The following is a 57671-nucleotide window of genomic DNA, read 5'->3' as shown; positions in this document are numbered from 1 at the left end:
TCGCTGTAAATATTTCATCACCAAATACTCCGGGGCTACGCTCATTACAATACGGTGAAGCACTTGATGAGTTATTAGCAGCATTAAAGCAAAAGCAGGCTGAACTGGCGAATAAGTATGATAAATACGTTCCTTTAGCTCTTAAAATTGCGCCAGATCTGAGTGACGACGAAATTAAGCAAATTTGTCTATCGTTACTGAAAAACCAAATTGATGGTGTTATTGCAACTAACACTACTTTGGACCGTTCTTTGGTTGAAGGTATGAAACACGGCAATGAAGCGGGTGGGTTAAGTGGTAAACCACTTCAATCTCGAAGCACAGAAGTGATCAAATGCTTGTATCGTGAGTTGGGAGATCAAATTCCAATTATTGGGGTTGGTGGTATTGACTCATATGTCGCCGCGAAAGAAAAATTACTTGCTGGGGCAAAACTGGTTCAAGTGTACAGTGGTTTCATTTACCAAGGTCCAGGTTTAGTGGCTGACATCGTAAAAAATATCTAATTTAGGCTTCTGTTGCTGAAATAGAACAAAAGTGACAAGGTCATGTAGAGAGGGAATGAGAAAATCATTTCCTCTTTTTTTTTGTTTTTCCTCTCTTAGAATTAACAGCAGTTAGTTGGCAAGGGTAATTAAGCGTTTTACCTAATAGTCTGATAATAAATAAATAGTGAGTCAGGACAATGCTTAAACCGAGTGACAGATGGAATTGGTACTACTCAGATAGCGAAGGCTATTTGATGTTAGAACTGGGTGAGGATATGGTGTTTCGCACCAATCTAAGCAGCAATCTTTTGGTTGATTGCGCTTTTTCATCTAATCAATTTACTGTCGATGACGCTTCCGACTATCAAACTTATAAAGAGCGCATTGATTGCTTAAATCTCAACGAGCCACGCAAAGTAGAGCTAGTTCTGTATTGCGTAGCCGCTAAGCGCTTCCATAAGCCAGTCCAACCCAGGAGCTGGTTCTTTGACTACCAAAGCAGTGGTTTTTCTCCTGAAGAGGGCGAAATAGTAAGCTTGGTCAATAGCCATGGTCGAGGATATTTCATCGTCCTAGAAGTCGGTGACAACGCTAGCTTATGCGCGTTAGTTGACCTGAACGATTTTTCTTTAAATGCTTCAAAACAATTACGCTTTGGGCAGGTTATTAAAGTCATGCATGACAGAATGGCATCGGCTAACCAAATTTTACTACCACAGCTCATGGCGATGGTAGGTTAAGTTTCTTCCCTAGTATTTTCGTTCCCTTGTTTCACTTCCCATCGGCGTAAGCCGATTTTTTTTGCCTTCAATTTGCATCAAACGAGTAGTTTCCATCACGGATTTTTATTCTTATTTTCAATTCTTACAAAAAATTTGTATTTAATTTCCCCCAAATGTGACGGTACAACCGTACTTATTCGCTATCAAAAGCGCTTAAAACTTCCCGTTTTAACTAAAAATGTAATTAATTTACAGTGTAAAAACATATCTGGTATAGTCCAATTTTACTGTGAATAAATACTCACTATCGCTATGAGGCAATAAATTAAAGCGATGTGAATTGATTCCTACATTTGCTAACTAACGAATGAAGAGACGAGCGAATAAACAGTAAGTTTTGTGTTTTTATGCTTTTGGGTTGTTTAGATTTGGGCAAGTTGTTCAATGTCAGGTATAATCTGACACCATTTTTATTAGCTAAAGAACACTATGAATCAGTATCTAGCGGTAACCTCAAACGGTCTTGAGAACCTATTAGTAGAAGAATTAACAAAATTAGGGATTTCAGACGCCAAACCTGTGCAAGCAGGGGTGAAATTCAGAGCGTCAAATGAGCAAATTTACCGTTGTTGTTTATGGAGCCGCCTTGCTTCACGATTTGTACGTGTTATTACCGAATTCAATTGTCAAAATGATATGGACCTTTACTTGTCTGCAACGTCAGTAAACTGGGTTAATCATTTTCATAGCTCTAAAAAGTTTGTGGTTGATTTCAACGGCACAAACAGAGAGATCCGCAACAGCCAATATGGCGCAATGAAAGTTAAAGATGCGGTCGTTGATTGTTTTGAAAAGAAAAGCCTTCCTAGACCTTCGATCAGTAAAGATCATGCGGATCTTCGCATTCACGTTCGATTACATAATGATAAGGCGCTACTGGGTATCGATATGGTCGGCAGTGGCTTACATGTGCGAGGCTACAGAACGGAAGCCGGCCGCGCTCCGCTCAGAGAAACACTAGCCGCAGCTATCATCTTACGCAGTGGCTGGGATGGGTCGAAACAATTACTAGACCCTATGTGTGGCTCTGGTACTTTGTTGATTGAAGCGGCGATGATGGCTGCAAATATAGCCCCTGGACTTAAGCGCGAAAAATGGGGGTTTGAGTCGTTACAAGACTTCGAATCTGAACTTTGGGCGCAAGTGAAATCTGAAGCGAGTGTTCAAGCAAGAAGAGGTGTCAATAAAACTGACACCAAGTTTTTTGGCTTAGATAATGACAGTCGTGTCCTTAAAACTGCGAAAGACAACGCTCGCCGTGCAGGCGTAGAAAGTTTAATCCAGTTTGAGCTTGGAGATGCATCATTACTTAAAAAGCCTCAGGGCTTTGAAAGTGGTGTTATCGTGTGTAACCCACCTTATGGTGAGCGTTTAGGTACACATCCAGGACTTATTGCACTCTACACTGCATTTGGTGCGCAACTTAAATCTGAATTTGGTGGTTGTCAGGCATCTATTTTCTCAAGTTCTGATGAATTGCTCAGTTGCTTGCGTATGCGTGCTGATAAACAGTACAAGTTGAATAATGGTGCGTTACCTTGTCACCAAAAAAACTACTCAATTTCAGCTCGTGAACGTTCTGAAGAAGAGCAGCAGTCACAATCAACACAAATTGCTCCTGATTTCTCAAATCGATTGAAGAAGAACATTGGCAAGATTGGTAAATGGGCGAAACGAGAAGGTTTAGACTGTTACCGTATCTATGACGCCGATCTTCCTGAATACAACGTTGCGATTGACGTTTATCAAGACCAGTTAGTTATCCAAGAGTATGCAGCGCCTAAGAATATTCCAGAAGAGAAGGCGAAACGTCGTCTTACTGACATTATTCGAGCGGCGATTCAGGTGACGGGAACAAACGCAAACAATGTGGTTCTAAAAGTTCGCGAGAAACAAAAAGGTACGTCCCAGTATCAGAAGTTCGGTCAGCAGTCTCAAACGATGGAAGTCAGCGAGTATGGTGTAAAACTTATCGTTAACTTACACGACTACTTGGATACAGGTCTTTTCTTGGATCACAAGATCACTCGTCGTAAACTCGGTGAAATGGCGAACGATAAGGATTTCTTAAATCTATTCGCATATACCGGCTCTGGTACCGTACACGCAGCGTGTGGTGGGGCGAAATCGACGACAACAGTCGATATGTCAAATACCTACCTAGAATGGGCAAAAGATAACATGAAGCTAAATGGTCAAGTAGGGCGTCAGCATCAGTTTATCCAAGCGGATTGCCTTCAGTGGCTTGAACAAGCTTCGGCTAGCTATGATCTTATCTTCATTGATCCGCCAACCTTTTCAAATTCAAAGCGTATGGAACAATCTTTTGATGTGCAGAGAGATCATATTCAATTAATGAAGAATTTGAAGCGCATTCTTCGTCAGGATGGCACTATTGTGTTCTCAAACAACAAGCGTCATTTCAAAATGGATATGGCTGAGTTAGATAACCTAGGCTTAGAGGCCAGAAATATCTCTGCTCAAACGCTACCGCTGGACTTTGAGCGTAATAAGCATATCCACAACTGCTGGATAGTCACTCATAAGTCAGTATAGTGAACATATAATAGGGAAAGTTGATTGATCACGTTATACAGTACCGAAGGTTGCCACTTGTGTGAGATGGCATTTTCACTGCTGATACAGGCAAATGTAGCTTCACAAGTTGATGTAATCGACATTGTGTTCGATGAAAAACTGTTTTCTCGTTACGGGGTCACTATTCCCGTGCTCTCATATCAAGGTTCAGAGCTAAACTGGCCTTTTGATTTTTCAGAATTAACTCAATGGTTAGAAAATAATGGCATTAATCACCATTCATAACGGTTTACTCGCATTTGGCGACCACCCTTTACTTGATCACGCTGATTTCGCGTTGCAAGAAAATGAGCGTGTTTGTTTGGTTGGGCGAAACGGCGCTGGTAAGTCAACGCTAATGAAAATCATCGCAGGAGAAATGCTGTTAGATGATGGCAAGATGCAAGTGATGCAGGATGTCGTTGTGTCGCGTTTAGAGCAAGATCCACCGCGCAACCAAGAAGGTACGGTATTTGATTATGTTGCTGGTGGGCTACAAGAAGTTGGTGAGCAACTTAAGATCTACAACGATCTACTTGATCTTGTCGCGATTGACCCATCGGAATCCAATATTAAGAAGCTTGCTAATGTTCAAGAGCAGTTAGAACATGCTGGTGCTTGGCGCTTTGAAGACCGAATACAAAATGTTTTAGCTTCGTTGAAGCTTGATGGTCATACTAAGCTAACGGATCTCTCCGGTGGTTGGCAGCGTAAAGCCGCTCTTGCGCGTGCATTAGTGTGTGATCCGGATGTATTGCTACTCGATGAGCCTACCAACCACCTAGATGTGACAACTATTGAATGGTTAGAAGGTTTTTTAAAGGATTTCCGCGGTTCTATTATCTTCATCTCACACGACCGTTCGTTCATTAAATCAATGGCGACTCGAATCGTTGACTTGGATCGCGGTCAACTGAACTCTTTCCCTGGAGACTACGAAAACTATCTCACAGAAAAAGAAGAGTTATTACGAGTTGAAGAGTTACAACACGCTGAATTTGATAAGAAACTAGCTCAAGAAGAAGTCTGGATTCGTCAAGGTATCAAAGCGCGTAGAACACGTAATGAAGGCCGAGTTCGTGCGCTCAAAAAGCTCCGTCAGGAACGTAGTGAAAGGCGTGAAGTGCAGGGCAAAGTGAACTTACAAATAGATGATGCGGCTCGCTCGGGCAAAATCGTATTTGAGGCGGAAAATCTTAATTACGCTATTGACGATAAGTGTTTGGTTGATAATTTCAGCTTTAACATTATGCGTGGTGATCGTATTGCTCTTATCGGCCCGAATGGCTGTGGCAAAAGTACACTGTTGAAGCTTCTTTTGGGACAACTGACTGCCGATAGCGGTCGTTTGCATTGTGGTACAAAACTAGAAGTTGCCTACTTTGATCAGTACCGCGAAATGTTGGATCCAGAAAAAACGGTGATTGATAATCTTGCTGATGGTAAGCAGGAAGTAACAGTTGGAGGGCGTCAACGGCACGCGCTGAGCTATCTTCAAGACTTCTTATTTGCACCAAAACGGGCAAGAACGCCGGTGAAAGCGCTTTCTGGTGGAGAGAAAAATAGACTTCTGCTTGCTCGTCTGTTCCTAAGATCCAACAATTTATTGGTGTTAGATGAACCAACCAATGATTTAGATATCGAAACATTGGAACTTTTAGAGGATTTGCTTGCCAATTATCAGGGTACTTTATTATTAGTCAGTCATGACCGTGAATTTGTTGATAATACAGTGACCACGAGTTGGATTTTTGAAGGTAACGGAAAAATAGAAGAGTTTGTCGGTGGCTACCATGACGCTCAACAGCAGCGCGCTCAGGTTATGCAATTGCGTAGTGTCGAAAACACCGTCAAACAAGATAAACCGGTTGAGCCAGCTCCCAAATCGGAGCCTGCGAAACCTAAGTCTAAGAAGTTATCTTATAAACTGCAGCGTGAATTAGAAACTCTGCCGCAAAAACTCGAACAATTAGAAGCAGAGATTGAATCACTGCAAGAGCAAGTTAACGATGCTGACTTTTTTAGTCGAACTGTTGATGTGACACAACCCATTTTAGATAAGTTATCTGCCAAAGAGCAGGAACTTGAAATTGCATTTGAGCGTTGGGAACAGCTTGAAGCAATGCAACAGGATAGTTAATGGATTTTATGAATAGAAAATTGTTTAGGCTGAGCGTAGTGAGCTCAGCTATTCTTGCTACCACACAAGTATCAGCAGCGCTTTATAACGTCGTTGAAGTGACGCCTAGTACTACCTATAACTATAAAAGTGCTTATGGTGTTGCTATTGAGCCTGCAATAACTACTGCTGCGAGCGATAACTGTTTTGAAAGTAATACTGCTGGTTCCAAGTCATGTGAATCATTCATACTAGCAGGTGAAACCCGCTCAACTGTCATGAACGCCGGGGAAGCCGTGGATGGCTTAAGTTTTCGCGAAGAAGCCCCTTTTGGTATGAACCGCCAGTTTAGCTATATCCAAAATTACGATGACTTTGAAAATTACTGTGATGCACAATTAGGCTATTCCACTTGTGAATATTGGGCAGACGCACGTTGGAATGTTTGGTCTGCTGAAATGGATGGGAATACTACTCCGATTTCAATTGGTTTTATTGGATCTTCAACTACTAGTGATGATGTTTACGATTCCGCAAACGTTGTTATTAATAGTATTTCTGATAATGGTGCAGCCATTGGTATTCAATCTCAACCAGGTAACGTGACAAAGTATCGACGTAACAATCTTAAGGCTTTAGTTGAAGATGGTGCTTATTCTCCTAATGACGATTATCTGCAAACACGTGCCTGGAAAACTGACGGTACTTATACCGTAGGTAGTGTTTCTGAAAGCTATGAAACGAGTGATTACGGTACCTATTATGTTTCACATCCTGCAATTTGGGACAACAGTACTGGTGCAGCCGTTGAAATACCTTGGCATAGCGGTACAGCCAAAGCATCGTCTAACTATCTAGCGCAGGGCAGTATTCGTGATTTTGTTGTTGTTGATGATATGATTTATGGCGTTGGATTCAATGCTTATGATTCTTCATACAACTATATGAATGCAACGGTGTTTAGCGTTAATGTAGCGAATTACGGAACCGCATCAAGTTGGACAAGCAAGGTTGTGAATGGTGCAACGGTAAAAATCGATGGCGATACGATACATACCAATTCAGTGATTACTTCGGTAAACAAAAATAAGGTTGCTATAGGCAGTGCTAAGCGTACGGGTAGCACTCCGTATAATGGCGCTGCTTCAAATCGCTTGTTTTTAGTCAAAGACGTTTCTGCTTCATCTCTAACTGCGGTATTCCCATCGGTTGGTATTCTGTTTGCTGGCGCTGGCGGTAAAGCTGGTGCAATAAATGATTACAACGAAATTGTTGGTCAGGTTGATTTTGACGATACTCGTGAAATCGATGGCAAACCCCGCGTGAAGAGAGGTTTTATCTATCCATATAGCGCTACCAACAGTGATACTACACGCATGGCTAGATTTGCTAATCAACCATGGTATCTAGACGACTTAACAAACGATGATGATGTCGATAGTACCAATAACCAGTACCGTGTCGTCGATGCCACTGATATCAATAACGCAGGGGTTATCTCTGGTACGGCATTCAAATGTGCTGGTGGATATAGCACCACCGCTCATAACTCAACATGCAGTGGGACCGAAACTGTTGTTGCCGTGAAACTGGTACCCATTGCTGGTGCAACTTCAGCGAATATTAGTCAAAGAAGCACGGAGACATCAAGTTCGAATAGATCGGGTGCTAGTTTAGGATTATGGGGATTGATTCTGTTAGGTTTAGGTTGGTTCCGTAGAAAATAGTCATTTTTTGTCAAGAAAAGCACAAGCTCACAAAAATAAGCTTGTGCTTTTTTTTGACTTGAGAAAGAGGGGATTTTGCGCAATTCTTAAAAATGTGGTCATAAAAGATCCACACTAATGTAATAGTTGTAAGTAAGACACAAGTTACTGTATGAGGACTGCACTATGAAGAGACAAAAGCGTGATCGCCTTGAAAGAGCACAATCTCAAGGTTACAAAGCTGGTTTGAATGGACGATCCCAAGAAGAATGTCCATACCAACAAAGCGATGCTCGTTCATATTGGCTAGGCGGTTGGCGTGACGCAAGAGATGACAAACACTCTGGTCTCTATAAATAACCCCCACATACGAAAGGATCTTAAGCCCCGAAAGGGGCTTTTTAATATCTATAATATTTTAATGCACTATAACTCATTGTTTAGGGAAAAATTAAAACAGCCTGATAGCTGTTTTAATTTTTGACCAATCTAAGTTTAAAACGCAGAGGTGTCTTGGAAGAGGCCGACTTTTAAATCTTTTGCAACGTAGATTTCTTTTCCGTCTACAAGTACGCGTCCATCGGCAAGACCCATGACTAACTTACGGTTAACGACACGTTTCATATTGATTTCGTAAGTTACTTTCTTAGCGGTAGGCAGAATTTGACCTGTAAATTTAACTTCGCCAACACCTAAAGCGCGGCCTTTACCTTTACCGCCGACCCAACCTAAGAAGAAGCCAACAAGTTGCCACATAGCATCCAAACCTAAGCAACCAGGCATTACAGGGTCACCAGGGAAGTGGCAATCAAAGAACCATAAATCTGGAGTGATATCTAACTCAGCAATAATAAGACCTTTGCCAAATTCGCCTTCAGTTTCAGACATTTTACTAATACGATCCATCATCAGCATGTTTGGTGCTGGTAACTGAGGGTAACCTGGACCAAATAGCTCACCACGGCTAGAAGCTAAAAGATCATCACGATTGTATGAGTCACGTTTGTTTTGCATTATCAATTACTCCAATTTCTGATAGGGTGCATGTTAGTGAACACGTGTACGCTAGACAAGTCCGATCAGTACTAAACAAACCAGTTTTTTATACGGTCCACAAACCCATTAGGCTGTATATGTTTTTCAAAGTTTTCAATGCGCTCTGCAATTTTACTTATCACGCTTTCTTCATCTTCACCTCTGAATGGTTTACCCATGACAAGAGGGACGACTTCGTCGACATGTGAAACCGGCCAAATGTTAAATTCACCATTCTTAATACTTTCTACCACAGATTTATGAAGAGCTAAGTGTTTCAAATTACTCTGTGGAAGAATCACGCCTTGCTCACCGGTAAAGCCTTGATGTTGGCAAACGTGGTAAAAACCCTCAATTTTTTCGTTTAATCCACCTACGGCTTGTACTCGACCAAACTGATCAACTGCACCGGTTACTGCAATTTGTTGATTGATGGGGTATTCCGACAGAGCACTAACTAATGAGCATAGTTCTGCTAGTGACGCACTGTCTCCGTCCACTTCACAATAGGATTGTTCAAACACAACCGATGCGGAATAAGGAAGAGGAACGTCTAGATCCAATTCACTGCTAACAAAAGCCTGCATGATCATCATACCTTTGGCATGCAAGTTTCCGCCTAACTCGACTTTACGTTCAACATCAGCAATATCGCCATCGCCAAAATGGATGACACAAGAAATTCGAGCAGGTTCACCATAGGAAACCGGATGGCCTGCAATATCAACAACAGTGAGACCGTTGACTTGGCCAACTTGCTCTCCTTGAGTTTCAATAAATACCTGTCCATCCAGAATATCGTCAAGCGCACGCTCCGGCAGATATGATTCTCTAAAATAGCGTTCATCTATGGCTTTATCTAAATGTATCGCTTCAATGTAATTGCTGTGTGATTCTAAAGCCGCTTCTTCTAGCAATGCTCTATGCCACATAACACAAAGAGGAGCGTAGTGCTGATCTTCTGTATAGCGAGCTCCTGCGGTCATCAAACGTTCTAATGCATCGGCACTTAGCTCTGGTAAATCATAGTACTGACATAACCATTTTACGAAAGATAGATATTGCGTAATTGAATCTTGATTAATTTTAATATCTAACTCTAATTCGCTGTAAACACAGAGACCTGAGTGAATATCTGTATCTAAAAAGTCAACGTCACCCAATTGGTTTCTATCACCTACGATGATTAATTTCACATCATATTTGTCGTAAGCAGCATCTTCTATAAGACACTTAGGATCGCAATTGAATGGTGTGACAGGCGCCCCTAGAACCGCAGACTTAAGTATTGGCCAATGACGTGGGTTTGCTAAAAGCAAATTTGCCGAAACAATCAGGTAGCCACCGTGCGCTTGTGATAGTAAACCTTTAGACTGAGAAACAACTTGGCCGTTTTCGGCTTTAACTTGCCCTAAAATCAATTCCATATCCAAAGATTCAGTAGATACAACAGGTAAACCGTTTACCATGCTTGCTACTTTTTCTTTTAACAGTGAACGATAGATTGAGTTGTCAGGAGCATTCACAACCAAGACACGACTAAATCCTTTAATGTTAAGAAATCTGTCGATTGCTTTTGTTAACCTAGTTTGTGTGTCGATCAGTGAAATCGGCGTTAGGTTAGGGTACTGATTAAGCTGAACTTGAAATTCATCGTACTGGGGAGTAGCAAGGCGCCAAATATCTTGAGTCATTGAAATACTGAATTGTTTATTAAGAGACAACGAATTATATAGAAAAACCAACAGCTCGAATAGCTCACAAGATAAATGATCTCGCTCTAGTTTTTGTTAGGATTCGTTTGAACATCAATATCGATTGGGTTACGCTGTCACCCTGAATTTTAATGGATTGCCTAAAATGAAATATCAGCAGCTTGAAAACTTAGAATGTGGTTGGAAATGGCAGTATTTGATTAATAAGTGGAAAGATGGAGAATCAATTACTTGCCACATTGATCGTAGTGAAGCGGAAACTGCCATTCAAAAATTGAAATCTATTGAGCACGAACCAATATTAGTACTCGAGTGGATTGAGAAAAATCTGGCTCCTGAGCTTGATAATAAGTTGAAGCAAGCTATTCGTGCTAAGCGCAAACGACATTTCAACGCTGAGCAAATTCATACTCGCAAAAAATCAATTGATCTCGATTATCAAGTCTGGGAAAAATTATCTACTAGAGCCAATGAGCTTGGTTGTACTTTATCAGATGCTATTGAATATTTATTAAGTGAAGCATCTCGTAGTGAGAAAGCCAGTAAAGCGGTATCTAATTTAAAAGAAGATTTGAGTAAGTTGCTATCTAATTAGGAGTTAACTCATGTTGTACGTGATTATAATTGCCGCTGTAGTCATTTTCTGGCTAGTTGCCGTTGATAGGCCTGTGCTGAAAGTGAGCTTCAAAGAAGGAACAATCCATAAAGTTAAAGGGCATTTTCCGCCTACATTTAAACATAACGTTACTGAAATCGCTGAAGTGACACCGTTTAGTGGTGAATTTAAGGTATATCAGCAACGAACAGGCATGAAACTCGTCTTTACCAATCAAGTACCGAAAAAAGTTCAGCAAAGAATTCGGAATGTCTTCCCACATCAAGGGTTCAAACGTTCCGGTAACGGAACTAAAAAGAATCATTAACGAATTCAGTTAGATAAGGCATCAATCAGGTGCCTTCTTTTTACCATATAAAGGTTCGCATTATATGGGTTATGTTAAATAAGATTTTCAATTAACATGTAATATAAATACCGTTTAACCCACCGCTACACTAATAGACTTGTTTTACATAATTAGCATTTACCATAAAATACCTAATAACTACATTTATCATCGCTGATTAAAAATGCAGTTATTAGGATGTGAATCTTTCTATCACCGACGAGATTTCATTTATTCGCATTGGTTTTAGTAGGAAATCGTCCATTCCTGCGTTTAGACATTCTTCCTTGTCGTCTTCCATGGTATGCGCTGTCAGCGCAACAATTGGTACCGTTAGATTTTTGCCCCGAATCTGTTTTGTTGCTTCGATGCCATCCATGACGGGCATCGAGATATCCATAAAGATTAAATCAAACTGGTCATCATTATTGAGTAACTCTACTGCCTGCATACCATTTTCAGCTAATGTCACGTTGTAACCTAAACGGTTTAACATCAACTGTATTACTACTTGGTTTGTTTTCGTGTCTTCAACAACCAAAATATTACGCTTTTGTCTTTCATGCTTTTTAGTTGCTGAGTGTATCGTTGCATTCTCGAAATGCTCCGCACTGCAGTCTTTTAAAGGAATCGTAATTTCAAAGCAACTCCCTACATGGAGTGTACTTCTTACCGAAATGGTTCCTTTCATCAGGTCCACTAAGTGTTTTGTAATGGTTAATCCTAGGCCTGCACCGCCGAAATTCCTCGTATTTGAACTATCGGCTTGTATAAATGGTGAAAACAACAGCTCAACTTTGTCACTTTCAATACCTATACCTGTGTCGTTCACTTGAATATGCAGTTTGCCATTATGATCGTACAGCGACACTGTTACTGTGCCTCTTTCTGTAAACTTAACGGCATTACCAACAACATTAAATAATATCTGTGTTAAGCGAATTGAATCGACAAAGTATTCTTCTTTTGGGCAAAGTTTTACGTCTACGTAAAATGTAAGCCCTTTTTCCTCGGCTTGTTGTCGATAATGTTCGAGCGCATGATTAAGTTTATGGAATAGATTTATTTTGTGACACTGTAGCTTAAAGTGCCCCGATTCAATACGACTAAGATCGAGAACATCATTGATGATCACTAGCAGTAGTTCTGCAGAGTTTTCCATCTGTTCAAGCATATCCAATTGATGGACATTGGATGTGTCTCTCAAGACGTCAATTAACCCTAGAACAGCATTAAGTGGGGTTCTTAGTTCGTGGCTCATCATGGCAAGAAACTGAGACTTAGATTTGTTCGCCTGTTCAGCTAATTGCTGAGCAACGAATAACTCTTTGGTTTTTAAATCAACTAAACGTTGTAACTCTTCTTTATGTTCAATATCACTAATCGCTCGTTCTAATAAAGGTCTAAATCTCAACAAAGTTGATTTCATTTCAAGGTTAAACTGCCCTTTTTCCCTACCAAGTAGCAATAAAACAGAGTCAGAGGTTAGCGTTCTCACTCCAGTAATCAGTGCGCAGTTTATGTGATCTTTAAGAAAAGGATTGAGTCCCTTAAATTCTTCAAGGTTAATGGGCTCGAACAAAATAATGCTTTCGCCGTTCAGTACACGTTGGAACTTATCCCCATTGCTCCATTCCTTACCTGTGAACGAAATATTTGAGGTTAGGAATGTAGAGTACCGGTTGACCTGTTTTCCTTTAGATATCACCACGAAATCACTGAATTTTATATATCGGTTCAGTACTTTCTTTAATTCATCAAATATTTGGTACTTGTTTTCTGCTTTACTTAACGCTGATAATGCCGCCAAAATGACACGGTTTTCTTCAGATATTAACCGTTCTCGCTCGCGACTGCGCTCTAGCTCAAACAAGCTTTCATTAACATGTTCTACGTATTGTTGCTTCATAGATAATGCTCTGAGTCATAAAAGATGGCTGATGAAATCATTAAATTGCCATGGGCATTCTCACCACCCACCAATTTACCTTGCTCACCAAATGTAAATGGGCAGATAAATGGTCGTCCATTCATCTGTTTTACAATCTTTTCATATACCTCGTTCATTTGCCCACCAAGATGTAACATAGAACCGGCACAAAAAATAAGTATGCCGCCAATCATTTCTGACTGACGGTAGTTATTGGTATTTGCATCCCTTATTACTCGAGAAGCCCTTTCTACAAGATGTTTCTTCGAGCTTGTCATTAAAGTAATGGTCTCTCCTACTCTGCTTTCCGAGAACATTTCTAATGCATCATCGTCCGTGATACGTATTGGATGCGATAATTTAAAATAGGGCTGGTCACCAATGTGACCAACTGCGTTACCAATAGGAAACTCAGAAACATAATCAAATAAATATTCGTCTAAGATAGTCAGCCCAGAATGCTCTCGTAACCATTCCTGATAAACCTGCTTTGCTGGTTTTTGATTAATTGAATAGATAAAGCGTCCATCAGCTTTTGTTACCAGACCAAAATGTTGCGTCGGTGAATAACCGACGCTTAACCTCGTTGTTACGGGAATTGATACGAAACCAACTAGCAGAGTTAAAGCCGATTTTGACTCTTCATTTTCGTTAAAAACAGACCAATTACCTTCGATGTTATTGTCTGCCGCACTTCCACCGATAATGGGCACTCGTGTTCCGAACTGCGCATCAATCGCTTCTATAATTCGCTCTTCACTACCAGGTGTTGCATGTAGAATTATGAAGTCAGGCACTTCACCAGTTCTGTTTGCTTTTAAAAGCGCTTCATTAATTACTGTGTTAACGGCTTGCTTGTAATCACTGCTTCGAGTGAGATTGGTATGTGCTGTTCCGTAGGCACTCGATGACGAATCATCATAGATAGACATTATTCCGACGACAGGACCTTTGTGATAGCCTTCATCCGTCATCAAACCATAGCATGATGAACAGCCAATAAGAGGGGTATTCGGAAAGTGCTGCGCAAGAACAGCATAGAGATGCTGATTACAATACGATTCCGTGTAATAACAGATTATGGCTTTAATGCCTTCCATACGAACCGTTGACTTGATGTGTTCGATCGCAGCGTTAGCATCTAGTTCATGTGATATAGCTGTTTCAAGTCGCATTCGCGTAGTACTTATATAGACAATCTGAATTAATTTATACCGCATATTAATTCAGATAGGTATGACACGCTCTCTTCTTTGTCACATAAGTCTTATAAATTGAATAAAGGGAACTAATTTCCAATTTCTATCTTTACAGAATTATTAATAAGCAAGGAAGTTCTTGTTTCAACATTGTTAGCATTAGTTAACAAGGCTAAAGTTTGTTCAGTTCTTATTACATCGCCATCATATTGAATTGTCCACTCTAGTGGTATTGGATAGACATTAAACGCGACCGTCTGTTTATCATCTTTTGTAACAGTTATTTTTTGATCATTTACAAATACAGAACAATTTGGTTGTGGATTACAAATAACCGTCGTGACCTCTGTATATGTGAACGTTCTCCAAAAGAAGGCGGTAAGAAGCACGATTAATGTGACGGCAATTTGAGCAAGTCTGTGTTTTGTAAGCTTTTCAGCTGCCATTAGAACGGGTTCCTCGTGTAACAAAGTTCAAAGTTTTGAAATAAAAGAGCAAAACCTGATAAAGGGTAAGGTTACTACACTGTCATTGAATTGTTAATTGTAGTACGATTCCTACTTGAAAATACTACTTTTCTTAAAATCAATAAAAGCTATCAATAGTTCTTCTAAGGAATTGCTATTGAAGAGATTTGGGTAGTATTACGACATCTGTCGTGTTGGAAGAAAAGTGTAGTTAATTAGACATTGGAAGCATGCATAATGAGCCAAGAAAAGCAGCTTGAACAAAACTATAACTATACAGTCGTTCGTCAATTTACCTTAGTGACTATTCTCTGGGGTATTGTCGGAATGAGTGTAGGTGTTTTGATTGCCGCTCAATTAGTGTGGCCACAGTTAAACTTTGATACGCCGTGGCTAACGTATAGTCGTCTCCGACCGCTTCATACTAATGCGGTGATATTCGCGTTTGGTACCAGTGCCCTCTTTGCAACATCTTATTATGTTGTACAGCGTACTTGTCAAACTCGTTTATTTGGCGGAGCTCTTGTTCCCTTCACCTTCTGGGGTTGGCAAGCCATTATTTTGTCTGCCGCTATCTCTTTACCACTTGGTTATACCACCAGTAAAGAATATGCAGAATTAGAATGGCCGATTGATATTGCGATCGCATTGGTATGGGTTGCTTATGCTGTGGTATTCTTTGGTACCATAGTAAAAAGAAAAACCTCCCATATTTATGTTGCTAACTGGTTCTTTGGAGCCTTTATTCTCACTGTAGCTGTGTTACACATTGTAAACAGCATGGCAATCCCCGTTTCTTTGACTAAATCATATTCGATTTATTCTGGGGCTGTCGATGCCATGGTTCAATGGTGGTATGGTCACAACGCAGTGGGTTTCTTACTGACCGCTGGTTTCCTAGGTATGATGTACTACTTCGTACCTAAGCAAGCAGAGCGCCCTGTTTACTCTTACCGTTTATCAATTGTTCACTTTTGGGCTTTGATTTCACTTTATATCTGGGCTGGTCCTCACCACTTACACTATACAGCACTGCCTGACTGGACTCAGTCATTGGGCATGGTGATGTCTTTGGTTCTATTCGCTCCTTCTTGGGGTGGTATGATCAACGGTATCATGACGTTGTCTGGTGCATGGCATAAGCTACGTTATGACCCTATCTTGCGCTTCCTAATCGTATCTCTGTCTTTCTACGGTATGTCTACCTTCGAAGGCCCAATGATGTCGATTAAGACAGTAAACGCACTTTCTCACTACACTGACTGGACGATTGGTCACGTTCACTCTGGTGCATTGGGTTGGGTTGCAATGGTATCGATTGGTTCTGTATATCACTTGATCCCTCGCCTGTTTAGCCAAGAACGTATGTATTCAGTTAGCTTGATTAATGCTCACTTCTGGTTAGCAACAATCGGTACTGTTCTGTACATCGTGGCGATGTGGATTTCGGGTGTAATGCAAGGTTTGATGTGGCGTGCAGTTAACTCTGACGGTACGTTAACTTACAGCTTTGTTGAGTCTGTACAGGCGTCGTACCCGTTCTATACCGTACGTTTTATCGGTGGTTTTATTTTCTTATCTGGTATGTTCCTAATGGCATACAACACATATAAGACAATTTCGGCACCGAATCACAGCTTAAAAGCTATCCAACAACCAGCGTAAGGAGATTTAAAGAATGAGTTCAGATTCTAATAATCGCCATGGCATTATCGAACGTAACGTCGGTTTGTTGGCAATTATGATTGTATTCGCCATCAGTTGGGGTGCTTTAGTTGAAATCACACCGTTGATTTTCCAAAAGCAAACGACTGAACCAGTAGAAAACCTGAAACCATACACTGCATTGCAGATGGAAGGTCGTGACATTTACATTCGTGAAGGTTGTAACGTGTGTCATAGCCAAATGGTTCGCCCTTTCCGTTCTGAAACAGAACGATATGGGCACTACTCTGTTGCTGGTGAAAGTGTATGGGAACATCCATTCTTATGGGGTTCTAAGCGTACTGGTCCTGATCTTGCCCGTGTCGGCGGTCGTTATTCAGATGAATGGCATCGTGTTCACCTGACGAACCCTCGTGAGCTAGTTCCAGAATCAAATATGCCTGCTTTCCCGTGGTTGGCTGAAAACGTACTCGATGGAAAAGACACTCAGAAGAAACTTGAGCTTTTCCGTAATCAGTTCGGCGTACCATACACAGATGATCAAATAGCGAATGCGGCAAAAGATGTTGAAGGAAAAACAGAGATGGATGCCATCATTGCTTACCTTCAGTCTATTGGTCACGCAATGAAATAAACAGAGGTATTTATGGATATCGGTACTATTCACAGTATTTGGACCATAACGTTGTTTGTCTGCTTTATCGGCGTAGTTTGGTGGGCGTTTGGCAAAAAGCGTAAGGCGCGTTTTGACGAAGCCGCAAACCTTATCTTTGCCGACGAACAAAAAGAAACACCCTCTAATAAAAACAAGGAGTGACTGAGTAATGACTACATTTTGGAGTCTCTGGATCATCGTAATTACGGTTGGTACCCTGCTTGGATGCGCAATTCTTCTCGTTTGGTGTCTTAAAGACAAAATGGGTGTAGAAGAAGGTGCGGACATGGGCCACGAGTACGATGGTATTCGCGAAATAAACAACCCGCTGCCTAAATGGTGGACTTATCTATTTGTTAGTACGTTCATCTTCGCTGCTGTCTATTTAACCCTTTACCCTGGTTTGGGTAACTTCAAGGGTGTTCTAGGTTGGCAAAGTTCAGATCAAAAAGTACGTTCACTAGACGAATCAAAAGCTTCCATCGCCAATGCACAAGAGACCAAAACTCTTGTTCAGTATGCAAAAGAGCTTGATGACGCTGATGCGTATTTTGGCGAAGCTTTCAAGCGTTTAGCCTATAAAGACGGTGGTTCAGAACTACGTCCTGTTACTGAAATTGCAGCAGATTCTGATGCATTGAAAGTTGGACAACGTTTGTTCCTGCAAAACTGTTCTCAGTGCCACGGTTCAGATGCACGTGGTCAAAAAGGTTTCCCTAACCTCACTGATAACGCGTGGTTATATGGCGGTGAACCTGATGCAATCGTGACGACCATTCGTCACGGTCGTATTGGTCAAATGCCAGCATGGAAAGATGCTTTAGGTGAGCAAGGCGTAGCTGAAGTCGTTAGCTATGCACTAAGCTTAAGTGGTCGTTCCGTCAACGCTCGTGAAGCTGAAGCCGGTAAGGCTCGCTTTGTCGTATGTGCTGCTTGCCACGGTACAGATGGCAAAGGTAACCCAGCAGTAGGTGCGCCTGACTTAACGGACCAAGATTGGCTATTCGGTGATTCGCGTGCTGCGGTAACCGAAACAGTAATGTTTGGTCGTTCAGGCGTAATGCCAGCATGGATTGATATTCTAGGCGAAGACAAAGTACAGCTTGTTGCTTCTTATGTCTGGAGTCTAAGCAATTCAGATAAATAGTAAAAATCTAATAACAGCCCCTTTTTTAGGGGCTGCATTTTTCTTAAATTTAAGCCTTCTAAGTTTAATCCCTTCTTTTTTGTTGTAGAGAACTTTTTTATGGTAAAGCCTTGGTATAAACAATTTTGGCCGTGGTTCCTGATTATCCTTCCATTGACTGTGGTGGTTTGGACAATTGCTACGGTTATCGTGTTTTCGAATAACTCAGTTTCTTTAGTCACTGAGGATTACTATAAAAAAGGCAAAGGTATTAATGTTGATTTGTCTAAAATCCATGTGGCAAAAGATTTAGCTCTCAACGCGGTCGTTTATTCTCAAGGTAACGATATCGTGATTGAATTTGACAAAGGTAAGTTGGAGCACTATCCGGCTATCCAAGCAATGTTTGCCCACAGAACACTTCCTGATAGAGATTTCATACAACTAATCACCGCCGATGCTAAAGGTCATTACAAAATTAGTCGTGATAGTGAAATGCAAGGCCCTTGGTTTATTGAACTGACTCCACACAATGGTGAATGGTTAGTTCAAGGTCGGGTCACATTTCCTTCAGCTACGCCAACATTACTGATGAATTAGAAGTATGAAGAAAACGTGTTACCACTGTGGTGAAGATGTACCAGAAAACACCGATTTCAAAGTCACGATTCTCGATAAAGAGCGCGATATGTGTTGTCCCGGTTGTAAAACGGTGGCTGAAACCATTATCGACAGTGGTCTGGTGTCCTATTACCAGTACCGCACAACAACGGCAGAAAAAGTAGAACTGCTTCCTGAACAGCTCAAAGCATTAATTCATTACGATAACTCAGATGTTCAGGCTGAGTTCGTGAGAAATTTTGAACAATACGCAGAGGTGACATTGTCACTTGAGGGGGTATCCTGTGCAGCATGTGCTTGGTTAATCGAAAAGCAGCTAGTAAAAGAACCTGGGGTTATTGGTATTCGCGTCAATACCACGACAAATCGTGCGTTGCTGAGTTGGGATAACTCCTCAGCTAAACTGAGTGATATTCTTTCACGCATTCATCGCTTAGGTTATAGAGCTGCGCCATTTGAGGCTGATAAACACGAGGCACAGTACCATCAATCAATGAAGCAGTATCTCTATCGTTTAGGTATTGCTGGTTTAGCAACGATGCAAGTTATGATGCTTGCCGTTGCCTTGTATCTGGAAGCATTTGGCGATCTCGATAGTGAATTTAAAAACTACTTCCGTTGGGTAAGTCTGTTATTTGCTACACCAGTACTTCTCTACTCCGCTTTTCCATTCTATGTTAACGCTTGGCGTAGCATTAAAGGTCGTACGCTTGGCATGGATGTTCCTGTGTCTATTGCGTTGATTTTTGCTTATGTGGCTAGCTTGTTTGCGACTGTGACCCAAAAAGGTGAAGTCTTTTTTGAATCGATTTCAATGTTCACTTTCTTTTTATTGCTTGGTCGATTTCTGGAGATGCGAGCACGACGTAAAGCGGCAGCGGCCAGTGGCAATTTATTAAAATTAATTCCTGCTATAGCAACTCGTGTTGATGGCACTCAAACTCCGGTGAAAACACTTCAGATTGGAGAAAGAATTCGAGTCTTACCTGGAGAGCATATTCCCGCTGACGGCGCTGTTATCTCTAATAGAATTCATGTTGACGAATCAATGTTAACCGGGGAATCGCTACCGGTTGTGAAAAACGTAGGTGATGCTGTTTATGCTGGGACGCTTAATGGTGATGAATCATTTGATTTAGAGGTGACAGCAACAAAAGCTGATTCTGTCATTTCAAATATTGTTCGCCTACAAGACGATGCTCAATCATCTAAACCAAAAATCGCTGAAATTGCAGATATTGTGGCTAGGTATTTCGTCGCTATTATTTTGTTGATAGCGCTTGGAACCTGGTTGTTCTGGCACGGTTCTCGTCCAGAAGATGCCTTCTGGATTATGCTTTCCGTGCTTGTCGCTACCTGCCCTTGTGCGCTTTCTCTTGCCACCCCTACAGCGATTACTTGTGCGACCTCTCGTCTTGGTGGTTACGGGATTTTGCTGCGCAAAAACCATGTGTTTGAAACACTTTGTAATGTTAACCATCTGGTATTAGATAAAACCGGTACACTTACTCACGGTAACATTGAAATTTGTGATGTAGTAACCCACTCGCAACAGTGGACGAAAGAACAATGTTTATCCATGGCTGCGCAGCTAGAGCAGTACGCAAACCATCCCATCGCCCGTGCGTATAAACCATATCTTCAAGACCTGGCGGTATCTGATGTAAAAAACATCATAGGTTCTGGTATCGAAGGAGTTTACCAAGCCCATAAAATTTGTGTTGGTAACGCAAGTTACGTGTTCAACGGTAATAAAGATATCCAGGAACACAATGCTATCTATATGGCAGTCGATTCTGTTCACGTTGCAACTTTTTATTATCAAGACCCGATTCGAGCAGAAGCGAAGAGCTTTATTGACAAGTTTCACCAAGCTGGAATTCGCATAACATTGTTGACGGGTGATTCTCAAGTTAATGCTCAGTCCGTCGCTAGTGAACTTGGTGTCGACAATGTGGTCGCGCAAGCCAAACCCGAAGACAAACTACATTATTTACGTTCACTGAATGATAAAGAGATAACTCTAATGGTTGGTGACGGAATTAACGATGCTCCTACGCTTGCCGGTGCCCATTTATCCGTTGCCATGGGAGGAGGTACTGATGTTGCAAAGGCTTCCGCTGATATGGTTTTGCTTGGGGACAAATTAGACCGACTTCTCGATGCCAGAGAACTGGCCTTGAAAACTCGTCGTATTATCAGACAGAACTTAGTTTGGTCTCTTGGATACAACCTCGTTATTCTACCGCTCGCTGTTGCTGGCTTTGTTGCACCTTATATTGCCGTAGTTGGAATGTCAGCAAGTTCGATTATAGTAGTATCTAACTCGCTTCGATTATTGAAGGACAAGAATAACTAAATGGAAAGCCTATATATTTTGATCCCAATGGCCATCGTGATCGTTGCTGTCGCTGTGACGATATTTTTGTGGGCGGTGAAAAGCGATCAATTCGAAGATTTAGAACGTCAGGGTCACAACATATTGTTCGATGAAGACGATCATCTAACACCTGACAATAACGACTCACAAGACAAAAAGTAACTATGAGTGCGGATTTTATCGGAGCTTTCATTGTTGGCCTGCTAGGTACAGGGCATTGCGTTGGTATGTGTGGTGGATTAGGCTCTTTACTGAGTATCGGTAATGCGGCTTCTAAGCACCACTTCTCTATTATTTTCTACAATGTCGGTCGAATTCTCAGTTACAGTCTATTCGGGGCGCTAGCGGGAGGTTTAGCGACTACACTTAGCCAACTCTCAACACTCAACCATTCTCTTGTGTGGCTAAGAATATTATCTGCAATCATGATGATTGTTCTCGGCTTGTATGTGGGCCGTTGGTGGTTTGGTTTATTGAAGCTAGAAAAACTGGGAAGTGGGATCTGGAAATTCATTTCTCCGCTAGGTCGAAAATTGCTGCCAATAAAAAAAAGCTGGCACGCTCTACCTTTTGGAATAATCTGGGGGTGGCTACCTTGCGGTTTAGTCTACTCTGCGTTAACGTGGGCGGCTGTTTCAGGGAGTACTATCGACGGGGCTCTCATTATGGCGGCATTTGGGATGGGAACCTTGCCAGCAATGCTCTTGGTTGGATTAGGAGCAACACAGATTAAGCAATTGCAGCAGTCACCAATATTTAGGACTATTGCTGCAATTTCAATTATTTGTTATGGCATATATACCGGATACAATGCAATGAATATGCTAATCAATCTTAGCTAGATATTTGATTAGAAACATGATTTTTTTAACTATCCTTTAGTGTTAAGGGATGCTAAAATATTGATGTAAATCAATTAGTGAAAGGTCGTTATGATTTCGGAAAAGCCTGCTGCGAAGCGAATTCAATCTGGTGGATGTGCGATTCACTGCCAAGACTGTAGTATTAGCCAACTGTGTATTCCGTTCACTCTTAATGAGTCGGAACTGGATCAACTTGATCAAATTATTGAGCGTAAAAAGCCAATCCAAAAAGGTCAGGAACTATTTAAAGCTGGTGATGAACTGAAGTCTCTATACGCAATCCGTTCAGGAACTATCAAGAGCTACACTATTACAGAACAAGGTGATGAGCAGATTACTGCCTTCCATCTTGCGGGTGATTTAGTTGGCTTTGATGCAATCACTGGCGATGCACACCCTAGTTTTGCTCAAGCACTAGAAACCTCTATGGTTTGTGAAATTCCATACGAAATTCTAGATGACCTTTCAGGAAAGATGCCTAAGCTTCGTCAGCAAATCATGCGTTTGATGAGTAACGAAATTAAGGGTGACCAAGAGATGATTCTCTTGCTTTCTAAAAAGAATGCTGAAGAACGTTTAGCGGCGTTCCTATTCAACTTATCAACTCGTTTTTCCCAGCGTGGTTTTAGTCCAAGAGAGTTCCGTTTAACCATGACTCGTGGTGATATTGGCAACTACTTAGGTTTAACCGTTGAAACCATTAGCCGCCTACTTGGTCGCTTCCAAAAATCAGAAATTCTGAGTGTGAAAGGCAAATATATTACTATTATCGATCACGATGCTTTGATGGAATTGGCTGGCGTGTCAAAAGAAAGTAAATAAACATCAATGACGTAGCTCAATAATGAGCTACGTCATACTTCTTCTATAATCCCTCTCTTTTTGCTAAACCTCTCGCAATATCTAAGCTAAAGTTACATAAGAAATCTCCAAAACGAAAAAGGAGTTTGTTATGAGTATTTATAACAAAATCTTGGTTGTTGCTGATATTAATCACGATGAACAACCTGCTTTAGCCCGAGCTATTCAACTAGCGAAGAAAAGCCGCTCTACAAGCCACATTACATTCTTTTTGTCTATTTATGACTTCTCTTATGACATGACATCCATGTTGTCTGGAGATGAGCGAGATGCGATGAGAAGAGGTGTTATTCATCAGCGCGAGCAGTGGATGAAGAAAGTGGCAGAGCCTTACATTAAAGAGTCAATTGTGTTCGACGTTAAAGTCGTTTGGCATAACCGACCTTATGAAGCGATCATTGGTGAAGTGTTTGCCGGTGAACACGACATTTTGATTAAAGGAACACGTAAGCATGATGTTTTGGAGTCGGTAATCTTCACTCCTACTGATTGGCACTTACTCCGTAAATGCCCTATTCCAGTCTTGCTAGTCAAAAATTCAGATTGGCCGGAAAATGCGAATATTCTTGCATCTGTACATGTGGGTTCTGAAGTTGAAACACATCTCGATCTTAACGATCGCATGGTTGATCAACTTCTAAACCTGTCTGAACGTTTAGACACAACACCTTATCTAGTCAATGCTTATCCAGTTACCCCTGCGAACATAACCATTGAACTACCTGAATTTGACCCAACGACCTATACCGATGCGGTTCGAGGTCACCATCTAACGGCAATGAAAGCATTACGCCAAAAACATGGTATTGATGAAGAACATACCGTAGTTCAGCAAGGGCTACCTGAAGATGTGATACCGCAAGCTGCTGAAAAACTCAATGCTGCTATGGTCATCTTAGGGACTACTGGTAGAACGGGCCTATCAGCGGTATTTATTGGTAATACGGCAGAGCAAGTCATTGATAAAATCAATTGTGACGTTATGGCGTTAAAACCTAAAGGCTATGTGAGCCCTTTAGACCCGACAATTGCATCTTAGCATTTTAACTGACACGCTAAGTCCCCTGACGAAAGTTTGGGGACTTTTTTTCGTGTCTGAACGCTTAACTCTGGCATATCGAAAATTTATCCGTATCATACGCACTTCATTTTGTTTCTAAGATTAAGACTGCAACCTGATGACTGAGCAAACTCAAGAGCTGACCAAGGCTCAACAATATAATTTCAACAAATTGCAAAAGCGTATTCGTCGCAATACCGGCCAAGCAATCGCTGATTTCAACATGATTGAAGATGGCGACCGAATCATGGTTTGCTTATCGGGTGGCAAAGATAGCTTTACTATGCTTGAAATATTGATGAGCTTACAAAAAAGCGCGCCTGTTTCATTTGAATTGATTGCAGTTAACCTTGATCAAAAACAACCAGGTTTTCCAGCGGATATTTTGCCGGCTTACTTAGAGCAGTTAGGTATTACGTACAAAATAATAGAAGAAGACACCTATTCCATTGTTCAGGATAAAATTCCTGAAGGTAAGACAACATGCTCGCTATGCTCTCGTTTGCGCCGCGGTATTTTGTACCGCACCGCTAAAGAGCTGGGCGCAACAAAAATTGCTTTAGGTCACCACAGAGACGATATCATTGAAACTTTGTTCCTGAATATGTTCTATGGCGGCAAAATGAAAGGTATGCCACCTAAGTTGGTCTCTGATAACGGCGAGCATGTGGTTATTCGCCCTCTAGCTTACTGTCGTGAAAAAGACATTATTAAGTACGCCGGTATGCGCGATTATCCAATTATTCCATGTAACTTATGTGGCTCGCAACCTAACTTACAACGTCAAAACATTAAGCAGATGTTAAACACTTGGGATAAGCAATTTCCGGGTCGAATTGAATCAATGTTCCGCGCAATGCAAAACGTAGTACCAAGCCACCTAGCAGACTTCGAATTGTTCGATTTTAAATCAATTAACAGAGAATCTGGTGTCATTAACGGCGGAGACATTGGCTTCGATAAAGAAGATATTCCTGTTCTGCCTTTGCAAGATGAAGACAGCGTGATGGAATTTGATCCAAGCTTGAAATTAGACGTGGCTAACGTTTGATTCCCAACACGTGAATCCTAAGAGAAAGGCTGCATTAATCGCAGCCTTTTTTAGGTCATTTTTTCACAGTTGGTAAATATGGAAGAACTCTGGTGGTTTCTTCGGGGAGTTTCATCCAACCATCTTTTCCAATTTGCTCTAAAGAAACCTGAGCTTTACCATTTACTATTTCAACGTCTGATCCATTACTTAACTGGATGAAGTCATTCAAGTTGTTGGCAAACTCCAATGTCACACCAGATACTTCCGGTGTAAACCAACTAGAGAACATGCCACCTAAAGATTCAAGAATTTCTTGCATCTGCGGAAGTAATTTTTCAACGTCACCATACGGAACTTGCCCTGATAAAGCGGCTTTTGTCATCACGACAAGTGAAAAGTCGCAACGTGTATCCTGTGGAGTATCAACAAACACTAGTGGATTAGCTTGTTTAAGGTTTTCATCAATAGGTAGCAGAAGCTCATGGATGTCGCTGCTCGCAACCAGTTCGTAATGCTCTTCTTTTTCCATCCAAGCTTTTTCAATCGTACATGGCTTTTTGGTATCAGCATTGACGAAAAACACACCGACTTTTACATCTGGGTATTCTGGTTTGTTGTTGTTCTTAAGCGATGAATACAGTTTGCTATAGGTGAACATGTATTCTTGCGCCGCAGCATTGATAGAAAAACTGGTACAAATTAGACCTAAGGCTAACGCTGTCATTCTTTTCATTAATTTGTCCAAAATTGTTCGTTGTGACGCATCATGGTCTGTAAATCCTGAATGTACTCTTCACCACGTTCTGAATATTTTGTTAAGCCATTACTCATTTCCATAGCGCTATTCATGCTAAGTAAATCTGCTCCATCCTCTCTGAGTTGGAAGCGAATTTCTCGTAAATCAAAATATGCGGCATTTCGGTTAACATTCATAAAGTAACGATGAATAGATTCCTGAACTGAAGAAAATTTTGCTACTTCGTGAGTCATGCCTTCGCTACGTTGTAACGGAACGACACCACAACCTTTGCTATAGCACCATTGACCAAAATAGTTTTTAGCTGTGCGAGCAAATCGAGAAGTTCCCCACGCTGATTCATTAGCGGCTTGAGTTAACACTAACGCTTCTGGGATGAGATCAACACGACGCAACATGTCATCAAGCCAATCGTTTGTCAGTTCATCGTTATGCAACTCAACCTGATACAAACGCGACAGTCTTTTGGCATCATCAATATCTGAATCTGCTATGGTTCCAGTGTCTAACTGTTCTCTGAGGCGAGTTAGCTTGGTTCTTTCTTTTTCTATTCTTTGGTTTTCTAAAGCAATTCCGGGCTTCAAAAATGAGAAGAAAGCCTGCTTCTTTTCATTTACATCGGCATAAGCCGAGAAGTCGGGTGCTTTGGATACGAACTTTCCTTTTAGAGAAGAGTTAACCATATCTGCTGATTGCTGCTGTTGGCTTTCGAAATTGTAATAGCCATAACCAGCAACTGCGATAATTCCGCTCAAAGCGGCAACCTGAAAAAACTTATGCATCAAATACCTGAGAGTTATTATCCTGATTGTCATCGCTGCCTTTATTGCTAGTGATGATCTTTAAACGAACCCCAAACATGTTGCGGTAGATAATTCCTTTTAAGTGAAAGAAAAACGGAACAACAAAAATTAGACCTATTCCGTACATGAGTGCTGCCGTCACAAACATAATCAGCACGATTAAGTAAAGTGATGCTAAAGGCAATAATTTTTTGTTTGCAGCACGCAGTGACAAAAACAGCGATTGCATCGGTGGAACTCTTTTCTCGCAAATTAACAAGATTGAGTTACTAAAAGCAATAGAAAGATACATCGACAGTAATGGAAATATCATTCCGGCTATTCCCTGAAACACAAGACCAACTAAAGTTGCAAGTATGACAGGTACGGTAAATTGTAACCCTTTGCTTATGTGCCTTGTTTGGGTTTGCAGCCCGGCGGCGTGACTCATTGCCATTAAGCTCACACCAGCAAAAATCGGAGCGCTGACAACTTCATAGCTAAAGTTTGCAACAAAAATAGCTTCTATCATGCCTTCAGGAAATCCAGTCCCCTGCTCTAATGAGGCGAGAATTGCAGCAGGATCACCAAGCTGTAGTTTTAATGCAATGAAAAATATCGCAATTTGAATAGTTATCATGACGATAATTGCTGGAGTAAAAGAGACAAAATGCTTCAGTGTTGTCTGCCAAGACTCTTTCAAGACGTCACCAACGTTTAGTTGATATTGACCTGATAGCGCTTGTTCAACAGTACCACCTACGTTGAAATCTCTCTCTATATCCTTGTTCATAAAATGCCCTAAGTTGGCGAGTCATATTTGGATTTTGAATATGACAAGATAAAATTTTGATTGATTATACTGAAATGCACTTAAGTCTAAAATCCGATCTCATTTGCATCTTGCTTTCTGATTAATATGGTTGATAATTAACCAGTTGAAAGCATTGATAGTTATCGCAATACAGATGTTAATGAAAGTTTGCTTTTAACTACAAAACTTTTTATGTTTCAAGATAAGAAAACGCTTTGAGATCGCCTTTATCGTGATTATTATGCGCCCCTGATTGTAATTATTTGACAGGTCCAACAAGTAGATAATATCGAGTAATTGTTAATTATCTGCGGATCAAGGTGGAGAAAGACAGACGTTGAACAAAACAAATTCAGTAGGAAAACCAGTTGTTAGACTTTCTGGTATCAGTAAAAGCTTCGATGGCAAACAAATCATCGGCAACTTACAACTAGATGTTAATCATGGTGAATTCCTAACCATTCTTGGCCCGTCAGGGTGTGGTAAAACGACCGTTTTAAGAATGATTGCAGGTTTTGAAACTGCAGATAGCGGTCAGATTCTACTGGATAGTCAAGACGTTACTCAAGTTCCTGCTGAACAGCGACACGTCAATACCGTATTCCAAAGTTATGCATTGTTCCCTCACATGACCGTTTTTGAAAACGTCGCGTTTGGTCTGCGTATGCAAAAAGTGCCAGCAAATGATATTGAGCCGCGTGTAATGGAAGCATTACGTATGGTTCGTCTAGAAGATATGGCACAACGAAAACCTCATCAACTTTCCGGTGGTCAACAACAGCGTATCGCGATTGCTCGTGCGGTTGTTAACAAACCGAAAGTACTGCTATTAGACGAATCTTTGTCCGCACTGGATTACAAACTGCGTAAGCAAATGCAAATCGAGCTTAAGCAGTTACAGCGCCAACTCGGCATTACTTTCATCTTTGTCACTCACGATCAAGAAGAAGCGTTATCAATGTCTGACCGCATTATTGTTATGCGCAACGGTAACATTGAACAAGATGGCTCTCCTCGTGAAATTTACGAAGATCCTAAGAATCTATTCGTTGCTCGTTTTATCGGTGAGATTAACGTGTTCTCGGCTAATACGATTAAGCGTCTTGATGAAAAACGCATTTTGGTTGAAACCGAAGGTGTTGAATCTATTGTTTATTACGACAAACCAATAAACGAAGGCGATAAACTCCAAGTTCTTCTTCGCCCAGAAGATTTACGCATTGAAGAGATCAAAGAGTCCGAGACCAGAGGTATTGTTGGTCACGTGACCGATCGCACCTACAAAGGCATGACTTTAGAATCGGTTGTAGAGCTTGATTCGGGCATGAGTGTTACCGTTAGTGAATTCTTCAACGAAGATGATCCAGACGTTGACCACTCTATCGGTCAAAAAGTCACTATCACTTGGGTAGAAAGCTGGGAGGTAGTCCTCAATGATGAGCAAGAAGTTTAATCTTCAAACGTCAATCATCAGTTTAATTGTTGGGTGGTTAGTTCTCTTTGTTCTGATCCCTAACATGATGATTATCGCTACGAGCTTTTTAACTCGTGACGAAGCAAATCTGATTGAGCTGACGTTTACCTTTGATAACTACTTAAGATTGTTGGATCCGCTTTATGCGAAAGTTATGCTTCATTCTTTCTATATGGCGATTGTAGCGACAATTTTATGTTTAATTATCGGTTACCCGTTTGCTTACATTGTTGCAAAGATGCCTGAAAAATGGCGTCCTATCATGCTGTTTTTGATTATTGTTCCATTTTGGACTAATTCGCTCATTCGTACTTATGGCTTAAAAATTGTGCTTGGTACTCAAGGCATTCTGAACAAAGCACTATTAGGTCTTGGACTCATTGACGCGCCGTTACGCCTTATGTACACAGAAACCGCTGTGATGATTGGCTTAGTGTACATCTTATTACCATTTATGATTCTTCCGCTTTATTCTGCGATTGAAAAACTGGACGATACTTATATCGAAGCAGCTCGCGACCTCGGTGCAAACAAGATCCAAACGTTAACCAAAGTTATTTTGCCTCTGACTATGCCTGGCATTATCGGTGGTTGTTTGCTTGTTCTTCTCCCTGCCCTCGGAATGTTCTACATTTCAGACTTACTAGGTGGAGCGAAAAACTTGTTGATTGGTAACGTGATTAAGAGCCAGGTTTTGAACGCACGTGACTGGCCATTTGGCGCTGCAACCAGTATTGCACTGACTATTGCAATGGCGATCATGCTTTACGCATATTACCGTGCTGGCAAATTGTTGAATAAGAAAGTGGAGCTAGACTAATGGGAAGAGTGGTTAGATTTAGCTTTATGAGCGTAGTGTACCTATTTTTGTACCTACCAATCATTGTATTAATTGCAAACTCATTCAATGCCAATAAATTCGGTATTAAATGGGGTGGATTCACCACCAAGTGGTACCACGCATTAATGAACAACGACAGTTTAATGCAGGCAGCATGGCACTCGATCAGTGTTGCTGTGTTTTCAGCCACAGCAGCGACTATTATTGGTAGTTTGACGGCTGTAGCCCTATTCCGTTACCAGTTCCGTGGTAAGAATATGGTTAACACTATGTTGTTTGTGGTGATGATGTCACCAGACATCGTTATGGCAATTTCTCTGCTTGCACTATTCTTAGTGTTAGGTGCGAAATTAGGCTTTATTACGCTACTGATTGCTCATATTACATTTTGTTTGCCATTTGTTGTTGTCACTGTGTTCAGTCGACTCAATGGCTTTGACGTAAAAATGTTGGAAGCGGCGAAAGATTTGGGTGCAAGCGAATGGGTAATTTTGAAGAAGATCATTTTACCTCTTGCTAAGCCTGCTGTTGCCGCTGGCTGGCTATTAAGCTTTACTCTATCTCTTGATGACGTAATTATCAGTTCGTTTGTGACCGGTCCGACGTACGAAATTTTGCCACTGAAGATTTATTCAATGGTTAAAGTTGGTATTTCGCCCGAAGTGAACGCACTGGCAACCGTCATGTTGGTTGTTTCACTGGCTCTTGTTGTCACGTCACAATTGCTGGCAAAAGAGAAAGTGAAGTAATATTCAGTTAATTGACTAACTGAAAGTCGAAACGGAATAACACCAGTTATTCCGTTATCCTTTAAAATGCCCTTGAGGGCAACGTTTAGTTTGGAGCTAACGTCAATGAAAAAATGGGCTACTTTACTAGCTGGTAGTGCATGTGCGCTTTCACTGTTATCTGCGCAAGCAGTTGCAGAGGATAAAGAACTGGTATTCATGAACTGGGGACCGTACATTAACAGTGGTATCCTAGAGCAGTTTACTGCGGAAACCGGTATCAAAGTAATCTATTCAACTTACGAGTCGAATGAAACTTTATATGCGAAGCTGAAGACTCACAACGAAGGCTATGACCTTGTTGTTCCTTCAACTTACTTCGTATCTAAAATGCGTGACGAAGGTATGATTCAGAAGATTGATAAGTTTAAACTTACCAATTTTAAGAATTTGGATTCTAACTATCTAAACAAACCTTTCGATCCAAATAACGACTACTCTATTCCACACGTTGTCGCTATTACTGGTCTTGCGGTGAATACAGACATGTACGATCCAAACGACTTCCAAAGCTGGGGTGACCTATGGAAGCCTGAGCTTAAAGGCCAACTAATGCTGATGGATGATACTCGTGAAGTATTCCATATAGCACTTCGTAAACTAGGTTACTCAGGTAACACTACCGACGAAAAACAAATTGATGAAGCATACGCTGAGCTACAAAAACTAATGCCAAACGTATTGGTGTTTAACTCAGACAACCCTGCTGACCCTTACCTAGCTGGTGAAGTTGGTCTAGGTATGCTGTGGAACGGTTCGGCAGCTGCAGCACAAAAAGAAGGTCTACCTCTTAAACTTGTATTCCCTAAAGAAGGTGGTATTGGTTGGGTTGACAACTTTGCTATCGTATCTGGTGCAAAACACATCGATGCAGCACATAAGATGATCGACTTCTTACTACGTCCAGAAATCGCAGAGCAAATCTCTAACGACACTGGTTACCTAACTGCTGTTGCTCAGTCTAACGAAAAATTCAAAGACGTAGCTCCACTATTCCCTTCTCAAGAAGATCTTGATCGTGTGGAATGGCAAGCAGCTGTTGGCGACAAAACAGTGCAGTACGAAGACTACTTCATGAAGCTTAAAGCGGGTCAATAACCCAACAGAAAGAACTAAATAGGCGGCTTTGACTGCCTATTTTTTTTTGAGCTGTTATACTGTTTGCTCTTTTGAAAACACGTTTGCCTAAGCAGGCTCTTGCACAAAACATGGAAAAGTAATGAAAAGCAAACTGTATGTTGGCGCTCTTTGTGCTGCGACTCTATTCACTACCAATGCAATGGCTAATGACCAAGAACTCTATTTCTATAACTGGTCAGAATATATTCCAAGCGAAGTTCTAGAAGGCTTTACCAAGGAAACCGGTATAAAGGTCATCTACTCTACATACGAATCGAACGAGAGCATGTATGCCAAGCTCAAGACACAAGGTTCGGGTTACGACTTAGTGGTTCCTTCTACGTATTTTGTATCTAAAATGCGTAAAGAAGGCATGTTACAAGAGATCGATAAATCACAACTGACTCATTTTGCTGATTTGGACTCTAACTATTTAAATAAACCTTTTGATCCAGGTAACAACTACTCTATTCCTTACATTTGGGGCGCGACTGGTATCGGTATTAACACTGATATGCTAGATAAATCGAATATCCACAGTTGGGGCGATTTGTGGGACGCTAAGTGGGAAGGTCAGTTGATGATGATGGATGACTCACGTGAAGTTTTCCACATTGCTTTAGTTAAACTGGGTTACTCGCCAAATACGACTGATGCTAAAGAGATCGAAGCGGCATACGAAGAACTGAAAAAGCTAATGCCAAACGTATTGGTATTTAACTCAGATTTCCCTGCAAATCCTTATTTAGCCGGTGAGGTTTCACTAGGTATGCTTTGGAACGGCTCTGCATACATGGCTCGTGAAGAAGGCGCAAAAATCGATATTATTTGGCCAGAGAAAGGTACGATTTTTTGGATGGACAGTCTCGCTATCCCTTCCGGTGCTAAGAATATTGAAGCGGCACATAAGATGATCGATTTTCTTTTACGTCCGGACAACGCAGCTAAAATTGCAGTAGAAATTGGTTACCCAACACCGGTTAAATCAGCATACAAACTTCTACCTGAAGAATTTGCCAACGACCCAAGCGTATTCCCTCCACAAGCAATTATGGACAGTGGTGTGTGGCAAGACGAAGTTGGTGACGCAAGCGTTCTGTACGAAGAATACTTCCAGAAACTTAAAGTCGATAAGTAATCGAACAAAGCCAGTGGAACAAAAAAACGGCATTCAGCCGTTTTTTTGTTTATTTTTTAATGGTTACTCACTTTGCAATTATAACGCTGAAGTTCCAATATCTCTTCCACTAGTCGCGGTACCTCAATACTCGCTTTACCATAGCGTTTTTCGGCAAATTCACTTTCAACCGCACTGGGTTCCAAATTAATCTCTATCGTATGTGCGCCATGCATTTTTGCATCATGCACAAAACCGGCGGCTGGGTAAACTACACCAGACGTACCGATAGAAACAAACAGGTCTGCTTCTTCTAACGCAGAATAAATATCACCCATTCTCAACGGCATTTCACCAAACCAAACAATGTGTGGTCGCATTTGCGCCGGGATTTGGCAACAATGGCATAAGTCACCCGTTAGAAGATCTTCTTTTTGCTCTATGGTTTGATTAGAGACACTACAACGGGCTTTAAGCAATTCACCATGCATATGAATGATATTTTGGCTTCCACCACGCTCGTGAAGATTATCAATGTTTTGCGTAATGATGGTCACTTTGCCATCGAGTTCTTTCTCTAGTTGACCTAAAGCTAGATGAGCAAGGTTCGGTTGAATTGCATCTGATTGCAATTTACGCCTGCGCTGATTGTAAAAGTCCTGTACTAAGTCTGGATCTTTGGCAAAACCTTCTGGCGTAGCCACATCTTCAATTCGGTGATTTTCCCAAAGACCATCTTGAGCACGAAAAGTCTGAATTCCAGATTCCGCAGAGATTCCTGCACCGGTTAGCACAACAACATTTCGATAGGGAAATTTCATACTACGTCCTTATACTGATTGGCTTGTCGCTAGATTAGCACTGAAGTCAAATCAACTGTAGTTTTCAGCGTTAGACAATAGTCTTAATTTTAGTACCAATTGTTAGTTCTGTGATTCAAAAAAGCCAAAAGCAGGTTCTCACCTGCTCTTGTTATAAGTTTCTATACTCTTCCTACTTGAAGCTGCCGCGGTGTTGTCTACGTTCGTTCACCCCAATCACATAGCTTATCTATGCTCATGGATATTCACTCACTTGCCGCCTACCTGCAACTTCAAGTAGTTTGAGTATAATTGCTTGGTGCCTGGTTGTTACTCTTCATTTATCGATGAAATCTTATGAATTGCTAAGTCAGCACCAATAAACTCATCTTCTTCCGATAAACGTAGACCAGTGAGAATATTGAGCGCACCATAGACAATAAATGCACCGACTAACGCAACGACGATACCCATTACAGTACCAACAAGTTGCACAACGAAACTCACACCACCTAAACCACCAAGCGCCGTTTGACCAAATATGCCAGCGGCGATACCACCCCATGCGCCACAAATACCATGTAATGGCCATACACCGAGTACATCATCAATTTTGGTTTTGTTCTGAAGTTGCGTGAACAACCAAACAAATAACGCTCCAGCAACGATGCCTGTGACTAATGCGCCTAATGGATGCATTAAGTCTGAGCCAGCACAAACCGCAACAAGACCGGCTAACGGTCCGTTATGAATAAATCCGGGGTCGTCCTTGCCAACCACGAGCGCTGCCAAGATGCCACCAACCATTGCCATAAGAGAGTTCATTGCAACAAGCCCACTGATACCGTCAAGAGCTTGTGCTGGCATCACATTAAAGCCAAACCAACCCACGCACAGGATCCATGCGCCCAATGCTAAAAATGGAATATTTGACGGTGCAAAGCTGGTATGTTTGCCAGCGCGGATGCGACCTTTACGCATACCAAGAAAGTAAACGGCAACCAGAGCAATCCAACCACCTACACTATGTACCACTACAGAACCGGCAAAATCGTGAAAACCTGTTCCGAAACGGCTTTCTAGTGCTTCCTGAATACCGTAGTTGCCGTTCCATACAATGCCTTCAAAGAACGGGTAAATAAGGCCGACCGTGAAAAATGTTGCGATGAGCACAGGGTAAAAGCGCGCTCTTTCTGCAATACCACCCGATATAATCGCAGGAATGGCAGCAGCAAACGTCAACAGGAAAAAAAACTTAACCAGTTGATAGCCATTTCCTTGAGCTAAAGTCTCTGCATCAGCGAAAAAATTAGCGCCGTAAGCAATCCAATAACCAATAAAGAAATAAGCAATCGTTGATACCCCAAAGTCCGCTAGAATTTTTACTAACGCGTTTACCTGATTTTTCTTACGAACCGTCCCGACTTCCAAAAATGCAAATCCTGAATGCATTAAAAACACCATGATGGCGCCAAGCAGTAAAAACAAAGTATCTGAACTCTGAGTCAGGACTTGTACAGCCCCATAAACCTGACTTTCGGTTTGAGTCATTCTCTTACACTCCATGCAGAATAAAAATCGCACCAACTGGGTGCTCAATGTGTTGCAATTCACAATATTGGTGAATTAATTATGTTTGTGCCCTGCATGAGCAAAATATATTCCACACTAAAACAGTGGTTTAATATTTGAGAGTTATCTATTTGATAGCTATATGTTTATATTTAATTTCAAAGAGTAATGATAAAAAAATAGTAGAGTTTTCCACAAATAAAAGCACCATATTGGTTCTTGTGAGCCAACATGGTGTGAACAGTTATTGCACAAAAATCACCCAACCAGAGTGTGGCTGAATAAATTTTTACAAGTTTGGACCCTTAGATGGTGCATGTGGAATGTTACTCTTTAGCTGTTGCATGCCTTTAAACATCCTCACTAACCAAATTGAAACAGCAATCAGAGCCAACAATGCTCCTGCATAGGGAATGGCACGACCAACTGTTGTTAGCCAAGAATGAGCATACCAGTAGCGGTTAACGCCCATAATCAGCCCGTTGGTTGTCGCTACGCTGACAATGAGCACCACAAAGAAGGTCAAAAATAAGAAGAAGGTTCGAATCAAACCGTAATAGTGCGAGTTCGCCACTTCACCATCTTCGTTTTTATCTAGACGATATCCAGCGTAAATGATGCCAATCACACCGGATATTAGACAAGTGAACGGAGTTAATAAATTGGCGATATAAACAAACCACACAGACTTATTATTCGCCGCATTTTTTGGATTAGCGCTTGTCATGCATTGGCTCCCCTATTGTTGAAGCTTGCGCTTCACTCGCAACAGCATCTGCTTCTTCAATTTCCCCGTTAGCTTTTACTTCCGCATACCACAAATCGTGATGCTCTTTCGCCCACGTTTCATCAACCTTACCCGTTACCATACCTTCTAACGCCCCTTCCATGCCGAATAAGCCAATATAGATATGGAAAATAAAACCACAGATCAAAATAAGTGCCGAGAACATATGTACAAGATTGGACATTTCCATATCACGGCGTGTTTGACCAAAGATCGGGAAATCGAGGAACAATCCGCTCAACGCAGCAAACGCTCCGAATACAATAAGCAACCAATAAATGGCTTTTTCACCCGCATTAGAAAAACCCGCAGATGGATGGGTACCTTTATGCTTGCCAACCATCCCACCAAGTTTCAATGCCCATTGGATATCCACTTTAGTGAACAGAGATTTTCTCCACCATTTGAGCAGAATAAACACCAGTAACACAAAGAAAAGTGGCCCTACATAGTTGTGATACTGTTTCGCTGCAAAAACAATGTATCCCCATAATTCGGTTGGAATATACGGTTTTAAGAAATGTTTACCATAAACGAGCATTAATCCGCTAAACGCTAAGGTGAGAAATGTAAAAGCCATAGACCAGTGCAATGCTCTGTCTAATCTTGACCAACGATTGAGCTTTCTTCCTGTTCTGGGTTTGCTCAACATCAGAGGGCCCACAATCACGTACGCCAATATCACTAAAGCAATACTGCCAAAAATCGCTATAGCGCCAGCCGAAGACATCCATTTTTCTTTCAGAATGAACCATGTTTCCCCCGGCTTGCTGATCAAAACGCCATGTTCTGGTGAACGTGAGGTGGTATATCCTGATACACCTTGACGAACTTGTCGCCAGTATTCAGCACCAGCCAGTTGGCTCATCTCACTTTGCGCCACATCAGCCTTGTCAACGGCGTTGCTACTCTCCTCTGCAAAAGCAGGCGGAAATGCTAAGCATAGCAGTGCTGCCAATAGTGGCAGCACCCGACCAGCAGCGCGAACAATTAGATTTCGCATAACCTACTAGCTCCTAGTTGCGTCATAGGAAAGATCTTCACCATTTGTCCAGCCTGCTCCTTTTGCACCACGCTCAACAACACGTTGACGGAAGATATCTGAAACTGTTTCAGCATCACCAGCCATAAGCGCTTTGGTCGAACACAAAGACGCACACATTGGTAGTTTGCCCTCTGCAATACGGTTTGCTCCGTATTTTTTGCGTTCTTCTTCCGAACCCGCTTCTGTTTCCGGCCCTCCGGCACAGAAGGTGCATTTGTCCATTTTCCCGCGTTCACCAAATGCAGTTTGCTTAGGAAATTGCGGAGCTCCAAACGGACAAGCAAACAGACAATATCCACAACCGATGCAAAGATCTTTATTATGTAGAACAATGCCGTCTTCTGTGTGTACGAAACAATCCGCAGGGCAAACCGCCATACATGGCGCATCCGTGCAGTGCATACAAGCAACAGAAATCGAGTTTTCCCCCGGTTCACCGTCATTAAGGGTAACGACGCGACGGCGTTGGATGCCCCACTCTAATGCATCGTCGTTTTCGTTTTTACATGCGGTCACACAGCCGTTGCATTCGATGCAGCGTTTAGTGTCACAAAGGAATTTCATTCTAGCCATCGTGCTGCTCCTTACGCTTTACGGATGTTACATAGTGTGACTTTTGTTTCTTGCATCTGAGTCGTTGGATCGTAACCATATGTGGTTGCAATATTCGCCGATTCACCGACAACATAGGGCTGTGAACCTTCTGGGTACTTACCTGTTAGGTCTTCACCCTGGAACTTACCGCCAAAATGGAAAGGAATGAACGCCATTCCCGGACGAACACGACGAGTGACCATAGCTTTAACGTGGATACGGCCTTTCTCTGCACCTTCAACCCAAACCATGTCACCATCTTTAAAGCCTAAGTCATTGGCATCTTTCGGATTGACTTCTACAAACATCTCTTGTTGAAGCTCAGCTAGCCAAGGATTTGAACGTGTTTCATCACCACCACCTTCATACTCAACCAAGCGACCGGATGTCAAAATAATGGGGTACTCTTTAGACATATCTTGCGCCTGAATGGATTTGTACAGCGTTGGTAAACGATAAATCGACTCTGCGTCATCCCAGGTTGGGTAATCGGCAATCAAATCTCGCCGTGGTGTATATAATGGTTCACGGTGTAACGGAACACGGTCTGGGAATTCCCATACAATGGTACGTGCTTTTGCATTTCCAAATGGGATACAACCATGTTTAATCGCCACACGTTGAATACCACCAGACAGATCGGTTTTCCAGTTTTTACCTTCGGCTGCTACTTTCTCTTCAGCGGTAAGATCATCCCACCAACCAAGATGCTGCAATAGCTTAGCGCTAAACTCTGGGTATCCGTCTTCAATTTCACTTCCTTTAGAAAAGCTATCTTCTGCAAGCAGACTTTTACCTTCAAATTCCACACCGTAACGAGCACGGAAATTGCCGCCACCTTCTGCCACGGTTTTCGAAGTGTCATAAAGAATGTGCGTACCCGGATGTTTCATCTCTGGCGTGCCCCAACATGGCCAAGGCAAGCCATAGGTTTCACCGTTCACTGGCCCACCCTCTGCTGCAAGTGTTGTTTTATGGAAGGTATGCCAGTTTTGTTGATGCGCTTTCAAGCGTTCTGGGCTTTGTCCTGTGTAACCCACGGTCCACATACCTTTGTTAAACTCACGAGTGATATCTTCAATCACAGGTTGGTTATTCTCAACTCGGATATGTTTGAACAACTGATCAGCAAACCCTAGTTTTGTCGTCAGCAAATACATGATTTCGTGGTCTGGTTTTGAATCAAATAGTGGCTCGATGACTTGGTCACGCCACTGAATAGATCGGTTTGATGCTGTCACACTGCCGTAAGTCTCAAACTGTGTCGTTGCTGGCAGCAAATAAACACCATCAGTACGATCGTTCATCACTGCGGCAACGGTTGGGTATGGGTCAACGATGACCATCATGTCCAACTTCTGCATCGCTTTTTTCATCTCAACGCCGCGAGTTTGCGAGTTTACTGCGTGTCCCCAATAAAACATCGCTCGGATATTGTCGTTCTGCTCTATGTTCGCTTTGTCTTCAAGGACACCATCGATCCAACGAGAAACAGGAATACCCATGTTATTCATTGGCTTATTACCGCGGTACTCTTTTTGGTCAAAGCGATTTTTAATCCATTGGTAATCGACATCCCATACACGCGCCCAGTGTTTCCATGAGCCATCAAGCAAACCGTAATAGCCCGGCAGTGTGTGTGAAAGAACACCTAAGTCGGTGGCACCTTGCACGTTATCGTGACCACGGAAGATATTTGCACCGCCTCCAGATTTACCTAAGTTACCTAAAGCAAGCTCAAGTACACAGTAAGCACGCGTATTGTTGTTACCTGTAGTATGTTGAGTCCCCCCCATACACCAAACGACACAACCTGGACGGTTTTCAGACAGAAGTTTTGCCGTATGATAAACGTCTTCTTCACTTACACCAGTTACACGTTCAACCTCTTTCGGGTTCCATTTGGCAACTTCGGTTCGAATTTCGTCCATACCAAATACACGTTGGCGAATGAACTCTTTGTCTTCCCATTGGTTATTAAATACATGCCATAGCAGACCCCAGATAAACGCAACGTCAGTGCCCGGGCGCAAAGATACAAAGTGGTCTGCTTTTGCTGCTGTACGTGTACGTCGAGGATCCGCCACCACAATTTTGCAGTTGTTTTTCTCTTTTGCGATCAAGATGTGTTGCATCGCAACGGGATGTGCTTCAGCAGGGTTTGAACCAATAAATAAAATCGATTTGCAATTATGCATATCGTTAAAAGAGTTGGTCATGGCCCCATAACCCCAAGTGTTTGCAACACCTGCTACCGTGGTTGAGTGGCAAATACGTGCTTGGTGGTCAACGTTGTTGGTCCCCCAAAGGGACGCCATTTTTCTAAACAGATAGGCTTGTTCGTTATTGTGTTTCGCACTTCCAAGCCAGTAAACTGAGTCTGGACCTGACTCTTCACGAATTTTCAGAACATTGTCGCCAATTTCGTTAATGGCTTGATCCCATGAGATCTTCTTCCATTTTCCGCCTTCAAGCTTCATCGGATATTTCAGACGGCGCTCACCATGCCCATGTTCACGCAGAGCTGCGCCTTTGGCACAGTGTCCACCAGCATTGAATGGATGATCAAATGCAGGCTCTTGCCCTGTCCATACACCATTTTGCACTTCCGCGTAAATACCACAGCCAACGGAACAATGTGAACAAATGGTACGTTTCACTTCTGTTTTTGCATTACGGTCAACTTCTTCTGCTTGCGCTTTTTTAATCATTCCTGGAGTAAACAGCCCTGCGCCTACAACTGCACCACCAGCAGCTAAAGAGCTGTTTTTCATGAAAGCACGACGGCTAACCCCAAGCTGATTCTTTTCTTTTGTTACGTTATCCGAACGTTTAGTTAGTCTCATCTGCGAGCTCCTATAGCGTGTCGTAGTAATCACGAATGTGTTGAGTTTCGTGATAACCGTCTTTCTTTGTCGTAGGTACAGTTGCTGATGGCTCTTGTGCACTGACACTTTGAGAAACGGTTGCTCCTATAGCACCCGCTACAACGGCAGTTCCAAGTCCTTTGAGCAGATCACGTCTGCTTGTGTCGATGTCTTGTTGTTTCTTCATCATTGCTTCCTTATCTCGTCCCTGCTGTTGTCAACAAGGTAAGTCTGAATGTGTGCGGGCATCTATTCAGTTAAGTTCTTTACTTCTATTTTATGAGTATTGCGTTTACTTACCTTCGCCTCAGCAAAAGACACTTTTTCTAAAGACAAAAATGCATCCATTAATTTGGCGACAGCATGGTAATAACGGGTGTGTTGCGCATCCTTGATTTGAGCGACAAGGCGTTCATACCAAGGAGCAACATGTTTGTTGAAAAACGATTTTTGCAGTACATCAGGCTGCTCACATAAATACGCCATGGTTTCACAAAGCGCCGCTATGTGATCTTCCGGCTCTTTTACATTTTCATTACGCTCAAGACCGAGATGACTAAGAGCTAAACGAATATCTGCAAGCGGCTTTTCCATCAATGAACCGGTTAAGTGCCAGGATGCAAATGGCACAACTTCTCCGCGGCCGATACCAATGAATAATTCCTGGTATTCATCCTCAAGTTCTTCAACGTTGGCATTCGCCGATGCAGATGATAGTTCAGACCATGCTTGTGCCATTGACGTGCCATTATCTTCAAACTCTAAATTAGCAAGAAAATCTATCAAATCTTTTGTTGGTGCTTCTCTGAACAAAGTAGCCAGTAATAAATAGATATCTGAGCGCATTGATTGTTGCTGTTCCATTTTCTACTCCTAATATCTCAACTGCTGTTCAGGGTCATTCGCCATTGACTCAAACACGTCGATCACGCGGCAGTCTTCACACATTGCAATACGGTTCAGCGCTTCAGTTGTCGCGAAATGAGAGTGACCTTGTAACTTGGTTTGTAACATAGTGATCATTGACTGTGGTGCAAACGGTTTGTGACAGCGCAGGCACTTTGCCGGCTCTTCTTGATGAAGCGTAATCACAGCTTGGCGCTCAGCCTTGTTCCAGTTCATCTGCTGGACACGAGTAAGAGCATTTTCAGGACAAGCCTTGACGCATAAACCACATTGCACGCAGTCTTGCTCAACAAATTTAATGCTAGGGATTTCTCCCTCATGATGAAGGGCACGAGTTGGACATACAGCCACGCACCCCATGCATAAGGTGCATTCCTTAGTTGAACACTTTATCGTCCCGTAAACGGATGAGGCTTCTAACGGTTGCGCTACCTGTTCAATATGGAATTGTTGTGCCAGAGCATCAAGTGAGGTAAACAAACGGGTACGTTTATTCCCTTCTAATTCACCCAAACGAAGTTGCAGATCTTCAGTGACTAAATTTGGTGCGCCTTCTCGCAGCGTTTCCAAATAAAGTATGTTGATGGTTTCTTTAGCTAATCCCAATTGCGACAGTAACGTTTGAGCGGTAGCAACTTCTTGTTCCAGAACACGTTGAATCGTTTTTGGCATATGACGACTCGCCGCAAATAGCACCTGTGTTGCACCATTGGTTAATGCCGCAAACCAAGTATCAATACCCACCGACGGCAGCTCTTCTACGGTTACTGGAATAACGTTCTCTGGCAGAACTTTCAGTGCCATTAAATTATAAGTTTCATGTTCCGAGCTACAGATAAGAACAATCGGTTTTTCGCCGCCTGCCTGAAAATAGTTGCTCAACAAACGTTCAATAAACTTTTGTGTCTCTTTCGGTGTCGGTAAAGCGTAGTGAATAGCTTCAGTAGGACAAGCTGTCGCACATGTCCCAATGCCTTGGCATAGATAAGGATTTATCTCGATTCTATGACCTGTTTTATCCGAACCTTCACTGGATAACGCGCCAGCAGGACAAGCATCCACACAACGTTCACACCCTTTCACACCTCGCGAACTATGCGCGCACAAATCTGTATTCAGTCTGAAAAACTTTGGCTTATCAAATGTACCGATCAAGTTTGGGATTTGCTCTAATGCATCAGCCAACTTGGGATAGCCACGACCGACGGGGAAATATCCGGGAACAGGTACCTCTTCAGTCATCACGCCGTTCAATGACATATCGAGTATGATATCGAACGACTCTTTTCCAATGGCAACCTTAGACAAACTGGTTGTGACATTATGATTCTGAACTTGAACATCAAACGCACCGAGATATCCACTCACTTGGATACTGTCTGCGAAATAGATATTGGCATTTTTGCCTTTCTCTCCATCAACGGAGAGTAAAGTAATTGATTGAACTTGTGGTAATTGCTCAGCGATACGTTCGATTATACGAGTAGGTCCAATAATTAATGTATCACCAGAGGTTTCATAACTCACAGTTGGAGGTATTAGATTGGCTAATTCAACGGTATTTTCAATGGCAAAATACCGTGCGATTCCATTTTGCGAAGTCGATTGTTGTAAGTATTGTTTTATCATTTGCTCGCTTCCAGTGCTTATCCACACACTTTTTATCTGGATATGTACTTATATTAGCAAATAGTGTTCCAATAAATTTATTGTAATAATTACAACAAGATACAGCGATAACGTTAAACCTAGTGGCGACTCAATGATAACGTGAGACAAATTGTCTCATCTGGTCATTTATCGTTTAGTCAAAATGTACCTATGATTTATATGGTATTTTTTGTCTCACTATCATGATGATTATGCACTGTGACAGATTCTAGTTCGTTTTCTATCGTTTGGTTGTTCTCTGACAAAACTAAATCTGTTTCTGAAACTTCTTCTACAACAACCTCTTCCATGGATGATTGGCTTTCACCCAACAGTTGCTCTTGTTGCTCTGAGTTTGAAGTCGACGCATTCAACCATCCTCTCAATGTTTGCGCTACTTCAGCAGAGAGCGGTTTAATTGAACTGAAGTCTTGTGCGTAATCATTCATTCGGCACACCTCACTGAATTCTCCACTTAAGAACAGATCGCGAAGTGCCGCATTTTTGATCTCTTTGTTTGCTTCTGAAGACAGCAGCGATGCGAGTGATGAGGGCTTTTCAGATTCATTATCTCCAACAGTCTCACTGGTGATCTCTGGTGGCGAAGTTTCATTACCAGGATTGTCGCAAGACAATGGCGAATCGTTATCAATAGAGCCGTCCTCAACAGCTTGGTTATCAGATAATTGCGTCGAGCGCTCTTCTTGGTCGATCTCCAGTTTACGCTTCGACCAACGAGATAAGAATGAATCATTGACCACTAGACCTCCCCGCGCCCTTACGCTTCTTACCACGAATTTCTAATAGTTCACCATGCCTGCCGATAAATGCTTCCATCCAAGCTTGAACTGGCAATGGCATATCATTAGATAACACCAAATATTCTCCATCCATGTACTGACCAGCGACACTTTGTGAGGCAATCAAACGGATAATTTTCGGCTTTTCGCTGTCTTCTGGTTGTTCCAAAATCAAAAACAGCTTTGGGTTTTGAGAACTGAGATTAAATCGGTAGTCTGTACGCTCATCCCGATAGAGTTCTAAGGTTGCGACATGTTGTGAGTTGTCATCGACCACCAAGTCAAATCCGAGCAGTTGCCATTGGGTGGTAACCCACATTCCGGCTGTGATTTCCTGTTCGTTAAGGCGACAATTTATCGGCCAACTGTTTTCTGTTTTTGTCATAGGTTGCTTCGCCAATTGTTGTTTTGGTTTATCTCGTTGTTTTTTGATTGACATAAAGCAAATATTGAGCCATTGAATTAAGCCTAGCCGTATTTTGTTAGTGTTATGCGTTAAATATCGTATTTATACAAGGTGAATGCTTTAATCGATGTCACTTATAAAAACGGAATAGAATTTGCTATTTCTGTCTGTTTATTAAAATCTGTGGATCAAACGCTCTGTTTATCAAGCACCCTGTTTATAACAAACGATTATTTACCAATTGATCAGGAATATCACGTGGCGCAACTTAAAATCATAAAAACCAGTGAAAACCCATTACAAACATTAGATGTTGAAGTATTTGACGAATATGGAGAGCGATTAACCAAATCTATTGCTTGCGAGCGACCATTAACGGTGGTGCTTAACTGGAAAGAGATCGTGACTTTAATGACGTTAGGCTCTCGGCCGGAAGCCTTGGTGTTGGGGTATTTGAAGAACCAAAGTTTTCTTAGCGATCCTAATGCACTTGAATCTGTGATTATTGATTGGCAAACCAACAGTGCAGCTATTATTACCAGAGAATCACTTGAGCATTTAGAACCAGCGCTGAAGAAAAAAACCGTTACTTCAGGATGTGGTCAGGGAACCATGTATGGCAATGTGATGAAACAACTAGAAGGTTATAAGGTGCCACAAACCGCCCTTAAGCAGTCAGCAGTTTATGACGCTCTCGAAGCTCTTACCCATCATAATGACACTTATAAAGCGGCAGGTGCGGTACATGGTTGTGCGGTTTGCCAAGGAAACAAAGTGCTATCCTTTGTTGAAGATGTTGGGCGCCATAATGCAGTCGATACCTTGGCGGGCGAAATGTGGCTTAACGGTGAAACCGGAGATGATAAAATTTTCTACACTACAGGTCGTTTAACCTCCGAAATGGTTATTAAAGTCGCACAAATGGGGATTCCTGTTTTGCTATCGCGTTCCGGTGTAACCCAAATGGGTTTAGAGCTTGCACACCAGTTTGGTATTACGACCATTGCTCGCGCCAAAGGACATCGTTTTCAAGTTTACAGCGGTGTAGAAAAAATAGAGTTCGATATTAAAGGACATTTAGCTGATGAATTGAAGTGAATGATTAAATGAGTCAGTAAAATCACCCCCAAACAAAAGTAACAATTCTTGATACATTCTTATATACAAGGGTGTATCAGATTTGATACTGCGTTATTTTGATTGTATTTATTGCTCTGTTATCCGGTATCTAATTAGCGATATCCGATCTACACTGTTATATGAAATCAATGGCTTACTTTAACGATAATGCATATGCAAATCTTGTTACGTCTTTTTTTGGTCTTTTGGCTATTGGCTGGTCAACTGGCCTACGCAGAGTGGGATGTCGATGACATTGACATCGCGCCCAAAGCAAGCAAAAGCGCTATAGAACTGGAACAGCAGATCAAACAACTGCCTAATTCGCTTTTTATGAGTGAACGAGAGAGGTTTGAAATTTCCACGCTATTAGATTTAACGCTTTCACTACAAACCCAAAATATTGATGATTTCTCACAATCATTAATGAACTACCACAATCAAAGTGATGATCTGAACTGGTTTAATCTTGAACAAAGTTACTTAACTCAAGTTAGTATCACTCAATCAAAACAGACATTGCTTGGTTCAGTCAACGAGCAAACTCGCGAGGAATTAACGGGATTTGGTCCAACTGGAGTCACCCAATTTAAGCAAGAGTGGCGCCTTGCCCAGCTAAATATTGAATATTTAGCCTATTTCCAGTTACGCAGTTTCCAATCTCTATTTGAAGATTTGATGATCTCCCCTGTACCATTTATATGGTCTGTTTGTAAGGTGATATTCATCTATTTCTTGCTCATTTGGTGGTTAAGACACAGCAAGCGCTTAATCGAGCTATTTCGCACCACTTACTTAAAAGATAGAGCTGATCCTCCGCTATGGGCTAGGATCGTGTGGTACATCAGCACAGCAAATAAGGCTATTGCTTGGCTTATCGCAATCAATATTTCTCTGCAAGTTCTTGCGGAAATTGAGAGCTTGCAACACTTAGTATTCCTTGAAATTTTCATTTGGTGGATTTGGGGTGGTTCAATTGCGGTTAGCTTAATTTTGGAGTTAACCTATCATACAAGCCATACATCGAATAAAGCACTGATAGCGTTAAGATTAAGTACCATCCGTCGTATTGTATGGACAGTGATAGTCACAGGCGTGATCGTGCAACTATCTATGCGTACTTTAGGTAAAGGAACCATTTATTACTGGATTCTAAATACCATGTATGCATGGTTCTTTGTCATGATTGTTTCTGTTCTCAACCTATGGCGTGAACGTATTTTTGCCTACGCAGAAAAAGCATCTGATAGACCTTTGTGGGTGAATTGGACCATCAGTAAGAAAGATGCGTTTGCGGTAAGAGTCTTCGCTACCACCATCACTCTTGCGTGGTTGTTGATGCATACTTTGCAATACCGGCTTATTGCAGCATTGTCTAATTATACCTTCTTTAGCCAGGCATTAGCTTATTTGTTTAGAATCGAAGTAGCTAAGCAGAATGAAAATATTGCCTCAGACCACAATCATGTCCGTATCAAAGGTGATGAAGCGTTTAACTACATTTTGCCCGGTACTATCGATAGCGAACTGATTGATTACGCTGCCGATGAAATAAAACAGTTGTCCCGTTACCTGATGACAGATAGCCCTGCTATTTGTATCGTGACGGGTGAGCGAGGAATTGGCACCACTACGTTACTCTACACCTTGTTAAACAAAGTTAAGAACGCTGAACCTTTGTATCTCAACTGCCCATATTCGGGATATCCAGAGCTGCTTCAATTGCTTGCTTTGAGTCTCGGAATGGATGAAGACGCGACAGAAATTCAAATCCTTGCCCACTTACGCAAAAGTGAGCAAAGCTATCTGATTGCTATTGATAATGCTCAACGCCTTGTAAAACCTATGGTCGGTGGCTTAAACAGTTTAATCAAGCTCACTAACCTACTACGACGCTCGAAGAAAAATCATCGAGTTATTATGGCGATTGAAAAATCGAACTGGCGCTTTGTCGATAGAGCTCGTGGTGAAAGACTGCTGTTTGACTGGGTAACGCTGCTTCCGCGTTGGAACGAAAAGCAAATGCATAAGTTGCTTGATAGTCGCATTAACCGTGATATTGAATCGCCAGTCTGTTTTGAAGGTCTCGTGGTTCCGCGCCAGTGGGATCAAGATGAGTCCAGCGACGATGAACGAGCAAAGCAAGGTTTTTACCGCATTCTTTGGCATTATTCAGATGGCAACCCAACTGTGGCTTTACGTTTCTTTCGTCGTTCGTTAAATCGGCATAAAGAAACCGGGGTGGTGAAAGTAAGTTTATTCCATGTTCCTGATTCACAAGATTTGGAGCAAATGCCTAAACCTATGCTCGCCGTTCTTCGCTCTATTGTTCAGCTTGAAGTCGCTTCCAGTGAAGAGCTGTCTAAATGTACTCAGCTAAGCATCGCTGAAGTAATTGGTATTGTGCGTTACTTCCAAAGTCGTGGATACCTCGAATGGGCAGAAGATAAAACTCGTGTTTCAGATCATTGGTATCGAACCATTACTAATGTTCTTGATCGTCAACATCTACTGGTGAAATAACTGATGAAGACAAGTACAAAAAATCTAGTTCAATTTTTTATTCTAGTCGCACCGATGCTATTAACTTTGCCCGTTTACGCCAGTGAAGAGGCTGTAAACGCAGAAAGTTTTCAACAAATCGCAAGTCTAGTTCGTTGGAGCGGTGTGTTCTTTTCTGTTCTGATCATCATAGGAACCTGGCTGTTATTGAAGTTTATGAGTTCACTGGTCGATACTATCGGTGGTCAATTTGCTCAATATCGAATGATGCTGCAGAAACTACAATCATTTCTGCAGTTCTTTATCTACATGACAGCCGGTGTTGTCGTGTTTGTATTGAGCTTTAGGATTAATGATCAGATCCTTGCATTGATCGGTGGTACGTTAGCTGTATCGATAGGTTTTGCACTTAAAGACCTGGCAGCCTCGTTTATTGCTGGTATGACTGTGATGATTGACCGCCCATTCCAGGTAGGTGACCGTGTCACATTTGAAGGGCATTATGGCGATATTATTACGATAGGTTTGCGCTCAGTACGTATGCGTACCCTATCCGATGACATCATCACCATTCCAAATAACAAGTTCTTAAACGAAGTTGCTGTTTCAGGTAACTATGGCGCGCTTGATATGCAGGTAGTGATTCCATTCTATGTGGGAATGGATGAAGACATCGTTTTGGCTCGTAACCTTATTCAGGAAGCGGCATCGTCTAGTCGTTATATTCATCTTCCTAAACCTGTTGCGGTACTTGTAAAACAGACCATCACAGATAACTATCTTGCGGTACAGTTAACCTGTAAAGCATATGTAGTGGATACGGCCTATGAGAAGCTCTTCGAAACAGACATCACTTTGCGCGTAATGGATGAGTTTAAACAACATGGTATTAAGCCGCCTAAGATTGCCGTTCAAACTTTACAATAGGCTACAGCTGTAAAACGCTGGCGATAAAGACCTCCATTTGGAGGTCTTTACGCTTAACATCGAGGAATATTAAGACACCGATTTAGTGGTGATAAGATTGGTTTCAGCTTTTACTGGTAAGAAGATACTAAACACACTCCCTTTTCCTAGTTCTGATTGTACTCTGATTTCCCCGCCCGTTTGACTAAGCATACTTTGAGCCACTGATAGTCCCAAACCAGTGCCATCGCGTTTGGTGGTGTAAAACGGATCAAAAATACGGTTGAGATTTTCGGCTTTGATACCGCACCCTTGATCTTCGATCGATATGATAGCGCCTGCACAACGGTCTTCCTCGTACCAATCTTTGCTTTGTATCGTCAATTTGCCCTTGCCATTCATGGCGTGGACAGCGTTCATTTGTAAATTAACTAATATTTGCAACAACAGATGGCGATTCACTTCAACCGATGTGCGAGCTTTTAAATTAACGACAAATTCGATATCACGTTTTTTAGCTCCGGTTTTTACTAGGGTGATACTTTCTTCAACAATGGGGTTAACGTGCTGCCAGGTAATTTCATCTTGTACACCACCTTGCCGGCTGTATTGCAGCAAACTACGCGTGATATTTCGAATTCTGTCGACCTGTTGCAAAATCGCTTGGATCTCTTCTTCAATTTTTGCACCATCTTCACCCAATTCAAATTGAATCAGTTCAGTATTACCGAGGATCACGGCGGTCGGATTATTTATTTCGTGTGCTATGCCTGCGGTTAATTCACCCAGAGCAGCCAGTTTTTCATGTACGATAAGTTTATCTCGCGTGGTATGCAGCAGCTCGATATGGTGTTCCAATTGCTCGGTCTTTTCCCTCAGCTTGGTTGTTCTCGAATGTACTTTTTCTTCAAGCTGATTGGCAGCCGTTTGAATCTCCTCATTTCTTTGCTGAAGAAGGTCAAGCATGTTGTCAAACTGCTTAGCTAACTGAGCCAACTCATGCTTTTCGTCCAACCCTAAATGACCGATACGTTGATTTTTCCCTAACTGAACCAGTTTGACCACGCGATGTATACGCTCTATCGGACGGAACAAATCTCGAGAACCACGGTAAACAAACAAGCTAGAAATAGCGAGCAGCACTAAGGTCGTGACTGCAATTTCAAAAATGTTGGTGAGGTAAGTTTTTACAAATGGCCACATCAAATAGCCGGTGTAAAGCATGCCAATAACCTGTTGATTATGATTGCGAATTGGTTGATAGGCAGTGATATACCAAGCATTGTAGACATAGGCTTTGTCTACCCAATTATCCCCCTGTTCAAGCACTTGCTTTCGCACCTCAGAGGATACCCGAGTACCAATTGCACGACCTTGGTTATCATCATTGTTTAGAGGCACGTTGGTGCTGACACGGAGATCGTCTAAGAAAAAAGTTAAAGTACCAATAGGTCGCAGTTTGTCGTGACTAAGCGGATAAACGATGTCTCTTATCTCATCAACTAATCCAGAACTATTGTTTAATAATAAACCGCCATCAAGGAAGCCGATGAGTTGATTTCTGTTGTCTTTCACTGCGACAACCGTTCTGCTAACTAATCCTCTACTTTCCACTAAACCTTTATCACGTTCATGCACGATTGCTTTTTGTGCTAATGCAGCATCTAGCGTTGCAAGCTCTTCGTCTTCTAACACATCAAAAAATGTTTGCTTGTCACTCAATTGGAATAATTGTGACTCTTTCTCTGGAAGAGTGGGTATAAAGTTCAGAAAATCAAATTGATAACGATCCTTTTGCTGTTTTACCCATAATTCAAGATCAGAACGAGATTGGCTTTGAAGATTAACTTTTAATTGATAAGAGTCGGCAATCGCTTCAAGTCTATTTGTTTGATTTTCTTGCTGCATGGCAATAGAGCGCTCTGCAATACCTAATCTCTCGGCCACATCGACCAAGGTGCTTTGCCAGGTGTAATGGATGGACCAGTAAACTGAGATAGCAATCAACGCTACCAATGTAAAACCTATAGGTACAGACGTTAGAATTAATAAACGGTAACGAACCATGGTTTGAAAGCGATGTTTCCATTTGCGCCACAGCGGAAAATCATTCCACATTGCCAACCTCTTCATTTTCCCATTCTTTATATTTGCGCTCTAACGTCTTTCTAGCCACGCCTAAGTCTCGGGCAGCCGCTGATTTATTACCATCGTGGAAGTCTACCAACTGTTCTATATGTGCACGTTCTACATCTTTAAGTGTCCAAGTATTTGGGTAACCAGTCGCTGAGTCGTGGCTTTCTTGCTCAATATATTCGGTAACATCTGTTGCTTTTGACATCGTCACAGAAATATTATCCGGATGAGGAATCCCATTCATCTCTCGCCAATAGTGAGCTGGCGGTTTACCTAATAGAATGCAACGTTCAATCAGATTCTTTAGTTCGCGAATATTGCCAGGCCAGGTGTAGCCATTGATGGCACTCACATCTTCATGAGCCCACTTAGGAAGCGGTATTGTAAGCTCTTTACAAAGTTTTTGCGTGAAGAACGGCACAAGCTCACGCAAGTCACTTTTGCGGTCTCTAAGCGGAGCGACATCGATTTTTAGAACGTTTAAACGATAATAGAGATCGCTTCTAAAACGCCCTTGTTCTACCTCTTTTTTTAGATTGCGGTTTGTCGCCGCGACGATACGCACGTCTACACTGATCTCTTTCTCAGAGCCTACAGGACGAATTGCTCGCTGTTCTAAAACCCGCAATAGAGAAGATTGCATGGTCAACGGCATTTCTCCTATTTCATCCAAAAACAGTGTGCCGCCGTTTGCTACGCGAAACAAACCTTCGCGACTTTTCTTGGCACCAGTAAAAGCCCCCGAAGTATGACCAAATAGCTCACTTTCTAAAAGCTCAGGGGCGATAGCACCACAGTTAACAGGTACGAATGGTCCCTTTCTGCCACTGGCTTCATGAATGCCTCGCGCGACCAATTCTTTGCCAGTTCCTGACTCGCCTTCAATCAATACAGATGCTCTAGAGGGTGAGAACTGGAGGATAAGTTGTTTAAGTTGATTGGTTTTTTCGGATTGGCCGATAATTTGACTGATGGTATGTCGCTCAAAATCATGCTTGAGCGCATATTGCATTCGGTCATTTAAACACTTATCCATACATCGTTTAACCGCTTGCATCATCTGTTGCAGGTTAAACGGCTTAAGAATAAAGTCAGAAGCCCCTAATTTTAACGCGCTGATTGCAGTTTCCAAATCCGCATAGCCCGTCATAAAGATCACTTCAGCTTTATGGTATTCGTCAGTAAAAGCTTCTTCCCATTCAATACCTGAACGCCCTGGCAAATTGATATCGAGAATAATCAAATCGTAATGATTTTCTGTGCGTAAGGTTTCGGCTTCATCTACCGAACTTGCGCAATCTACTTTTGAGAACCATTTGCTTAGCGCTTTCTTTAAAATGGTCTGCATACCAAGCTCGTCATCGACGACAAGGACTGAAAATGCTTGGTATAGTGGTAGTTGTTTAGAGTCAATTGTATCGCTCATGATTTTCTCGAACATAATTCATTAGGACAGAACGTCTCACATAACAATACTACCAATGAGTTTATAGTGAGACATTTTGTCCCTACAAATGTGCGCTATAGCCTAAATTTCTAATCAAAATCATGATATTGTCAATTTCCCGGACAACAAACCTTGCTTTAACTCTGGCATCTAATTTGCTATATCGAGTTTGCAAAAAAATCAGCTTTGCTAAGCTTAGTGATACAACTTAGTTGGAAACCAAGCTTAGCCTTCAATAAACGAGCCCAACCCTAAACAAGAATGGAATTCATAATGAACAAAAAGATCTCTCTTACTCTTACAGCGGCGTCATTAATTCTCGTTAGTTACTCAGCATCAAGTGCTGAGGATGTTTCCCGCATTCGCTTAGCGACCACGACAAGTACTTATCATTCAGGTTTACTTGACTACCTTCTGCCGATTTTTGAGAAAGAAGCCGGTTATAAAGTCGATGTGATTGCCACTGGCACTGGCAAAGCGCTAAAAATGGGTGAAAACGGTGACGTTGATTTGGTAATGACCCACGCCCCAAAATCTGAAGCAGACTTTGTTGATGGTGGCTTTGGTGTATTACCTCGCAAACTGATGTACAACGACTTCGTCTTGGTTGGTCCAAACAGCGATCCCGCTAAAGTAACCGAACAAAAAAATGTTCTGGATGCCTTCAGTCACATCGCAAAAGATGGTGTAACCTTTATTTCACGCGGTGATGATTCAGGCACTCATAAGAAAGAATTGGGTATTTGGGCTCAAGCGAAAATGGAACCAAACTTTGGCGGTTATAAATCGGTCGGTCAAGGTATGGGGCCAACACTGAACATGGCTTCTGAACTTCAAGCTTATACGCTTACTGACCGCGGTACGTGGCTGGCATATCAAAATAAACTAGACCTTAAAATCGTGTACCAAGGTGACGATAAGTTGTTTAACCCGTACCAAGTCATTCTGATTAACCCAGAGCGTTACCCAACAACAAACTATAAAGGCGCGAAGGCGTTCAGTGATTGGTTGGTGTCTGAAGAAGGTCAACAGAAGATCAACAGCTTCACTCTTAACGGACAACAGCTTTTTGTCGCAAACGCTGACAAATAACGGTCTTGTATGAGCCTTTGGCAAACGACGCAAGAAGCACTGACATTACTGATAAGCTTTGATGCAGAACTATGGGAGATCGTAGCGGTCTCCTTTAGTGTTTCGTTAAGCGCAATCTGCGTAGTGTTGATACCGGCAATGTTATTTTCTTTTTTGCTGGCTTATAGCAACTTTTACGGCAAATGGCTGTTGTTGTCTGTTATCAATACACTTCAAGCTGTACCCACAGTCGTGATTGGTTTGCTGTTGTATATGCTTCTTTCTCGATCGGGTCCTCTCGGCAATTGGTCTATGCTTTTTACCCAAAAAGCGATGATCCTAGGTCAGATGATGATCTGTTTTCCTATTTTAGTTTCCATGATGCATGGAACACTGCAATCCAGCGACCGCCGTTCTGTAGAGACGGCGATGACGCTCGGCGCTTCAATATCTAGGATTGCAGCCACTGTCATCTGGGAAACTCGGTTTCCATTATTGGCCGCTGTGATTGCCAGTTTTTCAAGAATCGTGACAGAAGTGGGCTGTTCTATGATGGTTGGCGGTAACATTATGGGGTTAACCCGAAATATCCCAACCGCTATTGCGATGGAAAGTCACAAAGGCGCTTTTGCGCAAGGTGTTGCGTTAGGAATGGTGCTACTATGCTTGGCTCTAGCCTTGAATTTTGCCCTTTCTGCTATGCGAGGCAAAGGTTTTCTGCGAACGTAAGGATAAGAATGACGATAACACTTAACGCTCAACAGTTATCAATGCGTTTCAAAGATCGAGTATTATTTCATATCGATCATCTTACCATTGGGCCCAATGACGCTATTTATCTCAAAGGAGATAACGGGGTTGGCAAAACAACCTTGCTTAAAATTTTGGCTGGACTCCTGAAGCCGACCAAAGGTAGTGTGTCTAACGCTTTACCTTGGTGGCAACGCTTTATGCAACCATCGGCTCACCAACAAATTATCTATTTGCACCAGACACCCTATCTGTTTGATGCATCTGTGTATCAAAACGTGCTCTATGGGATTAAATTTTCAGCGCTCAGTGCCAAGGAAAAGCGTTCTACCGTGATTAATGCACTGCGCATGGTTGGTTTGGAAACTTTGGCGGATGAGCATATCTCCGTTCTGTCGGGTGGAGAAAAACAACGTGTGGCGATGGCGCGAGCTTGGATATTAAACCCGTCTATTCTGCTGATGGACGAACCAAGCGCCTCACTTGATCAAGAATCCATAGACCGACTGGTAGTCATGGCGAAAGATTTGTTAGCCAGAGGCACAAGTCTTGTCATTACTAGTCATCAAGCTAACGCTTTAACTGCAATTTGTAAAAAGCAGTGGTGGATAAATAACTGCACTCTTATCGAAACACCATTGTTACACATAGTTAAACCAGAAAAAGAGAAAAACAATGTTACTTCCCTCTCAAACTAGTTGGGTGATACTTGCCGGAGGGCAAGCAACTCGCATGGGTGGAAATGATAAAGGGCTTATTAAGCTTAATAACAAACCGCTAATCGAGCATGTTATTGAACGTTTACAGCCGCAAACGCCTCGAATACTAATCAATGCAAATCGTAATTTAGAACAATACAGCCGCTACGGAACAGTTATCTGCGACAACTTTACTGGTTATCCAGGACCTTTGGGTGGTATTCACAGCGGTTTAATCAATGCAACAACAGATTGGGTTGGATTTGTTCCTTGTGACAGCCCATTGATTTCTGCAGATCTGGTTAAGCGTTTTTGTCAGGTTGTGACCAATCATAGCGATATCATCGTCGCCCATGATGGAGAACATTCTCAGCCAGTTTTCACACTTTACCATAAACGTGTATTACCTAAATTAACGGCGTTTTTAGAACGTGGCGACAGAAAGATTATCTTACTTTACAACGACTGCCATACTGAATATGTCGATTTTAGCGACTCGCCGCAGTGCTTTGTCAATTTAAATACCCCAGATGAACTGACGGAATTCGGAGCATTACAAATATGAACTCACCGCGCCCTCACCTGCCCCTACTAGGTTTTGCTGCTTATTCAGGTACAGGAAAAACAACATTACTTGAAGCTCTTATCCCTATGCTAACCGAAGCCGGGCTGCGCTTAGGCGTACTAAAGCATGCTCATCATGACTTTGATGTCGATATTCCGGGTAAAGACAGCTATCGTTTGCGTAAAGCAGGCGCTAGCCAGATGTTGATTGCTTCGCGTAATCGTCATGTGTTAATGACAGAGACCCCTGATGCAGAAGCAGAATTCAACTATCTTCTCAGCCGCTTTGACAGCGAAAAACTCGACATCATCTTAGTGGAAGGTTGTAAAAACATTACCTTTCCTAAAGTTGAATTGCACAGGAAGGAGCTCAACAAGCCTTGGCTCTATCCAAACGATAACAACATCATAGCCATAGCGGCAGATGAATCCGTAGAGTCTGCGCTTCCTCAACTCAACATTAACGATTTAGCCACCATCGCTAAGTTTGTCATTAATTATGCAAATACCTTTGGTCAGGAAAAGCCTACCTCTGCCTGCTGTGATACGTTATCTCCTGCTCTGCTATCAGTAGAACAAGGGCGACAAGCTATTCTCGCGAGTGTTTCCGCTCTCTCCGAGATTGAATATCTAGCCTTGCCGAAGATATACAACCGAGTGTTAGGCAAAGATCTTTCATCACCCGTCAATGTGCCAAGTTATAGAAATTCAGCGATGGATGGTTTCGCTATACGAAGTGATGACCTAAACCGTGAACAATATCAGATAGTTGCTGAGGTTTTGGCAGGAGACTGTTATTCAGGCGTTGTCGGACCCGGTCAAACAGTAAAAATAATGACTGGTGCAGCAGTTCCGCAAGGTGCTGACACCGTTATCATGCGAGAACAAGCGCTCATCTGTGGTGAAAGCGTGACGTTTGGCGATACCAAAATAAAAGCTGGGCAAAATGTGCGCCAAGCTGGAGAAGATCTAGCGCAAGGTCAAAAGGTATTTTCACAGGGTCAACGCTTGAACTCGCCAGAGATGGGAATGATAGCCTCGTTAGGCATGGACACTGTGCCTGTATATCGAAAGTTGAAAGTTGCGATATTTTCCACAGGCGATGAAGTGCAAGCTCCCGGTACCCTTGTTAATGATTCTCGTATCTTTGATTCAAATCGATACACGCTTATGGGACTTCTGGCTCAGTTAGGTTGTGAAACCATAGACCTTGGTATTATCGCAGATAACGAACAAGCGATGATTGATGCATTACGCAGAGCATCATCAACGGCGGATGTCGTGCTCACATCGGGCGGAGTCTCTGTCGGTGACGCGGATTTTATTAAATCAGCGCTAAAATCCTTAGGGTCAATTGAATTTTGGCGGATTAATATGCGCCCCGGACGTCCACTGGCATTCGGCAACATTAACCATAAGCCTGTCTTTGGCTTACCGGGAAATCCAGTAGCCGTAATGGTCTCATTCATCAATTTTGTCGAACCCGCACTGCGCAAAATGCAAGGTGAAGAGAATTGGCAGCCATTGAAAGTTAATGCTATCGCAACCGAAGAGCTTCGCTCCCGTCAAGGAAGAACAGAGTTTACCCGTGGCATATATAGCATCAATCAATATGGTCAGTTGATGGTACAATCGACCGGAAAACAAGGTTCTGGGATATTGCGATCTATGAGTGAAGCCAACTGCTTAATCGAAATCTCACCAGCAGTAGATACAGTTAAGTCCGGTGAAAGCGTGACAATTATTCCACTTCAAGGCAGAATCTAGCGTTTTATAATTGCTGCTAATGAGAGAAACTATGGCTCGCACTATTATTTATACCTACAAAAATGAAGAGAAAACGCTGACTTTCTCTTATCAACAGCACAGAAACATCCATGAAGCGGTCGCGGAAGCTGAAGGTATAGACATTACTGAATACTTGAAAATGGAACAGCAGCTAGAGCATATTTCTGATACTAAGGCTGTACGTAACTATCTCGATAACCATTTCAAGAAATTAGGTTTTTGCGTTTTCACTCTAAAACCTAAAGAGAATTTAGGCGTCGGACATAATCCAAAACATCAATTAGTAACGTCCTAGCTAAAACATGATCAAATTGAGCATTGGTGGAAGAGCGTAGAGGGCTTGAT

General features: G+C 42.0%; 55 protein-coding genes (1 of these 55 running past the window's edge). 34 read left to right on the top strand and 21 right to left on the bottom strand.

Annotated features, from left to right (window positions below; all coding sequences use genetic code 11):
* The 7 genes from pyrD to rmf all read left to right on the top strand — a co-directional run.
* Positions 1-506, top strand: partial view of a quinone-dependent dihydroorotate dehydrogenase gene (gene pyrD, locus ACK5MF_RS00315; RefSeq protein WP_416918244.1) — the 3' portion only. Its footprint begins 505 nt before the window's first position; only the last 506 of its 1011 coding nucleotides appear in the window; its start codon lies beyond the left edge, outside the window; its stop codon occupies positions 504-506.
* 179 nt (positions 507-685) lie between these two features.
* Complete coding sequence (locus ACK5MF_RS00310; RefSeq protein WP_416918242.1) at positions 686-1228, top strand: cell division protein ZapC; 543 nt, start codon at positions 686-688, stop codon at positions 1226-1228.
* Between the two features lie 471 nt (positions 1229-1699).
* The gene (rlmKL, locus tag ACK5MF_RS00305; protein WP_416918240.1) at positions 1700-3826 is read left to right on the top strand and encodes a bifunctional 23S rRNA (guanine(2069)-N(7))-methyltransferase RlmK/23S rRNA (guanine(2445)-N(2))-methyltransferase RlmL; all 2127 of its coding nucleotides are present in this window, start codon (positions 1700-1702) and stop codon (positions 3824-3826) included.
* Positions 3827-3850: 24 nt separating this feature from the next.
* Positions 3851-4093 (top strand): glutaredoxin family protein, encoded by a 243-nt coding sequence (locus tag ACK5MF_RS00300; RefSeq protein WP_416918238.1) that lies wholly within the window; start codon positions 3851-3853, stop codon positions 4091-4093.
* Entirely contained in the window at positions 4071-5987 is a 1917-nt protein-coding gene (locus ACK5MF_RS00295; RefSeq protein WP_416918236.1) for an ABC transporter ATP-binding protein, read from the top strand. The genes ACK5MF_RS00300 and ACK5MF_RS00295 overlap by 23 nt, the downstream gene beginning before the upstream one ends.
* 8 nt (positions 5988-5995) lie before the next feature.
* A complete protein-coding gene (locus ACK5MF_RS00290) occupies positions 5996-7693 on the top strand; it encodes a DUF3466 family protein (RefSeq protein ID WP_416918234.1) in 1698 nt (565 codons plus the stop codon).
* Positions 7694-7858: 165 nt separating this feature from the next.
* Entirely contained in the window at positions 7859-8032 is a 174-nt protein-coding gene (gene rmf / locus ACK5MF_RS00285) for a ribosome modulation factor (RefSeq protein ID WP_165311341.1), read from the top strand.
* Between the two features lie 135 nt (positions 8033-8167).
* Here rmf and fabA read toward each other — a convergent pair whose 3' ends face one another.
* Complete coding sequence (fabA, locus tag ACK5MF_RS00280; protein WP_416918232.1) at positions 8168-8686, bottom strand: bifunctional 3-hydroxydecanoyl-ACP dehydratase/trans-2-decenoyl-ACP isomerase; 519 nt, start codon at positions 8684-8686, stop codon at positions 8168-8170.
* Positions 8687-8757: 71 nt separating this feature from the next.
* The gene (locus ACK5MF_RS00275; protein ID WP_416918230.1) at positions 8758-10401 is read right to left on the bottom strand and encodes a S16 family serine protease; all 1644 of its coding nucleotides are present in this window, start codon (positions 10399-10401) and stop codon (positions 8758-8760) included.
* A 166-nt stretch (positions 10402-10567) separates the two neighbouring features.
* Here ACK5MF_RS00275 and matP point away from each other — a divergent pair, with 166 nt between their 5' ends.
* Together matP and ACK5MF_RS00265 are read left to right on the top strand one after the other, a co-directional pair.
* On the top strand, positions 10568-11017 hold the full coding sequence (matP, locus tag ACK5MF_RS00270) for a macrodomain Ter protein MatP (RefSeq protein WP_416918228.1): 450 nt from the start codon (positions 10568-10570) through the stop codon (positions 11015-11017).
* Between the two features lie 10 nt (positions 11018-11027).
* Positions 11028-11345, top strand: coding sequence for a DUF3634 family protein (locus ACK5MF_RS00265; protein WP_416918227.1), 318 nt, complete (start codon positions 11028-11030; stop codon positions 11343-11345).
* A gap of 214 nt (positions 11346-11559) precedes the next feature.
* Here ACK5MF_RS00265 and ACK5MF_RS00260 read toward each other — a convergent pair whose 3' ends face one another.
* From ACK5MF_RS00260 to ACK5MF_RS00250, 3 genes are all read right to left on the bottom strand, one after another.
* Positions 11560-13275: a response regulator gene (locus ACK5MF_RS00260; RefSeq protein WP_416918225.1), complete on the bottom strand. Its 1716-nt coding sequence runs from the start codon at positions 13273-13275 to the stop codon at positions 11560-11562.
* Positions 13272-14471, bottom strand: a complete 1200-nt coding sequence (locus ACK5MF_RS00255) for an FIST signal transduction protein (RefSeq protein ID WP_416918223.1) — start codon at positions 14469-14471, stop codon at positions 13272-13274. The genes ACK5MF_RS00260 and ACK5MF_RS00255 overlap by 4 nt, the downstream gene beginning before the upstream one ends.
* A 113-nt stretch (positions 14472-14584) precedes the next feature.
* On the bottom strand, positions 14585-14941 hold the full coding sequence (locus ACK5MF_RS00250; protein ID WP_416918221.1) for a hypothetical protein: 357 nt from the start codon (positions 14939-14941) through the stop codon (positions 14585-14587).
* 258 nt (positions 14942-15199) lie between these two features.
* On the opposite strand from ACK5MF_RS00250, the gene ccoN reads away from it, so the two are divergent.
* The 11 genes from ccoN (at position 15200) to ttcA (ending at position 25244) form a co-directional block, all read left to right on the top strand.
* A complete protein-coding gene (gene ccoN, locus ACK5MF_RS00245) occupies positions 15200-16627 on the top strand; it encodes a cytochrome-c oxidase, cbb3-type subunit I (protein WP_416918219.1) in 1428 nt (475 codons plus the stop codon).
* A gap of 13 nt (positions 16628-16640) precedes the next feature.
* Positions 16641-17261, top strand: a complete 621-nt coding sequence (ccoO, locus tag ACK5MF_RS00240; RefSeq protein WP_416918217.1) for a cytochrome-c oxidase, cbb3-type subunit II — start codon at positions 16641-16643, stop codon at positions 17259-17261.
* A gap of 12 nt (positions 17262-17273) precedes the next feature.
* Positions 17274-17444 (top strand): CcoQ/FixQ family Cbb3-type cytochrome c oxidase assembly chaperone, encoded by a 171-nt coding sequence (locus tag ACK5MF_RS00235; RefSeq protein WP_042482410.1) that lies wholly within the window; start codon positions 17274-17276, stop codon positions 17442-17444.
* Between the two features lie 7 nt (positions 17445-17451).
* Complete coding sequence (gene ccoP, locus ACK5MF_RS00230) at positions 17452-18429, top strand: cytochrome-c oxidase, cbb3-type subunit III (protein ID WP_416918215.1); 978 nt, start codon at positions 17452-17454, stop codon at positions 18427-18429.
* A gap of 99 nt (positions 18430-18528) precedes the next feature.
* The gene (locus tag ACK5MF_RS00225; RefSeq protein WP_416918213.1) at positions 18529-19008 is read left to right on the top strand and encodes a FixH family protein; all 480 of its coding nucleotides are present in this window, start codon (positions 18529-18531) and stop codon (positions 19006-19008) included.
* 4 nt (positions 19009-19012) lie between these two features.
* The gene (locus ACK5MF_RS00220) at positions 19013-21388 is read left to right on the top strand and encodes a heavy metal translocating P-type ATPase (RefSeq protein WP_416918211.1); all 2376 of its coding nucleotides are present in this window, start codon (positions 19013-19015) and stop codon (positions 21386-21388) included.
* A complete protein-coding gene (gene ccoS, locus ACK5MF_RS00215) occupies positions 21389-21571 on the top strand; it encodes a cbb3-type cytochrome oxidase assembly protein CcoS (RefSeq protein WP_416918209.1) in 183 nt (60 codons plus the stop codon).
* Between the two features lie 2 nt (positions 21572-21573).
* A complete protein-coding gene (locus tag ACK5MF_RS00210) occupies positions 21574-22251 on the top strand; it encodes a sulfite exporter TauE/SafE family protein (protein WP_416918207.1) in 678 nt (225 codons plus the stop codon).
* Positions 22252-22341: 90 nt separating this feature from the next.
* Positions 22342-23094 carry an FNR family transcription factor gene (locus tag ACK5MF_RS00205; RefSeq protein WP_042482392.1) on the top strand — a complete coding sequence of 251 codons (753 nt, stop codon included), beginning with the start codon at positions 22342-22344 and terminating at the stop codon, positions 23092-23094.
* Positions 23095-23224: 130 nt separating this feature from the next.
* Entirely contained in the window at positions 23225-24172 is a 948-nt protein-coding gene (gene uspE, locus ACK5MF_RS00200; protein ID WP_416918205.1) for a universal stress protein UspE, read from the top strand.
* Between the two features lie 139 nt (positions 24173-24311).
* Positions 24312-25244: a tRNA 2-thiocytidine(32) synthetase TtcA gene (gene ttcA / locus ACK5MF_RS00195; RefSeq protein ID WP_416918203.1), complete on the top strand. Its 933-nt coding sequence runs from the start codon at positions 24312-24314 to the stop codon at positions 25242-25244.
* 55 nt (positions 25245-25299) lie between these two features.
* Here the strand turns inward: ttcA and ACK5MF_RS00190 are convergent, their stop codons facing one another.
* The 3 genes from ACK5MF_RS00190 to ACK5MF_RS00180 are packed head-to-tail and all read right to left on the bottom strand — an operon-like array spanning position 25300 to position 27558.
* Positions 25300-25959, bottom strand: coding sequence for a DUF2987 domain-containing protein (locus ACK5MF_RS00190; protein ID WP_416918201.1), 660 nt, complete (start codon positions 25957-25959; stop codon positions 25300-25302).
* On the bottom strand, positions 25959-26765 hold the full coding sequence (locus ACK5MF_RS00185) for a glucosaminidase domain-containing protein (protein WP_416918199.1): 807 nt from the start codon (positions 26763-26765) through the stop codon (positions 25959-25961). Before ACK5MF_RS00185 ends, ACK5MF_RS00190 begins: the two co-directional genes overlap by 1 nt.
* Positions 26758-27558: a hypothetical protein gene (locus ACK5MF_RS00180; protein ID WP_416918197.1), complete on the bottom strand. Its 801-nt coding sequence runs from the start codon at positions 27556-27558 to the stop codon at positions 26758-26760. The genes ACK5MF_RS00185 and ACK5MF_RS00180 overlap by 8 nt, the downstream gene beginning before the upstream one ends.
* Positions 27559-27916: 358 nt before the next feature.
* On the opposite strand from ACK5MF_RS00180, the gene potA reads away from it, so the two are divergent.
* From potA to ACK5MF_RS00155, 5 genes are all read left to right on the top strand, one after another.
* Positions 27917-29032, top strand: a complete 1116-nt coding sequence (potA, locus tag ACK5MF_RS00175) for a spermidine/putrescine ABC transporter ATP-binding protein PotA (protein ID WP_416918195.1) — start codon at positions 27917-27919, stop codon at positions 29030-29032.
* Positions 29016-29873, top strand: coding sequence for a spermidine/putrescine ABC transporter permease PotB (potB, locus tag ACK5MF_RS00170; protein WP_416918254.1), 858 nt, complete (start codon positions 29016-29018; stop codon positions 29871-29873). The genes potA and potB overlap by 17 nt, the downstream gene beginning before the upstream one ends.
* Positions 29873-30643 carry a spermidine/putrescine ABC transporter permease PotC gene (potC, locus tag ACK5MF_RS00165; RefSeq protein ID WP_416918193.1) on the top strand — a complete coding sequence of 257 codons (771 nt, stop codon included), beginning with the start codon at positions 29873-29875 and terminating at the stop codon, positions 30641-30643. The genes potB and potC overlap by 1 nt, the downstream gene beginning before the upstream one ends.
* A gap of 105 nt (positions 30644-30748) precedes the next feature.
* Complete coding sequence (locus ACK5MF_RS00160; protein ID WP_416918191.1) at positions 30749-31780, top strand: extracellular solute-binding protein; 1032 nt, start codon at positions 30749-30751, stop codon at positions 31778-31780.
* A gap of 121 nt (positions 31781-31901) precedes the next feature.
* Complete coding sequence (locus tag ACK5MF_RS00155; protein ID WP_416918189.1) at positions 31902-32939, top strand: extracellular solute-binding protein; 1038 nt, start codon at positions 31902-31904, stop codon at positions 32937-32939.
* A gap of 56 nt (positions 32940-32995) precedes the next feature.
* Here ACK5MF_RS00155 and cobB read toward each other — a convergent pair whose 3' ends face one another.
* The 11 genes from cobB to ACK5MF_RS00100 form a co-directional block, all read right to left on the bottom strand.
* Positions 32996-33739, bottom strand: coding sequence for a Sir2 family NAD+-dependent deacetylase (gene cobB / locus ACK5MF_RS00150; protein ID WP_416918187.1), 744 nt, complete (start codon positions 33737-33739; stop codon positions 32996-32998).
* A 309-nt stretch (positions 33740-34048) separates the two neighbouring features.
* Positions 34049-35269 (bottom strand): ammonium transporter, encoded by a 1221-nt coding sequence (locus ACK5MF_RS00145; protein WP_416918185.1) that lies wholly within the window; start codon positions 35267-35269, stop codon positions 34049-34051.
* A 310-nt stretch (positions 35270-35579) separates the two neighbouring features.
* Complete coding sequence (locus ACK5MF_RS00140; RefSeq protein WP_416918183.1) at positions 35580-36017, bottom strand: hypothetical protein; 438 nt, start codon at positions 36015-36017, stop codon at positions 35580-35582.
* The gene (locus ACK5MF_RS00135) at positions 36004-37080 is read right to left on the bottom strand and encodes a formate dehydrogenase subunit gamma (protein WP_416918182.1); all 1077 of its coding nucleotides are present in this window, start codon (positions 37078-37080) and stop codon (positions 36004-36006) included. The genes ACK5MF_RS00140 and ACK5MF_RS00135 overlap by 14 nt, the downstream gene beginning before the upstream one ends.
* A 6-nt stretch (positions 37081-37086) precedes the next feature.
* Positions 37087-37695, bottom strand: a complete 609-nt coding sequence (fdh3B, locus tag ACK5MF_RS00130; RefSeq protein WP_165311385.1) for a formate dehydrogenase FDH3 subunit beta — start codon at positions 37693-37695, stop codon at positions 37087-37089.
* 11 nt (positions 37696-37706) lie between these two features.
* Positions 37707-40562, bottom strand: coding sequence for a formate dehydrogenase subunit alpha (locus tag ACK5MF_RS00125; RefSeq protein ID WP_416918180.1), 2856 nt, complete (start codon positions 40560-40562; stop codon positions 37707-37709).
* 10 nt (positions 40563-40572) lie between these two features.
* The gene (locus tag ACK5MF_RS00120) at positions 40573-40770 is read right to left on the bottom strand and encodes a twin-arginine translocation signal domain-containing protein (protein ID WP_416918178.1); all 198 of its coding nucleotides are present in this window, start codon (positions 40768-40770) and stop codon (positions 40573-40575) included.
* 62 nt (positions 40771-40832) lie between these two features.
* Positions 40833-41429 (bottom strand): TorD/DmsD family molecular chaperone, encoded by a 597-nt coding sequence (locus tag ACK5MF_RS00115; RefSeq protein ID WP_416918252.1) that lies wholly within the window; start codon positions 41427-41429, stop codon positions 40833-40835.
* 27 nt (positions 41430-41456) lie between these two features.
* Positions 41457-43118: a 4Fe-4S binding protein gene (locus tag ACK5MF_RS00110; RefSeq protein ID WP_416918176.1), complete on the bottom strand. Its 1662-nt coding sequence runs from the start codon at positions 43116-43118 to the stop codon at positions 41457-41459.
* A gap of 197 nt (positions 43119-43315) precedes the next feature.
* Complete coding sequence (locus ACK5MF_RS00105; RefSeq protein ID WP_416918174.1) at positions 43316-43900, bottom strand: DUF3306 domain-containing protein; 585 nt, start codon at positions 43898-43900, stop codon at positions 43316-43318.
* Positions 43890-44378 carry a DUF3305 domain-containing protein gene (locus tag ACK5MF_RS00100; protein ID WP_416918172.1) on the bottom strand — a complete coding sequence of 163 codons (489 nt, stop codon included), beginning with the start codon at positions 44376-44378 and terminating at the stop codon, positions 43890-43892. The genes ACK5MF_RS00105 and ACK5MF_RS00100 overlap by 11 nt, the downstream gene beginning before the upstream one ends.
* Before the next feature lie 225 nt (positions 44379-44603).
* Between ACK5MF_RS00100 and ACK5MF_RS00095 the strand changes: the two genes are divergently transcribed.
* From ACK5MF_RS00095 to ACK5MF_RS00085, 3 genes are all read left to right on the top strand, one after another.
* On the top strand, positions 44604-45443 hold the full coding sequence (locus ACK5MF_RS00095; protein ID WP_416918170.1) for a formate dehydrogenase accessory sulfurtransferase FdhD: 840 nt from the start codon (positions 44604-44606) through the stop codon (positions 45441-45443).
* 195 nt (positions 45444-45638) lie between these two features.
* Positions 45639-47987 carry an AAA family ATPase gene (locus ACK5MF_RS00090; protein ID WP_416918168.1) on the top strand — a complete coding sequence of 783 codons (2349 nt, stop codon included), beginning with the start codon at positions 45639-45641 and terminating at the stop codon, positions 47985-47987.
* A gap of 54 nt (positions 47988-48041) precedes the next feature.
* Positions 48042-48893 carry a mechanosensitive ion channel family protein gene (locus tag ACK5MF_RS00085; protein WP_416918250.1) on the top strand — a complete coding sequence of 284 codons (852 nt, stop codon included), beginning with the start codon at positions 48042-48044 and terminating at the stop codon, positions 48891-48893.
* Positions 48894-48962: 69 nt separating this feature from the next.
* On the opposite strand, the gene ACK5MF_RS00080 is transcribed toward ACK5MF_RS00085, so the two are convergent.
* A complete protein-coding gene (locus tag ACK5MF_RS00080) occupies positions 48963-50990 on the bottom strand; it encodes a cache domain-containing protein (protein WP_416918166.1) in 2028 nt (675 codons plus the stop codon).
* The gene (locus tag ACK5MF_RS00075; RefSeq protein ID WP_416918164.1) at positions 50980-52434 is read right to left on the bottom strand and encodes a sigma-54-dependent transcriptional regulator; all 1455 of its coding nucleotides are present in this window, start codon (positions 52432-52434) and stop codon (positions 50980-50982) included. The genes ACK5MF_RS00080 and ACK5MF_RS00075 overlap by 11 nt, the downstream gene beginning before the upstream one ends.
* 294 nt (positions 52435-52728) lie before the next feature.
* Here ACK5MF_RS00075 and ACK5MF_RS00070 point away from each other — a divergent pair, with 294 nt between their 5' ends.
* The 6 genes from ACK5MF_RS00070 to ACK5MF_RS00045 are packed head-to-tail and all read left to right on the top strand — an operon-like array spanning position 52729 to position 57621.
* Complete coding sequence (locus ACK5MF_RS00070; protein ID WP_416918162.1) at positions 52729-53547, top strand: substrate-binding domain-containing protein; 819 nt, start codon at positions 52729-52731, stop codon at positions 53545-53547.
* A 9-nt stretch (positions 53548-53556) separates the two neighbouring features.
* A complete protein-coding gene (locus tag ACK5MF_RS00065) occupies positions 53557-54255 on the top strand; it encodes an ABC transporter permease (RefSeq protein WP_416918160.1) in 699 nt (232 codons plus the stop codon).
* A gap of 8 nt (positions 54256-54263) precedes the next feature.
* Complete coding sequence (locus ACK5MF_RS00060) at positions 54264-54974, top strand: energy-coupling factor ABC transporter ATP-binding protein (protein ID WP_416918158.1); 711 nt, start codon at positions 54264-54266, stop codon at positions 54972-54974.
* Entirely contained in the window at positions 54952-55539 is a 588-nt protein-coding gene (gene mobA / locus ACK5MF_RS00055; RefSeq protein ID WP_416918156.1) for a molybdenum cofactor guanylyltransferase MobA, read from the top strand. Before ACK5MF_RS00060 ends, mobA begins: the two co-directional genes overlap by 23 nt.
* A complete protein-coding gene (locus ACK5MF_RS00050; RefSeq protein ID WP_416918155.1) occupies positions 55536-57305 on the top strand; it encodes a bifunctional molybdopterin-guanine dinucleotide biosynthesis adaptor protein MobB/molybdopterin molybdotransferase MoeA in 1770 nt (589 codons plus the stop codon). The genes mobA and ACK5MF_RS00050 overlap by 4 nt, the downstream gene beginning before the upstream one ends.
* A 31-nt stretch (positions 57306-57336) precedes the next feature.
* Positions 57337-57621, top strand: a complete 285-nt coding sequence (locus ACK5MF_RS00045) for a DUF2960 family protein (RefSeq protein WP_416918153.1) — start codon at positions 57337-57339, stop codon at positions 57619-57621.
* Positions 57622-57671: the final 50 nt, after the last annotated feature.

Origin of the sequence: Vibrio sp. (assembly GCF_047973365.1) — a bacterium.
In the GTDB taxonomy this organism is placed as follows: domain Bacteria; phylum Pseudomonadota; class Gammaproteobacteria; order Enterobacterales; family Vibrionaceae; genus Vibrio.
This window is presented reverse-complemented; position numbering and strand designations above follow the sequence as displayed.

Excerpts from the sequence above, each read along its gene's own strand:
- ACK5MF_RS00310 (WP_416918242.1), top strand. The coding sequence starts at position 686 with ATGCTTAAACCGAGTGACAGATGGAATTGGTACTACTCAGATAGCGAA.
- rlmKL (WP_416918240.1), top strand. The coding sequence starts at position 1,700 with ATGAATCAGTATCTAGCGGTAACCTCAAACGGTCTTGAGAACCTATTA.
- ACK5MF_RS00295 (WP_416918236.1), top strand. The coding sequence starts at position 4,071 with ATGGCATTAATCACCATTCATAACGGTTTACTCGCATTTGGCGACCAC.
- ACK5MF_RS00290 (WP_416918234.1), top strand. The coding sequence starts at position 5,996 with ATGAATAGAAAATTGTTTAGGCTGAGCGTAGTGAGCTCAGCTATTCTT.
- rmf (WP_165311341.1), top strand. The coding sequence starts at position 7,859 with ATGAAGAGACAAAAGCGTGATCGCCTTGAAAGAGCACAATCTCAAGGT.
- fabA (WP_416918232.1), bottom strand. The coding sequence starts at position 8,686 with ATGCAAAACAAACGTGACTCATACAATCGTGATGATCTTTTAGCTTCT.
- ACK5MF_RS00275 (WP_416918230.1), bottom strand. The coding sequence starts at position 10,401 with ATGACTCAAGATATTTGGCGCCTTGCTACTCCCCAGTACGATGAATTT.
- matP (WP_416918228.1), top strand. The coding sequence starts at position 10,568 with ATGAAATATCAGCAGCTTGAAAACTTAGAATGTGGTTGGAAATGGCAG.
- ACK5MF_RS00265 (WP_416918227.1), top strand. The coding sequence starts at position 11,028 with ATGTTGTACGTGATTATAATTGCCGCTGTAGTCATTTTCTGGCTAGTT.
- ACK5MF_RS00260 (WP_416918225.1), bottom strand. The coding sequence starts at position 13,275 with ATGAAGCAACAATACGTAGAACATGTTAATGAAAGCTTGTTTGAGCTA.
- ACK5MF_RS00255 (WP_416918223.1), bottom strand. The coding sequence starts at position 14,471 with ATGCGACTTGAAACAGCTATATCACATGAACTAGATGCTAACGCTGCG.
- ACK5MF_RS00250 (WP_416918221.1), bottom strand. The coding sequence starts at position 14,941 with ATGGCAGCTGAAAAGCTTACAAAACACAGACTTGCTCAAATTGCCGTC.
- ccoN (WP_416918219.1), top strand. The coding sequence starts at position 15,200 with ATGAGCCAAGAAAAGCAGCTTGAACAAAACTATAACTATACAGTCGTT.
- ccoO (WP_416918217.1), top strand. The coding sequence starts at position 16,641 with ATGAGTTCAGATTCTAATAATCGCCATGGCATTATCGAACGTAACGTC.
- ACK5MF_RS00235 (WP_042482410.1), top strand. The coding sequence starts at position 17,274 with ATGGATATCGGTACTATTCACAGTATTTGGACCATAACGTTGTTTGTC.
- ccoP (WP_416918215.1), top strand. The coding sequence starts at position 17,452 with ATGACTACATTTTGGAGTCTCTGGATCATCGTAATTACGGTTGGTACC.
- ACK5MF_RS00225 (WP_416918213.1), top strand. The coding sequence starts at position 18,529 with ATGGTAAAGCCTTGGTATAAACAATTTTGGCCGTGGTTCCTGATTATC.
- ACK5MF_RS00220 (WP_416918211.1), top strand. The coding sequence starts at position 19,013 with ATGAAGAAAACGTGTTACCACTGTGGTGAAGATGTACCAGAAAACACC.
- ccoS (WP_416918209.1), top strand. The coding sequence starts at position 21,389 with ATGGAAAGCCTATATATTTTGATCCCAATGGCCATCGTGATCGTTGCT.
- ACK5MF_RS00210 (WP_416918207.1), top strand. The coding sequence starts at position 21,574 with ATGAGTGCGGATTTTATCGGAGCTTTCATTGTTGGCCTGCTAGGTACA.
- ACK5MF_RS00205 (WP_042482392.1), top strand. The coding sequence starts at position 22,342 with ATGATTTCGGAAAAGCCTGCTGCGAAGCGAATTCAATCTGGTGGATGT.
- uspE (WP_416918205.1), top strand. The coding sequence starts at position 23,225 with ATGAGTATTTATAACAAAATCTTGGTTGTTGCTGATATTAATCACGAT.
- ttcA (WP_416918203.1), top strand. The coding sequence starts at position 24,312 with ATGACTGAGCAAACTCAAGAGCTGACCAAGGCTCAACAATATAATTTC.
- ACK5MF_RS00190 (WP_416918201.1), bottom strand. The coding sequence starts at position 25,959 with ATGAAAAGAATGACAGCGTTAGCCTTAGGTCTAATTTGTACCAGTTTT.
- ACK5MF_RS00185 (WP_416918199.1), bottom strand. The coding sequence starts at position 26,765 with ATGCATAAGTTTTTTCAGGTTGCCGCTTTGAGCGGAATTATCGCAGTT.
- ACK5MF_RS00180 (WP_416918197.1), bottom strand. The coding sequence starts at position 27,558 with ATGAACAAGGATATAGAGAGAGATTTCAACGTAGGTGGTACTGTTGAA.
- potB (WP_416918254.1), top strand. The coding sequence starts at position 29,016 with ATGAGCAAGAAGTTTAATCTTCAAACGTCAATCATCAGTTTAATTGTT.
- potC (WP_416918193.1), top strand. The coding sequence starts at position 29,873 with ATGGGAAGAGTGGTTAGATTTAGCTTTATGAGCGTAGTGTACCTATTT.
- ACK5MF_RS00160 (WP_416918191.1), top strand. The coding sequence starts at position 30,749 with ATGAAAAAATGGGCTACTTTACTAGCTGGTAGTGCATGTGCGCTTTCA.
- ACK5MF_RS00155 (WP_416918189.1), top strand. The coding sequence starts at position 31,902 with ATGAAAAGCAAACTGTATGTTGGCGCTCTTTGTGCTGCGACTCTATTC.
- cobB (WP_416918187.1), bottom strand. The coding sequence starts at position 33,739 with ATGAAATTTCCCTATCGAAATGTTGTTGTGCTAACCGGTGCAGGAATC.
- ACK5MF_RS00145 (WP_416918185.1), bottom strand. The coding sequence starts at position 35,269 with ATGACTCAAACCGAAAGTCAGGTTTATGGGGCTGTACAAGTCCTGACT.
- ACK5MF_RS00140 (WP_416918183.1), bottom strand. The coding sequence starts at position 36,017 with ATGACAAGCGCTAATCCAAAAAATGCGGCGAATAATAAGTCTGTGTGG.
- ACK5MF_RS00135 (WP_416918182.1), bottom strand. The coding sequence starts at position 37,080 with ATGCGAAATCTAATTGTTCGCGCTGCTGGTCGGGTGCTGCCACTATTG.
- fdh3B (WP_165311385.1), bottom strand. The coding sequence starts at position 37,695 with ATGGCTAGAATGAAATTCCTTTGTGACACTAAACGCTGCATCGAATGC.
- ACK5MF_RS00125 (WP_416918180.1), bottom strand. The coding sequence starts at position 40,562 with ATGAGACTAACTAAACGTTCGGATAACGTAACAAAAGAAAAGAATCAG.
- ACK5MF_RS00120 (WP_416918178.1), bottom strand. The coding sequence starts at position 40,770 with ATGAAGAAACAACAAGACATCGACACAAGCAGACGTGATCTGCTCAAA.
- ACK5MF_RS00115 (WP_416918252.1), bottom strand. The coding sequence starts at position 41,429 with ATGCGCTCAGATATCTATTTATTACTGGCTACTTTGTTCAGAGAAGCA.
- ACK5MF_RS00110 (WP_416918176.1), bottom strand. The coding sequence starts at position 43,118 with ATGATAAAACAATACTTACAACAATCGACTTCGCAAAATGGAATCGCA.
- ACK5MF_RS00100 (WP_416918172.1), bottom strand. The coding sequence starts at position 44,378 with ATGTCAATCAAAAAACAACGAGATAAACCAAAACAACAATTGGCGAAG.
- ACK5MF_RS00090 (WP_416918168.1), top strand. The coding sequence starts at position 45,639 with ATGCAAATCTTGTTACGTCTTTTTTTGGTCTTTTGGCTATTGGCTGGT.
- ACK5MF_RS00085 (WP_416918250.1), top strand. The coding sequence starts at position 48,042 with ATGCTATTAACTTTGCCCGTTTACGCCAGTGAAGAGGCTGTAAACGCA.
- ACK5MF_RS00080 (WP_416918166.1), bottom strand. The coding sequence starts at position 50,990 with ATGTGGAATGATTTTCCGCTGTGGCGCAAATGGAAACATCGCTTTCAA.
- ACK5MF_RS00075 (WP_416918164.1), bottom strand. The coding sequence starts at position 52,434 with ATGAGCGATACAATTGACTCTAAACAACTACCACTATACCAAGCATTT.
- ACK5MF_RS00070 (WP_416918162.1), top strand. The coding sequence starts at position 52,729 with ATGAACAAAAAGATCTCTCTTACTCTTACAGCGGCGTCATTAATTCTC.
- ACK5MF_RS00065 (WP_416918160.1), top strand. The coding sequence starts at position 53,557 with ATGAGCCTTTGGCAAACGACGCAAGAAGCACTGACATTACTGATAAGC.
- ACK5MF_RS00060 (WP_416918158.1), top strand. The coding sequence starts at position 54,264 with ATGACGATAACACTTAACGCTCAACAGTTATCAATGCGTTTCAAAGAT.
- mobA (WP_416918156.1), top strand. The coding sequence starts at position 54,952 with ATGTTACTTCCCTCTCAAACTAGTTGGGTGATACTTGCCGGAGGGCAA.
- ACK5MF_RS00050 (WP_416918155.1), top strand. The coding sequence starts at position 55,536 with ATGAACTCACCGCGCCCTCACCTGCCCCTACTAGGTTTTGCTGCTTAT.
- ACK5MF_RS00045 (WP_416918153.1), top strand. The coding sequence starts at position 57,337 with ATGGCTCGCACTATTATTTATACCTACAAAAATGAAGAGAAAACGCTG.